Origin of the sequence: Micromonospora sp. WMMD1274 (genome assembly GCF_049179035.1) — a bacterium.
GTDB lineage: Bacteria > Actinomycetota > Actinomycetes > Mycobacteriales > Micromonosporaceae > Micromonospora > Micromonospora tulbaghiae.
The window spans coordinates 4,584,968-4,641,609 of the sequence record NZ_JBMHMG010000001.1; the positions used below are offsets into that span (position 1 = coordinate 4,584,968).

Below are 56,642 nucleotides of genomic sequence, written 5' to 3' on the forward strand. Positions count from 1 at the left end.
ACCGTGCCCGGGCCGGACGAGCCGATGGCGGTGGTCGTCGCCGGTCCGGCCGGCGCGAACCGGCGTGAGCTGATCGCCGGCCTGCTCGGGGTCGAGGCCGCGACGCTCGCCGTGCCGCCGGGAAGCAACCTGCTGGTCCAGCACGCCGCCACCGCGACCCGCGCCGCGTACGTCCCGGGCTACCGCCAGCCGCACGCCTACGGTGCCGACCCGCTCGCCGCCGGTCCGGCGCTGGCCCGGCCGCCGCGCCGGGTCGAACTGAGCCTGCCCGATCCGCTGCTGCGGCACTTCGCGGTGCTCGACACGCCGGACACCGGCACGCTCGGCGTGGCCGGCGGCCGGGTGCTGCGCGACGCCGTCGGCCGGGCCGGCGCGCTGCTCTTCGTGATCTCCGCCGACCAGGCGTTCAGCGCGGCCGAGCTGCACCTGCTCGCCGAGGTGGCGCGTGCCCGGGTCGAGGTGTTCTTCGCCGTCACGCCCGGCGTGACCGGCCCGGCCGCGCCGGGCGACGGCGCGCGGGCGCAGGACCGGGCGGCGTCCGGCCCGAACGGGTCGGTCCGCCGGCTCGACCCGGTGTCGGTCTCCATCGAGGCGCACCGGGCGGCGCTGCTGGCCGCGGTGCCGGCGCTCACCCCGGCCCGGTGGTTCCCGGCCCGCCGCGCCGAGCTGCCGCAGCTGCGCCGCGCGCTGGTGGGCTGGGCCGCCGACGAGGTGCTGCGACGCGGCAGCGCCCGCCCGCCGGTGCCGGCCGGAGCGCACGGCCGGGTGCCGGTGCTCGCCGGCGTCGAGCCGGGCGAACTGGCCGACCGGATCGACCGTCAGGCCCGCGCCTGCGCCCGCCGGATCCGCCAGCACCTCGCCCTGGAACTCGCCAACATCCACCTGCGGGTGGTGCAGGAGATCGTCTTCGGGGTCGGCTGCGCCGGCCTGCCGCAGATGCTCGACCGCGAGCTGGAGGCGCTGTCGCTGCTCGCCACCGCCCAGTGCGACGAGGCGGTACGGGGCCTGGTCGACGAGGCCGCCGCCCGGGTCTTCGGCGCGCCGCTGGCCGAGGGCGTACGCCGGCGGATCATCCACGCGGTGCGCTGGGGCCTGGCCGACCACCCGGACGCCCCCGAGCTGGACCGGGTGCTCCTGGTGACCAGCACGGCCGGGGTCGCCGGGCTGACCGGCGCCGGCGCCCTGGACGCGCTGGCCGGGCTGCCCGGCGCGCAGCGCGACGAGGTGCTCCCGCCGGTCGGCGTCGCCCTCAACGGCGGCTGCTGGCAGCACTGGCGGGCACCCGGCAACAACGACCCGAACGCCGCTCGCTCCTGGGCCCAGCGCGCGTTGCGCGAGGTCGAACTCGAACTGTCCCGCGAGGTGTCCCGCCGCTTCGAGGTGATCCGTCTCTCGCTGGGCGCGGTGCTCGCCGATGCGGTCGACCACGGCATCCTGCTTGCCTGACCACGGCGCCGGCACACGGCGACCCGGGCTCGCGTACGCGGCCCGGGCGGGTGACGACGACCCGCGCGCGGTTCCGGTTCATCGGTTCCCCGGATCCGGTGGCACGATGGGGGGCATGGCGGCTCCACAGGTTGCGCCGGTCGAGACGCCGGACACCGAAGAGGTGCCGGTCTCCGACCGGCCATGGGTGACCATCGTCTGGGACGATCCGGTCAACCTGATGACGTATGTGACCTGGGTGTTCCAGAAGCTCTTCGGGTACAGCCGGGAGAAGGCGGAGCGGCTCATGCTGGACGTGCACCACAAGGGCAAGGCAGTGGTCTCCAGCGGCGCCCGGGAACGGATGGAGCACGACGCGGCGCAACTGCACGCGTACGGCCTCTGGGCGACGGTGGACCGCTCATGAGCATGTTCCGCCGCCGGGGCGACCACTACGTGGCCACGTTCGCGGTCGACGAGGTCCGGGTGCTGCGCAAGGTCGCCAACGAGGTGGTCGGTCTGCTGACCGACGGCTTCGACCACGGCGACCCGGTGGTCGGGCGGCTGTTCCCCGACGTCTACCCGGACGACGACGCCGGCACCGCCGAGTTCCGCCGCTACACCGAGGGCGACCTGAAGACCGGCAAGATCGACCAGGCGGGCGCGGTCCTCGCCGCGCTGCCCGACGGGGACGCCGGCGGCGAGGTGCGGCTGGACGCGGAGGCGGCCGAGGCGTGGCTGCGGGCGCTGAACGACGCCCGGCTGGCGATGGGCGTACGCCTGGAGATCAAGGACGGCACCGACCTGGGCGAGGAGCTCGACGACGCGGTGGCCGCGGACCCGGGTTCGTCCCGGGTGTTCCAACTGTCGGTCTACGCCTATCTCGGATATCTCCAGGAATCCCTGCTCAACGCGCTCATCGACTGAGTGGTGACGGTTGCCACCTCGCCGCCCGGGAGGGCCAGGCGCTAGGCTTGGCGGCGTGCTGAGCATCGACCGGTCGATCATCGACGCGATCGTCGCCCACGCGCGCCGGGACCACCCGGACGAGGCGTGCGGCGTGGTCGCCGGTCCCGTCGGCAGCGACACCCCGACCCGGCACATCCCGATGGACAACGCCGCCCGCTCCATGACGTTCTACGAGTTCGACTCGATGGAGCAGTTGCGGGTGTGGCGCGAGATGGACGACCGCGACGAGGAACCGGTCGTCATCTACCACTCGCACACCGCGACGGAGGCCTACCCGTCGCGTACGGACGTCTCCTTCGCCGGCGAGCCGGGCGCGCACTACCTGCTCGTCTCGACCCGCGAGCCCGACACCGAGGAGATCCGCTCCTTCCGGATCGTCGACGGCGTGGTCACCGAGGAACCGGTGGAGATCGTGGATGCCGCCGTGGACCCGAACGCCGTCCAGTCCTACATGTTCGGGCAGAGCCCGGCGACGGTCGACTACGAGTGTTCCGACCGCTGACCTTCAGCGCCGGCACCTTCCTTTCCCGTCACCTGGCACGATCCCGAACGAGGAGCACGAGACACCATGGCCATCGAGGTTCGCATCCCCACCATCCTGCGCAGCTACACCGGCGGCGCGAAGGTCGTCGAGGGCAGCGGCGACACGCTCGCCGACCTGATCGCCGACCTGGACTCCCGGCACGGCGGCCTGAAGGCCCGTCTGGTCACCGACGCGGGCGCGCTGCACCGGTTCGTCAACGTCTACGTCAACGACGAGGACGTCCGCTTCCTGGGCGCGCTCGACGCCAAGCTCAACGACGGCGACAGCGTGACCGTCCTGCCGGCCGTCGCCGGTGGCGCGTTCGGCTTCGCGGCCGCCGCGGCGATCGCCTCGCACGCGGTCTCCACGCGCGCCGCCCGCTGAGGGGGCCCGCGATGGCGCGGTACGACAGCCTGCTCGACGCCTGCGGCGGCACACCGCTGGTCGGGTTGCCCCGGCTCTCGCCGACGGTGCCCGAGGGCGCGCCGCCGGTGCGGCTCTGGGCCAAGCTGGAGGACCGGAACCCGACCGGCAGCATCAAGGACCGCGCGGCCCTGTTCATGGTCCGCGCGGCGGAGGAGTCCGGCCGGCTGCGTCCGGGTGACACGATCCTGGAGCCGACCAGCGGCAACACCGGCATCTCGCTGGCCATGGTGGCGAAGCTGCGCGGCTACCGGCTGGTCTGCGTGATGCCGGAGAACGTCTCCACCGAGCGGGTGCAGCTGCTCCGCATGTACGGCGCGGAGATCATCTTCTCGCCGGCCGCGGGCGGCTCGAACCAGGCGGTCGCGACCGCGAAGCAGATCTCCGCCGAGCACCCGGACTGGGTGATGCTCTACCAGTACGGCAACGAGGCGAACGCCCGGGCGCACTACGAGACGACCGGGCCGGAGCTGCTGCAGGACCTGCCGGGCATCACCCACTTCGTGGCCGGGCTGGGCACCACCGGCACGCTCATGGGCACCGGGCGCTACCTGCGGGAGAAGGTCGAGGGCATCCAGATCGTGGCGGCCGAGCCGCGCTACGGCGAGCTGGTCTACGGTCTGCGCAACATCGACGAGGGTTACGTGCCCGAGCTGTACGACGCCGGGGTGCTGTCCCGCCGCTTCTCCGTGGGCACCCGGGACGCGGTGCTGCGTACCCGGCAGCTCGTCGAGGTGGAGGGCATCTTCGCCGGGTTCTCCACCGGCGCCATCCTGCACGCCGCGCTCGCGGTGGCGCACGAGGCGGTCCGCGACGGCCGCCGCGCGGACGTGGCGTTCGTGGTCTGCGACGGCGGCTGGAAGTACCTGTCGACCGGCGCGTACGGCGGCACCCTCGCCGACGCGGAGGAGGCCCTGGACGGTCAGCTCTGGGCCTGACGGACCGATGGCCGGTCCGGTCGGTGGCGTGCCCGCCGGCCGGACCGCCGGTCTCGTCCGGAGCGGACGTGTATGGGTGTCACGTTGATGACAACTTCCGGCAGATGATTCTTGCTCGACCGGGGCGACGCGTAGGCTGCGCAGCGTGGCGAGCGCGTCGGTAGAGATCATCGGCGGGGCCGCCGCCGGCGCATCGACTACTCATCGTGAGATCGAGGCCACCGGATGAGACTGACCGTCCTCGGCTGCGCGGGCAGCTTCCCGGGGCCCGAATCCCCCTGTTCGGCCTATCTCATGGAAGCCGACGGCTTCCGGCTTCTGATCGACTTCGGGGTGGGGTCGCTCTCCACGCTCCAGCGTTACGTCGGGTTGCACGCCCCCGACGCCATCCTCCTCACCCACCTGCACTGCGACCACATGTTCGATGCCGTGTCCTACGTGGTGGTACGCCGGTACGCGCCGGACGGCCCGTACCCGCCCCTGCCGATGTACGCCCCCTCCGGCGCGCCCGACCGGCTTGCCGCCGCGTACGGGCAGGAGGAGGGCTCGGTGGAGGACGTCTACCAGTTCTACGGCCTCCAGCCGGGCACGTTCCCGATCGGCCCGTTCTCCGTCACCGTCGACCGGATGAACCACCCGGTCGAGACGTACGGGGTGCGGCTGGAGCACGGCGGCCGGGTGTTCTGCTACTCCGCGGACACCGCGCCCTGCGAGGCGCTGCTGCGCCTGGCCCAGGACGCCGACGTGTTCCTCTGCGAGGCCAGCTACATGGACGGCGTGGAGAACCCGCCGGACCTGCACCTGACCGGCCGGGAGGCCGGCGAGGCGGCCACCAAGGCGGGCGTGGGACGACTCCTGCTCACCCATCTCGTACCGGCCTGGGGCAGCGAGTCGCAGACCGTGGAGGCGGCGGCCGGGGCGTACGCCGGGCCGCTGGACGTGGTCCGGCCCGGCGCCTGCTACGACGTCTGAGCCCGGCGGCGGCCGGGTCGTGTCGGCGGGCACCGGCGGGCGGTGCGTTCACCGCACCGCATAGGGTGCAGGCATGGCGCGACCTGACGGGCGGCGGCCCGACCAACTCCGACCGGTGACCCTGACCCGGAGCTGGAGCACCCACCCGGAGGGCTCGGTGCTCGTCGAGTTCGGTGCGACCCGGGTCCTCTGCACGGCGAGCGTCACCGAGGGCGTGCCCCGCTGGCGCAAGGGCTCCGGGCTGGGCTGGGTGACCGCGGAGTACGCGATGCTGCCCCGGGCCACGAACACCCGCTCGGACCGGGAGAGCGTCCGCGGCAAGGTCGGCGGGCGCACGCATGAGATCTCCCGGCTGATCGGCCGCAGCCTGCGCGCCTGCGTCGACCTGAAGGCGCTGGGCGAGAACTCGATCGTGCTGGACTGCGACGTGCTCCAGGCCGACGGCGGCACCCGTACCGCCGCGATCACCGGCGCGTACGTCGCACTGCACGACGCGGTGACCTGGCTGGCCGAGCGCAAGTCGCTGGCCGGCAAGGTGGAGAAGGTGATGCACCGCTCGGTGGCCGCGGTGAGCGTCGGCGTGATCGGCGGCGAGCCGATGCTCGACCTCTGCTACGCCGAGGACGTCACCGCCGAGGTCGACATGAACGTGGTCTGCACCGGCACCGGCGACTTCGTCGAGGTGCAGGGTACGGGCGAGGCGGGCGTCTTCGCCCGCGACCAGCTCGACGCGCTGCTCGACCTGGGCGTGGCGGGCTGTCTGGAACTGGCCGACGCGCAGCGGAAGGCGCTCTCGTGAACAAGGTCCTGCTCGCCACCCGGAACCGGAAGAAGCTGGTCGAACTCCAGCGGATCCTGGACGGCGCGCTCGGCGCGCACCGGATCGCCCTGCTCGGCCTCGACGACGTCGAGGAGTATCCGGAGCTGCCGGAGACCGGCCTCACGTTCGGTGAGAACGCGCTGATCAAGGCGCGGGAGGGCTGCCGGCGTACCGGCCTGCCGACCATCGCGGACGACTCCGGGCTGGCGGTGGACGCGCTCAACGGCATGCCGGGTGTGTTCAGCGCCCGTTGGTCCGGCCGGCACGGCGACGACCACGCCAACCTCCAGCTCGTGCTGGACCAGGTCGCCGACGTGCCGGACGAGCACCGGGGCGCGGCGTTCGTCTGTACCGTCGCGCTGGTGCTGCCCGGCGGCAAGGAGCACCTGGTCGACGGCCGTCAGTCCGGCCGGCTGCTGCGCGCGCCGCGCGGCGACGGCGGCTTCGGCTACGACCCGATCTTCCTGGGCGACGGCCAGGAGCGGACGAACGCGGAGTTGACGCCGGAGGAGAAGGACGCGGTCAGCCACCGCGGCAAGGCGCTGCGGGAACTGGCCAAGCTGGTCGCGAAGGTGCTCCCGCCCGCCGCCTGACCCGCTCCCGGACGCCGGCCGGGCACCGCTTGGACGCCCGGCCGGAGGGTCGGTATCGGCTGGCTCAGCCGAGCGGGCCGATCTCCCGTTCGATCGCCGCGCGCAGCTCCGGGCCGCGCACCACGTCCCGCGCGGCCTCCATCAGCGGCGCGAGGAACACGTCCGGCCCCGGCTCGCCGATGGTGCCGCCGAGCGCGTCGAGCGCCGCCCGCCCGGCCGGTGACGGCGTCAGCGGCGCGCGGAGCTGGAGTCCGCGTACGGCCGCCAGCAGTTCCACCGCGAGCAGGCTGGTCAGGTTGTCCAGCACGGTGCGCAGCTTCTTGGTGGCCGCCCAGCCCATCGAGACGTGGTCCTCCTGCATGCCGCTGGTCGGCAGCGAGTCGATCGAGGCGGGCGCGGCGAGCCGGCGGTTCTCCGCCACGATCCCGGCGGCGGTGTACTGGGCGATCATCAGCCCGGAGTTCACCCCGGGGTCCGGGGAGAGGAACGCCGGCAGGTCACGGTTGCGGGCCACGTCGAGCAGCCGGTCCACCCGGCGCTCGGCGATCGCGCCCACCTCGGCGGCGGCGATGGCCAGGTAGTCGGCGGCGAAGCCGAGCGGCGCGCCGTGGAAGTTGCCTGTCGACTCGACCCGCCCGTCCGGCAGCACCACCGGGTTGTCCACCACCGACAGCAGCTCCCGGCCGGCCACCACCTCGACGAAGTCGAGCGTGTCCCGGGCCGCGCCGGCCACCTGCGGGGCGCAGCGCATCGAGTACGCGTCCTGCACCGCGTGCGCCAGGTCGTCGCGGTGCGAGTCCATCACCGCCGAGCCCTGCAACAGCCGGTGGATGTTCGCCGCCGACGCGGCCTGGCCCGGGTGCGGGCGGATCGCGTGCAGCTCGGGCAGGAACGGCCGCTCCGACCCGAGCATCGCCTCGATGGCCAGCGCCGCCGTCACGTCCGCCATGGCGAACAGGTGCCGGGCGTCGGAGACGGCGAGCAGCAGCATGCCGAGCATGCCGTCGGTGCCGTTGATCAGCGCCAGCCCCTCCTTGGCGGCGAGCGACACCGGCTTCAGCCCGACCCGGTGCAGCGCGTCGGCGGCCGGGATGCGGTCACCGGCCGGGCCGAGCACCCAGCCCTCGCCGAGCAGCACGAGCGCGCAGTGCGCCAGCGGCGCCAGGTCTCCGGACGCGCCGAGCGAGCCGTGCTCGGGCACCCACGGGGTGACCTCGTGGTTGAGCAGGTCCACGAGCGCCTCGGCGACCAGCGGGCGGACCCCGGAGCGGCCGAGCGCCAGCGACCGGACCCGCAGCAGCATCATGGCGCGTACCACCTCGCGCGGCATCGGCGCGCCCACCCCGGCGGCGTGCGAGCGGATCAGCGCGTGCTGAAGCTCGGCCCGGCGCTCCGGGGCGACGAACGTGTTGGCGAGCGCGCCGAAGCCGGTGGAGACGCCGTACACCGGACGGCCGGCCGCCTCGATCCGGTCCACGATGGACCGGGAGGTCGCCATCGCCTCCGTGGCGGCCGGGTCGAGCACGACCTTGGCGGTGCCGCGGGCCACCGCGAGCACGTCGGCGGCTGTGACGCCGGTGGACAGGATGGTCACGGTGGTCATCGCGGTACTCCGTTGTGCAGGACCTGGCGGATCAGTGGCACGCCCGGCCGGTAGGCCAGGTGCAGGTGGGACGGGGCGTCGAGGATGATCAGGTCGGCCCGCGCCCCGGGCGTCAGCCGCCCCACGTCGGTGCGGCGCAGCGCCGCCGCCCCGCCGGCGGTCGCGGCCCACACCGCCTCCGCCGGGGTCATCCGCATCTCGCGTACGGCGAGCGCGACGCAGAACGGCATCGACGACGTGTACGACGAACCGGGGTTGCAGTCGGTGGCCAGCGCGACCGTGACGCCCGCGTCGAGCAGCCGCCGGGCGTCCGGGTACGGCGACCGGGTGGAGAACTCGGCGCCGGGCAGCAGCGTGGCGACAGTCTCCGAACCGGCCAGCGCGTCGACGTCGGCGTCGGTCAGGTGGGTGCAGTGGTCGACGCTGGCCGCTCCCAGCTCCACGCCCAGCCGCACGCCCGGCCCGGGACCGAGCTGGTTGGCGTGCAGCCGTACGCCCAGACCGGCGGCCTGCCCGCAGGCGAGGATGGCCCGCGTGTGGTCGGCGTCGAACGCGCCCCGCTCGCAGAACACGTCGATCCAGCGGGCGTACGGCGCGGCGGCGGCCAGCATCGGCCCGCACACCAGGCCCACGTAGTCGTCGGGACGGTCGGCGTACTCGGCGGGGACGACGTGCGCGCCGAGGAACGTGGTGTCGCCGGTGAACTCGGCGGCGATCCGCAGCGAGCGGGCCTCGTCGGCGACGTTGAGGCCGTACCCGCTCTTGATCTCGACCGTGGTGGTGCCCTGCCGCAGCATCTCCGCGCGCAGCCGGCCCACAGTGGCGCGCAGGTCGTCGTCGGAGGCCGCGCGGGTGGCGCCGACTGTGGTGCGGATGCCGCCGCCGGTGTAGCGCTCGCCGGCCATCCGGGCGGCGAACTCGGCGGCCCGGTCCCCGGCGAAGACCAGGTGGGCGTGGCTGTCCACGAAGCCGGGCAGCACCGCCGCGCCACCGGCGTCGATCCGCCGGTCCGCGGCGGGCGCGTCGCGGGCCGACCCGATCCAGGCCACCTGCCCGTCCTCGACCAGCAGGGCGGCGTCGCGCCGGACGCCCAGCGGGTCCCCGTCGCGGCCGTCGTTGGTGACCAGCTCGCCGATGTGGTCGACGAGCAGGCTGCCGCGCCTCACGAGTCCTCCTTGGCGGTCACCGCCGCGATCGCGTCCCGCAGCTCGGTTGGCACGTCCACGGTCAGGTGCCGGCCGCCGTCCACCACCGGCCTCCCGTCCACGATCACGCTGGTCACGTCGGCGGCGGTGGCGGCGAAGAACGCGCCGACCGGTGGCACCCCGGCGGTGCGGGCGCTGTCCAGCCGTACCGTGACCAGGTCCGCCCGCTGCCCGACGGCGAGCCGGCCGGCGTCGCCCCAGCCCAGCGCGGCGTGCCCGCCGACGGTGGCGGCGCCGAGCAGCTCGGCCGGCGTGAAGTGCCCCCGCCGCCGGGTACGCAGCCGCTCGTCCATCTCCAGCGCGCGGGCCTCCTCGAACAGGTCCACCACGGCGTGGCTGTCGCTGCCCAGGCTCAGCGGGCTGCCCGCGTCGGCCATCCGCCGCACCGGGCCGACCCCGTCGGCCAGGTCGCGTTCGGTGGTGGGGCAGACGCAGACCCGGGTACGGCTGTCGCCGAGCAACGCCACGTCGGCGGCGGTCGGGTGGGTGGCGTGCACGGCCGTGGTGTGCGGGCCGAGCACCCCGTGGTCGGCCAGCAGCCGCGTCGGCGTGCACCCGTGCACGGCCCGGCAGGCGTCGTTCTCGGCCGGCTGCTCGGACAGGTGCACGTGCAGCGGCAGCCCGTTGCGGTCGGCCCAGCCCGCCACCGTGGCGAGCTGCTCGGCGGGGACCGCGCGCACCGAGTGGATGGCCGCGCCGAGCCGGACGTGCTCGTCGGCCGGGCGGAACGCGTCCACCCGCGCCGCCCAGCGCAGCGCGTCGCCGTCACCGAACCGGCGTTGCGGCCCGGTCAGCGGCGCGCCGTCCACGCCCCCGGCCAGGTACGCGGTGTCCAGCAGCGTGAGCCGGACACCGGCGTGCGCGGCGGCCTCCACCAGCGCGGCGGACATCGCGTTCGGGTCGTCGTACGGCGTGCCGCCGGGACCGTGGTGCAGATAGTGGAACTCGCCCACGCAGGTGATCCCGGACAGCGCCATCTCCGCGTACACGGCGCGGGCCAGCGCCAGGTAGGTGTCCGGGTCGAGCCGGGTCGCGACGGCGTACATCAGGCTGCGCCAGGACCAGAAGTCGCCGCGCCCGTCGTGGGTGCGCCCGCGCAGCGCCCGGTGGAAGGCGTGCGAGTGGGCGTTCGCCAGGCCGGGCACCGTCAGCCCGGGCAGCCGGACCGCGTCGCCGAGCACCTCCACCCCGGCGGTCGGCGGACCGTCGACGGTCAGCGGCGTGACCGCGGTGAGCCGCCCGTCGGTCGCCTCGATCAGCACGTCCCGGGTGGGCTCGGCGCGGTCGGGCAGCCAGGCGTACTCGGCCAGCCAGCGGGTCAGCGGCATGCCAGCTCCTCCAGGACCCGGGCCAGGGCGGTCACCCCGGCGGCGCAGTCGGCGTCGGTGGCCGCCTCGGCGGGGGAGTGCGACACCCCGGTCGGGTTGCGCACGAACAGCATCGCGGTGGGCAGGTGCGCCGCCAGCACCCCCGCGTCGTGCCCGGCGCCGGTGGGCAGCACCGGCGCGCCGAGCAGCGTGACCAGCCGGTCGGCCAGCCCGCCGTCGAACGCGACGAGCGGGGTCGCCGACTCCTGCGTGCAGGTCAGCGCGGTCCCGTCGCGGCCGGCCCGGTCGGTGGCCTTGGCGCGTACCGCCTCGACCAGACCGTACAGCGTCTCCGCCTCGGCCGCCCGCGCGTCCAGCCAGCCGGTGACCCGGGACGGGATCGCGTTCGTGGCGTTCGGCTCGACCGACACCCGGCCCACGGTGGCGTGTGCGTCGCGCAGCCGGGCCTCCTTGTTCGCCGCCAGCACCGTGAACGCGTAGGTGAGCATCGGGTCGCGGCGGTCGGCCATCCGGGTCGTACCCGCGTGGTTGCCCTCGCCGGTGAAGTCGAACCGCCACCGGCCGTGCGGCCAGATCGCGGAGGCCACCGCGACCGGCGCGCCCTGGTCGACCAGCGCGCGGCCCTGCTCGACGTGCAGCTCCACGAAGGCCGCGAAGCGGCCGAGCAGCGCCGGGTCGGCGCCCGCCGGCCGCTCGCCGAGCGCCTGCGCGAAGGTCGTCCCGGCCTGGTCGCGCAGCCCGGCCGCGCGGTCGACGTCGATCTCGCCGGTGAGCAGCCGCGACCCGAGGCAGGGTACGCCGAACCGCGCGCCCTCCTCCTCCACGAACGCGGCCACCACCACCGGCCGGTCCGGGGTGACGCCGGCGGCCCGCAGCTCGTCCACGGCGAGGAACGCGCTGACGATGCCGAGCGGACCGTCGTACGCGCCGCCGTGCGGCACCGAGTCGAAGTGGCTGCCGGTGAGCACCGCGCCCCCGGCCTCCGGGTCGCCCCACCAGGCGAACAGGTTGCCGTTGCCGTCCTCGGACACCGGCATGCCCCGCCGGTCGGCCTGCTCCCGGAACCAGCCCCGCAGCGTCAGCTCCGGCTCGGTCAGCGCGTAGCGCAGGTAGCCGCCGCTGCCGGCGTCCCGCCCGACCGGGGCGATCTCGTCCCACAGCGCGCGGAACCGCTCCGCCAGGTCGGTCACAGGTCACCCTCGGCCATCGGGACGCGGACGCCGGTGCGCTCGGCCACCGCGCGGGCGTCGTCGTAGCCGGCGTCGACGTGCCGGATCACGCCCATCGCCGGGTCGTTCGTCAGCACCCGCTCGATCTTCTGCCCGGCCAGCGCGCTGCCGTCGGCCACGCAGACCTGCCCGGCGTGGATCGACCGGCCGATGCCGACGCCGCCGCCGTGGTGGATCGACACCCAGGACGCGCCGCTGGCGGTGTTGACGAGCGCGTTCAGCAGCGGCCAGTCGGCGATCGCGTCGGAGCCGTCGGCCATCGCCTCGGTCTCCCGGTAGGGGCTCGCCACGCTGCCGCAGTCCAGGTGGTCCCGGCCGATCACCACGGGCGCGCTCAGCTCGCCGGAGGCGACCATCTCGTTGAACCGCACCCCGGCGCGGTCCCGCTCGCCGTAGCCGAGCCAGCAGATCCGCGCCGGCAGGCCCTGGAACGCGACCCGCTCTCCGGCCATCCGGATCCACCGGGCGAGGGACTCGTTCTCCGGGAACAGGTCGAGGATGGCCCGGTCGGTCGCGGCGATGTCCTTCGGGTCGCCGGAGAGCGCGGCCCAGCGGAACGGACCCTTGCCCTCGCAGAACAACGGCCTGATGTACGCGGGCACGAACCCGGGGAAGTCGAACGCCCGCTCGTACCCGCCGAGCTTGGCCTCGCCCCGGATCGAGTTGCCGTAGTCGAAGACCTCCGCGCCCGCGTCCAGGAAGCCGACCATCGCCTCCACGTGCTTCGCCATCGACGCCCGCGCCCGGTCGGTGAACTCGGCCGGCTTGGCCGCCGCGTAGTCCCGGGCGTCGCCGAGGTCCACGCCCTCCGGCAGGTACGACAGCGGGTCGTGCGCGCTGGTCTGGTCGGTCACGATGTCGATCGCGACGCCCCGGCGCAGCAGCTCGGGGAAGACGGTGGCGGCGTTGCCGACCACGCCGACGCTGAGCGCCCGCCGGTCCCGCTTCGCCGCGAGCGCCCGCTCGATGGCGTCGTCCAGCGAGTCGGCCACCTCGTCGAGGTAGCGGTCGTGCACCCGGCGGTCCAGCCGCGACCGGTCCACGTCCACGACCAGGCAGGCGCCGCCGTTCATGGTGACCGCCAGCGGCTGCGCCCCGCCCATCCCGCCGCAGCCGGCGGTGAGCGTCAGCGTGCCGGCGAGCGTGCCGCCGAAGCGCTTGGCGGCCACCGCGGCGAACGTCTCGTACGTGCCCTGGAGGATGCCCTGGGTGCCGATGTAGATCCACGAACCGGCGGTCATCTGCCCGTACATGGTCAGGCCCAGCGACTCCAGGCGGCGGAACTCCGGCCAGGTGGCCCAGTCGCCGACCAGGTTGGAGTTGGCCAGCAGCACGCGCGGCGCCCACTCGTGGGTCCGCATCACGCCGACCGGCCGGCCCGACTGCACCAGCATCGTCTCGTCGTCGCGCAGCTCGGTGAGCGTCCGCACGAGCGCGTGGTACGACGGCCAGTCCCGGGCCGCCCTGCCGGTGCCGCCGTAGACCACCAGGTCGTCGGGGCGCTCGGCCACCTCCGGGTCGAGATTGTTCATCAGCATCCGCAGGGCGGCCTCCTGCGGCCACCCCTTCGCGGTGCGGGTGACGCCGCGGGCGGCGCGGACGGGCTGGTGCATCTCGTACTCCTCTCAGCCGAGGAACAACTGGCGGCGGGCGGCGGACGACTCGAACGCCTCGAGCCGGTCCTGGGTCTCGGCCGGTGCGGCGTCGCAGATCGCCTGGAGCACCACCATGGCCAGGGTCATCGGTGCGGTGTGCAGGTCGAAGACCAGGTCGGCGCCGACGGCGGCGGGCAGCACCACCTCGGCGTGCTCGGTGGCCGGGCTCACCGGCGAGTCGGTGATCGCCACGACGGCCAGCCCGGCGTCCCGGGCCTCGCGCAGCGCGTCGAGGGTCTCCCGGGGGTAGCGGGGCAGCACGAACGCGAGCATCGCCGTCGCGCCGGCCGCGACGGCCTGGTCCAGGCGGTCCACGAGCATGCTGCCGCCGTCGTCGAACACCCGTACGTCCGGGTGCACCTTCGCCGCGAAGTAGGCGAAGTAGGCGGCCAGCGGCGCGGCGGCCCGCAGCCCGAGCACCGGCAGCGGGCGGCTGGCGGCGAGCAGGCGGCCCACCTCGGCGACCCGGCCGGCGTCGGCGAGCTGCGCGGCGAGACGGTCGAGGTTGTCCCGTTCGGCGTGGACCGCCCGTTGCAGCGCGTTCCCGGCGCGGTCCTGGTCGGCGGCGCCGCGCGCGCCCAGCTCGCGCAGGCGGCGGCGCAGCGCGGGGTAGCCGTCGTGGCCGAGCGCCATGGCGAACCGGGTCACCGACGGCTGGCTGACGCCGGCCAGCTCGGCCACCTCGGCGGCGGACAGGTACGCCGCCGCGCCCGCGTGCCGCACCAGGCAGTGCGCGATGCGGCGCTGCGTCGGGGTGAGCCGTACGCCGTGGAAGAGGTCGAGCAGGCGGTCAGGGGAGGCCGCACCGCTTTCATTCACGAGCTGACTCTATGCATGAAAACTTTCAGAGCGCAAGCGTCGCGCGACCGCAGGGAGGTCCGATGAGCGTGCTCTCTGTACTATCCGCACGGCGGGTGAGCAGAGGAGTGGGGCATGCAGCCGGAGGGGCCGTACAGGTTCACCGAGACGTTGGGCGAGTGCCAGGTCGGCCGGGCGTGGGCGGCTCTCGACGGGCAGGACCGCCCGGTCACCGTCGCCGTCCTCGAAGGTGCCGCCGCCGGTGACCAGCGCTGGCGGGAGGCGTTCGCCAACGCGGCGAACGTGCTGGCGCAGACCCCGGGCGGCCACCGGTACGTCAACGCCGACTTCGCCGCCGCCGAGCCCTGGATCGCGTACCCGTCCGAAGAGGAGGGCGCGGCCGAGCGGCTGTTCCGCAGCCTCGGCATGGACTACCAACGCACCCCGACGGCCGAGATGCTCCCGCCGCCCCCGGCCGCCGCCCCCGTCTCCGCGCCGCCCCAGTTGCCGTGGGTTCCGCAGCCCTGGGCGATGGCGGCTCAGCCGATCTCCGGCGCGCCGATGTCCCCGGCCGCCGTCTCCGCGACCTCCGGGGTCCCCGCGCAGTCCGCCGTCTCCGCGCCACCCGCCGTCGGCTCGGCGCCGGTGGCCACCGACCCGCTGGACCCGTCCGGCGGACGCCGGATCGCCCCGGTGCAGCCGGCGCCGAAGCGGCGCGACTGGATCTCGATCGTCGGCGCCCTGGTGCTCACCCTGGTCGCCGGCACCGCCGGGTTCTTCCTCGGCGCGGGGCGCGAGAAGGAGGCCGCGACGCCCACGCCGTCGGCCAGCCCGTCGCTGCCGCCCTACGAGGCCACGCAGCTCGCCATCAACAAGGCCAAGTTCGAGGGTGAGCTGGCCCCGCTGGTCGAGCCCTGGCTGACCCGCATCGGCGGCTGCACCGTCTACAACCAGCCGGGCGCCCCGAAGCTGCCGGCGGACGAGAAGGGGCACGTGTTCTGCCACTACGGCGGCGCGTGGCTGCACTTCACGCTCTACCCGGGACAGAAGCAGAAGGACACCGCGCGGGCGTACCGCCAGCAGCTCAACCTCGCCGGCGGCTCGCTGGCGCCGGGGCTGCGCGAGGCCGGCACCATGAAGGGCGGCGTGACCGGCAAGCCCGGCAGCTACGTCGAGTACGCCTTCGAGGGCGAGGACGGCCGGGCGATCTGCGGCGTCTGGTGGGACCCCGACGACATGCAGGGGGCCTTCTACATCGAGACGCTCTGCAAGGACGGTGTGGACGGCGACTGGGACGCCCTGCGCGACCTGTGGCAGCGCGGCAGCTGACCGCCGCGCCGCGTCATGCGGCGCTGATCCGGGCGACCGGCTCGACCCCGCCGGTGACCTGCTCGACGCGGTAGGCGGCGAGCGCCTGCCGCCAGGCGTCGACCTCGTCGCCGACGACGTGCGAGCGGATCAGCCAGACGCGCGCCCCGTCGCCGCGCTCGGCCGCCAGCTCGACCGCGTGCCGGAGACCGGCCTGCACGGCAGTGGTGTCGTGGCCGGGCACCACCACGACGTCCGGCCGGTCGGGCATGTCGACCCACCAGCCCACCGTGTTGCCGTGCGGCACGACCAGTCTCAGCCGCTCGTGCCGGGAGTAGAACGCGAACCCGTACCAGGCCGCGTTGTTCATGACCACGACGTCGTTCGGGAGGCGGTGCCGGGCCACGTACTCGGTCGCCGAACGTACGTCGGTGACGGCGATCGCCGTGTAGTAGAGCCCCGGCTCGTTCCCGTCGAACCGGTACCAGTGGCTGTTGCCGGCCGCGTACCCCCCGAGCAGGACCGCGCAGACGGCCGCGGCCAGGACGGCGGGCCGCACCCGGGGGAGCCGGCGGCAGGCCAGGTCGGCCGCGCGGCTCGCCGGCCCGGCGACCCCGAGGCCGGCCACGGCGGCGGCGGTGACGAGCAGGAAGTGCGAGGTACGCAGTTCCAGCAGCGGATAGACCTTCGCGACGCCGACGATCGTCGCGACCACCGGCAGGAGCATCACGGCGACCGCGGCGGCGGGCCGGCCGTGCCTGCGGAGCGTCAGCGTGCCGGCCACGAGCAGGGCGACCACCACCAGCCCGGGCGCGCCGACGACCGGCATCAGCGTGTCGATCTGCCGCGCCAGGTAGCCGGGCAGCTCGGTCACCCCGGGGAAGTTGCCGGCCCAGAACTGCTGCATGGGCACGTTGCGGCCCTGCATCGAGATGCCGAAGTACACGCCGGTGAGGACCAGCCCGGCGTTGAGCCCGGCCACTGCCACCTCGACCAGGCGTAGCCACTGCCGCCGGACCGCGGTGACCAGCAGCAGCCCGCCGAACGCGCACGGCGCCACGATGGCGGTGACGTGGCTGACCAGCATGCCCGCGGCGACGGCGGCGGTGAGCACGTTGAGCCGCCGCCGCGACCACCGCTGCTCGACCCAGGCGACCAGGGCGAGCACGCCCACGGCCACGGCGGCGTCGGCGGTGTACTGCTTGAGGTCGTGGCGCACCTGCTGGGCGGGGAGCAGCAGGACCGCCGCCGCGCAGGCCGCGCCGGCCACCACGCCCCGGCCGGGCGTCGACCATCGCAGCGACCGGCCGAGACCGTACGCCGCCACGACCGCGAGCCCCTGGAACGCCAGCGTGACCAGCCGCAGGTCGTCCGGATCGGGTACCAGCCGCAGCAGGAAGCTCCAGCCGAGCGGGCTGGACGACGTGGTGACCGGCAGATCGCCAAGCGGGAACCGGACGGACAGGGCGACCCACGCCTCGTCGAGCCAGTACGGCGCGCCGAGCATGGTCTTGACGTCGTGCAGGATCGGCAGGAGGCACAGCAGCGCGAGGACGGCGGTGCTGTCCCACAGGATCGGGCGGGGCCCCGGCGGTCGGCCCACCGTCCCGCCGGTTCTGTCCACATCGGCTGGTTCCACCCGTGTGACCACGTAGATCCCTATCCCCGCCTGCCGACCGGCCGTCACCCTAACCCACCACTCAGGTGCGTCGACAGGCCCGGACCTGCGGGCCCGCCTCCCCGTCCCCAGGGCTGGTGCCGATCGGCCACGGCTGATCCGTACGATCGTGCGGTGCGCGTGTTGGCTGACCGGATCAGGGGCATGGAGCGCAGGGTCCGCTACCTCGGCCTCGGCCTCGTCGTCCTGGCGGCCGGGTTCCTGCTGACGGGCAGGTGGCAGCTCGCGCTCGGGGTCGCCGTCGGCGCCCTGCTCGGCTGGGTGCTGACGGACCCGGTCCGGATCACCTGGGCGGTCTTCGTCATCGCGTTTGCCGTCCCGGTGACCATCGACGTCGGCTATCCGACGAACCCCTCGTACGCGCTGCTGCTGGTGCTGTTCGTCCTCGCCGCGTGGGGGCGGGTGCTGCGCGCCGAACGCGACGGGTGGCCGCCGAGGGCGCTCGCGGCGGCGCTCCTGCTTCCGTCGTGCGCGGTGCTCGCGGGGCTCGTCCACTGGCACGGGGTGAAGCCGATCGCCGTCGGCGTCGCGCCCCTGCTGTGCTTCGGCGTGCTGGCCTGGCACCTCGCGGAGGAGGCGCGGCACGACCGGCGGACCGTGCGGCGGATCGCGGAGGCGCTCACCTGGTTCAGCGTCGCCGTGGCCGTTTTCGCCAAGTACCAGACCGCTTCCCGGAGCTGGCCGATCTTCGACCAGTTCGCGTACGACTGGACCTACACCTCGGCGTTCGACGCGACCCGGGCGGTGGGTCTGTCCGGGCACCCCATCATCTACGGCACGTTCGCCATGGCGATGGTGCTCGTCGCGCTGACCCTCCGGGGCCGGTTCTGGTACGTGCCGGTCACCGCCAACCTCGTCGGCCTGGTGCTCTCCGGCACCCGCAGCGCCTGGGTGGGCACGGTTCTCGCGCTCGGCTTCTGGCTGTTCCTCCAGTGGCGGAAGGTCAGCTGGCGTGGCCTGGGCACCGCTGCCGTCATCGCCACGGTCACCTGGACGCTCGTGGCGGTCAGCCCACCGGCCCTGCAACCCGACACCACAGCCGCCGGCCCCACCCCGAGCCCGGCCGCACCCACCCCGGGTCCGGCCGCTCCGGCGGCGAGTTCGGCGGCGCCGGCGCCCGAATCGCCCGCCGCCACGCCGAGCCCGGCCACGCCGAGCCCGGCCGCTCCGGCGCCTCCGGCGGCGAGTTCCGGAGCGCCGGAGCCCAGCGCGCCGGCCCCGGCGGCACCGACCGCGAGCGCCGTGGACTCCGTCGACGTGGCGGGATCACGGATCTCCGACCCGGCCAGCGCCGACGCCCGCTTCACGCGGATGAGCGTGGTCTGGGACGGCATCACCCGCGACTGGTCCACCGTCGTCTTCGGCAACGGGCCGGAGGCCAACGTGCGGTTTCTGGAGAACGTCGGCATCGGCGACGGCCAGGCCCAGGTCTTCGACAACACCTACCTGACGTTCTGGTACAACTTCGGCCTGATCGGGCTGGCCTGCCTGCTGGCGCTGCTGGTGCTGCTGTACCGGCGCCTCCGGTCGCTGCCGGCCCGCCTCCTGCTGGTCGGGTTCGCGGCCCAGGTCTTCTTCTTCGACGTGTGGCTGTGGCTGGGCGCCGTGGCCGTGCTGCTCCTGGCGGTCGCGCTGGGCGCCGCCGACAACCCGACCCTGTCGGCGCGGCCGCTGCCGGTGCCCCGTCGCCGCCGACCGGGCGCGGAGGCCGCCGCCCCGGCCGTCGCGGGCCCGCGCTAACCGGCGGCCGGGGCGGCAGCCGGATCCGGCTCGGCGTCCGCCGCTCGCCCGGGCACCGCACGCGCGTCGGGACCGTCCGGGCCCGGCGGATCGCCGGACGGCTCACGCAGCGCGGGCGGCGTCCAGTCCTTTCCCCGCAGCGCCGGCTTCTCGACCAGGTGCCAGGACAGCATCGCCAGCCCGAGGCTGAGCAGCGCGCTGACCAGGAAGAACCCGGCCACGCCGAGAGCCGGCAGGCCGAGCTTGGCGAGCACCTGCTGCACCACGAACGAGTAGATGTAGACGCCGTACGAGTAGTCGTTGTCGCGGCCGACGCGGTGCAGCATCCTCGGCAGCCGTACGGCCAGCCAGAGGACGGCGTACGCGTAGGCGAGCAGCGCCGGGGCGAAGAACGCCCCGTCGACGACGTTCGGTCCCGGGCCGACGAAGTCGCCCCGCGCGGCGAGCCAGCCGACCGTCCCGAGCGCGAGCACGCCGAGCAGGTCGTTGATCGGCAGCCGGTCGCGATACAGCTCGGCGGCCCCGCCGGCCAGGAACATGAACCCGTACCAGAGCAGGTAGGTCTTCTCCAGCGCGCCGAGCATCGGCAGCGGACCGACCGCCCCGCTGGTCCAGACCGCCGTCCCGGGCTGGACATGGTTCCAGCAGAGGACGCCGAACACCGCGACCACGGCGAGCAGCGTGACCCAGCGGAGCTGCCGGCGCAGCACGGTCAGCGCGGCCAGGACGGCCACCGCCAGATAGCAGTAGATCTCGTAGGCGAGAGTCCACAGCGACCCGTTGATCGTGTTCCCGCCCTGCCAGTGCCAGTACGGCGTGTCACCGCGCAGCAGGTCGGCGATGCCGAACTGCCGCAGGCCGCCCCACCAGTTCAGCCGCAGGTAGTCGAGCACCCCGCCCGGGCTGCGCCACAGCCCGTCGAGCGTGCCGTGCCGGTCGAGGTACAGCAGGGGCGCGACGACCAGGCCGGTGAACAGCAGGCAGACCCACAGCCCGGGCCAGATCCGCAGCGCCCGGTGCCACAGGAAGCGGGGCACCGAGTTGCGCCGCGCCGAGCCGACGACGAGGAACCCGGAGATCGTGAAGAAGCCCGCCACCGCCAGGGCGCCCAGGTCGACACGGTGCAGCAGCGGACGCCCGAACCCGAGGGCGGCGGTGTGGGACAGCACCACGGCCAGCGCGAAGGCGAGTCGCAGCGCGCCGAAACTGTTGGCCCGCCCGTGGTACGCCGTCGCCAGCGGCTGCGACGCGAGCGCACGCCGGACGGCGGTCCTCAGGAGGGGAGACACGCGGACCGACCCGGCTCAGCCGGCCACCGGCGGCCGGGGCGCGGGCACCCGTGAACCGATCAGCCCGGCCGCCCGGTGGTGCCGGCGGCCGGCCGGCGGCAGGCCGACCAGGAACTCGGGGAACATGCCGAAGAAGATCCGGGCGCTGCGCAACTCCAGCGTGTGCGCCGCCGACCACCGCACCGAGTTCGTCGCCCGCGCCCAGTGGTGGGTCCACCGCACGTCACCGAGCAGCGCGACCGGGAAACCGCGCTGCCACGCCCGCAGGCCCAGCTCGTGGTCCTCGTAGTAGAGGAAGAAACGCTCGTTCCACCCGCCCAGCTCGACGAGGTCCGCGGTGCGTCCGGCGACCGCCGCCCCCATCAGCCAGGCGACGTAGCGGACCTCGCCCGGCTCCGCCACCATCCGGTACGACTCGTGCAGGCGCGACAGCGGCCACAGCTTCCGGTTACCGAGCTTCGCGGTGGCGTACGGGAAGCCACGCCCGTTGGGCTGCGGGCTCCCGTCGGTCGCGAGCAGTTGGGGCGCCACCAGTCCGCCGTGCGCGTCCAGGTGCCGCGCGAGCGCCTCCAGCCCGTCCGGGCGGACCTCCAGGTCCGGGTTCGCGAAGAGGAGGTACGTGCCGGCGGCCTCGCGCAGCGCGACGTTGTTGGCCCGGGAGAAGCCGACGTTCTCCGGCAGCGGGATGACCCGGGCGCCCAGTTCCCGGGCCACCGCCGCCGAGTCGTCGGACGACGCGTTGTCCACCACGATCCACTCGTACGGCTTCTCGCCGCGCCAGCAGCGGCGCAGCGTGTCCGCCGAGTTGTAGGTGACAGTCACGACACTCCACGGGTGTCCCGTCATCACGCTCTCCGAACTGTCAGATAGCTGAGCAGGGTCGCGAAGCCGAACCGCTCGCCGGTCCACTGCCGGCGGGCGGCCGGGCCCTCCCGCAGGCCGTGTCCCACGCCGCGCAGGAACGGCCGCAGCAGGCCCTGGCGGACCCGCCGGGCGGCGAGCGCGACGTGCGCCAACGCGAGGACCGGCAGCGCGACGAGCAGCAGCGGCCAGGTGAGCGTCCGCGCCGCGACGAGGAGCCGGTTACGGGCCAGGAGGAAGGCCCGGAAGCCCTGGAGCCGGTCGTCGCCGTCGACGCTGTGCCCTCCGGCGTGCGGGAGCATCAGGTCCAGCGGGCGGGTACGAACCCCCGAGGCGTGGAGCCGCAGCGCGAGGTCGGCGTCCTCACCCCAGGCGAACAGGTGCTCGTAGAACCCGCCGAACCTGCGGTACAGGTCGGTGGGGAAGACCGCCGCCCCGCCGGACGGGCCCAGTGGTGCCCGTGCCGTCGTGGCGGACCGGTCGATGAACAGCGAGACCGGGTGCAGGTCGATGCCCACGTACTCGCCGCCGTGCATGGCCAGGCCGACCGCGACCGGGGCGCCGGGGTCCTCCGCGACGGCGGCGCAGATGCGGGCCAGCGCGCCGTCGGGCAGCCAGACGTCCGGGTTCAGCAGCAGCACGTGGCCGGTGGTGGTGGCCGCGACGGCCCGGTTGCAGCCGGCCGCGAAGCCCGGGTTGGACGAGTCGGGCAGGTACCGGTACCGATCGTGGCCGAGGCAGCCGGCGATGATCTCCGCGCAGCCGTCCTCGGGCCAGTTGTCGGCGAAGACGAACCGCACCGGCAGCCCTTCGGCGCTGCGTACCCAGGTGGGCAGCGTCTCGGCGAGCATGCCGGCGGACCGGTAGAGTACCGTGACGACGGTCAGCTCCACGGCGGTCACCGCAGCGACCGGTACAGGCTCTGCCAGCGCGTCACGCACCGGTCGAAGGCGTACTCCTGGGCGTACCACTCGGCCACGGCCTGCCGCTCCTCGGCGGGCCCGGCGTGTGCCAGCGCCCGCCGGACCGCGCCGGCCAGCGCGGCGGGCGTGGGGTCCGCCCGGACGGCGAGCGTGCCGGTGGCGTGCCGGGTCACCTCGGCCAGCCCACCGGCCCCGGTGTGCGCCACCGGTACGCCCAGGGACAGCGCCTCCAACGCGCTGAGCCCGAACGACTCGACCCGGGACGGCACCAGCAGGCAGTCGATCCCGCGGAGGAAGTCCGCCGCGACGACCCGGCCGACGAGTTCCAGGTTCGGCCGGGCCGCGATCGGCAGCGAGCCGGCCCCGGCGACCCGGACATCCATCTCCGGCAGGTGCGCGGCGGTCTCGGCCAGCAGGTCCGCGCCCTTCTCCCGCTCCAGCCGGCCCAGGTAGCCGACCACGGGCCGCCGGTCGGTCGGCGCGTCGGCGGGCTTCGGGGCGGGCCAGTCGGCCGGCAGAGGATTGGGGATCAGGTGGATGTTCCGGACGCGGCCCCGCTCGCGCAGCTCGGCGGCCTCGAACTCGGACACCGCGACCGTCGCGTGCGGCCGGAGGCGGCGCATCGCCAGGTCCAGCGTGATGTTGGACTGGATGGCGGCCTTCTGCTGCCACGATCCAGCGGTGTCCCGGTACTGCCAGAGGCTGTTGTGCAGGGTGACCACGAGCGGGGTGCGGTCCAGGCTGAGCGCGGCCCGCGCGTGCATCGCCGCGGAGAGCAGGTGGGCGCAGACCACGTCCGGCCTCACCTCGCGGACGAGACGGCGGATCTCCCGCGCGTAGCCGAGGTCGATCCGGCTGGTCGCGCCGAGCCCGACCCACGGCACCCCGGCCTCGCGCAGCGACCGGCCCACCTCGTCGTCCGAGGTGGCGGCGACCACGTCGAGGCCGGTGCGGGCGTGCGCCGGCACCAGCTCGGTGAGCATCCGCTCCGCGCCGCCCAGCTGCCGCCGCCCGGCGCCACCCGTCGTGCAGACGAAGAGCACCTTCACGACGCACGCAGTCCCGCGACGGCCCCGCGCGCTATCGCGCGGCGCACGGAGTCGCGGCCCACCGCCGCCCGCAGCACGATGCCGCAGACGTACGCGGTGGCCGCCACCCGACCACGGCGGCCGCCCAGGTCCCGGCTGGCCCGGATGAACTCCCGGGTACGCCGCTCGGAGATCTCCTCGGCCGACCAGCGGCGCTTCGCCGTCGCGTCGTCCTCGTGCATGATCACGGCGTCCGCCACGTACGCCAGCCGTTTGCCCTGCCGGCGCACCGCCCAGCACAGCCGCATGTCCTCGGAGTAGAAGAACGACGTCTCGTCGACCCCACCGATGGCGTCGAAGGTGCTGCGCCGCAGCGCGACGAACGGCCCGGTCAGCCAGTCCGCCTGCTCCGGGGGCGCGACGATCCGCAGCCGCGGCACCACCAGGCTCAGCCCGGTGGCGTGGCCCAGCCCGACCCCCATGGTCAGGAACCGGCCGCCCTCGGTCTGCGGCACGCCCTCCGGCGTCACCACGGCGGGGAAGGCGGCGCCCACCTGCGGGTCCTCCAGAGCCGCCAGCAGCCGGGCCACCGCGTCACCGTGCACGACGATGTCGTTGTTGGAGAGGATGACGTTCGCCCTGCTGGTGTGCCGTACGCCGAGGTTCATGCCGCGGGCGTACCCCAGGTTCGAGCCGGACTGGACGTAGGTGACGCCCCGCTGTGCGCAGAACTCGCTCAGCGCCTCGCGGATCTCCGCCGAGCTGCCGTTGTCCACCACGACGATCTCGGCCTCGGCGGGCAGTGACAGGACGCAGGCGCGGGTGCGGTGGAAGTCCTCCCAGGCGAGAACCACGATCGAGACGTCCATCTCACACCATCCCAGGATTCGGCGGCTGCGCTCGGCGCAGGCTCGCTCTCGACGCGAACGCGTGTACGGCGTAGGCGAGCGAGGAGGCGACCGCCGCCCCGACGACACCGGCCCACGGGATGACGCCGAGGTATGCCGGAATCGCGACCGCCGACGTGACCACGGCGACCACAGTGGTCGCCTTCTCGCCCCGCCGCTTCAGCAGCAGGGCGCTCCAGCTCTTGCCGGCCGCCGTGGCCAGCGAGCCCGGCAGGAGCAGCAGCCCCAGGAGCCAGGCGTGCCGGTACTCCGGCGCCAGGAAGCCCAGCACGCCGAGCCCGGCGATCGCGGCCAGGGCGATCGGCAGGGCCGCCGTCACCACCGCCCGCGTCGGGTCCGGCCCGTCCCCGCCGTCCCGGTCGGCCAGGATGCGCTGCGCCCGCACCACGGCGCCGGCCTGCGCGAACTCCAGGGCGGCGACCGCCAGCGCGTAGACGCCGAGCGGACCGGCCCCGGCGAACCGGGCCACCAGGACCTGGTTGAACCGCAGCGTCATCATCTGCGCGAAGATGCCCAGGTGCAGGCTCCCGGCCGCGAGCAGGTCGGCCCGGTAGTCCGCGCCGGTCGACGTGGGCGCCGGGGCTGCCCCGGCCCGCCGCAGCCGCACCAGGACCAGGCCGCACACGGCGAAGGCGCTGAGCCACTGCACCGCTAGCCACACCATGCTCCACACGCCACCGTCGAGCCGGCCGGCGGCGTAGAGGGCGGCGTAACCGGCGACCAGGACCGCGCCGCTCGCCGCGCGCATCGCGTAGACCAGCCGGAAGCTGCGCTGCCGCAGCGCGAGCGACGACACCGTGTTGAACACGGTCAGACCCACCGCGGACCCGACCCCGACCAGATAGGCGCCGACCCCCGCCGCCGCGGTGAGCAGCGCGGCGGCGACCCCGGAGAGGAGTACGGCGACGCCGAGGATCGCGATCACGTACGGCCGTCCCCGGGACTGCACCCAGCCGGCCGGACGCGAGATGAGGAAGGTGTCGAGCGACAGCCCGCCGACGGCCGCGCCGAGCGTCGCGCTCACCATGTTCGCCGACAGTTCGCCGCGCTCCGCCGCGGGCAGCGCCACCGACATGACCGCCGCCAGGCCGGTCAGGCCCAGCGCGCCGAGATACAGGCGCTCAGGCGCGACGAGTTGCCGCAGCAGACCGGCCGTCCGGCGCCCGGGCGGAGGTGTCGAGCCGGGGTCCGACGAGGACTCAGCAGCGTCGACCAGCGAACCGCCTGTCACTCGTCTCCCCCAAACGATGCGGCACAGGACGGGTACGTCGGGTACCACGTCGCTGGCATTTTCTACCCGAATGACCGGTCAGCTGCAATCAGCCTTCGGGCCCCACCTGGCCGGGTCGGCACCGGCCACGAACGACACGCAGCTGCGGTAGTCGGGCAGGAGCCCGGCCGTACGGGCGTGCGCCAGGCTCGGCGCGGCGGCGTCGCGGGCCGACAGCACCGGCGCCTCGGCCGGCCAGTCGATCGCCAGTTCCGGGTCGAGGGGATGCACGGTGTGCTCGGCGCCCGGGTTGTAGGTGGTGGAGCAGAGATAGCTCAGCGTGGCGTCGTCGGTCAGCGCGCAGAAACCGTGCCCCAGCCCCTCGCTGAGATAGACGGCGCGCCGGTCGACGTCGTCCAGCCGCACCGCCTCCCACCGGCCGAACGTCGGCGAGCCCACCCGGATGTCCACCACCAGGTCGACCACGGCCCCGCGTACGCAGGTCACGTACTTGGCCTGGCCGGGCGGGACGTCGGCGAAGTGGATGCCGCGGACCACGCCCCGCGCGGAGACGGACAGGTTGCCCTGGGCGAGCCGCAACGGACGCCCGACCACCTCGGCGAGCCGGTCGAACCGGTACCACTCCATGAACAACCCGCGGGAGTCGCCGTGCTGCCGGGGCGTGATCTCCCAGGCCCCCTCGATGCTCAGCGGCCGGATCTTCATCTTTCGGTCCCGCTCCGCTCGGCCAGCAGGCCCAGCAGGTATTCGCCGTAGCCGCTGCGGGTCAGCGGATGGGCCAGCACGCGCAGCCGCTCGTCGTCGATCAGCCCGGACCGCCAGGCGACCTCCTCGACGCAGCCGATCTTCATGCCCTGGCGTTCCTCGATCACCCGGACGAACTCGGCGGCCTGCATCATCGACGTGAACGTGCCCGTGTCCAGCCACGCGGTGCCCCGGTCGAGCACCGTCACTGTCAGCTCGCCCCACACCCGGTACGTCTCGTTGATGGCGGTGATCTCCAGCTCGCCCCGGGCGCTCGGGGTCAGCTTGCGGGCGATGTCGACCACCCGGTTGTCGTAGAAGTAGAGGCCCGGCACCGCGTACCGGGACCGGGGATGCTCCGGCTTCTCCTCGATCGACAGCACCCGGCCGGCGTCGTCGAACTCCACCACGCCGTAGTCCTGCGGGTTCGCCACCGGGTACGCGAAGACCCGCCCACCGGCCGGTTCGCCGTGCTGGGCGAGCTGCCGGCCGAGCCCGACGCCGTGGAAGATGTTGTCGCCGAGGACCAGCGCCACCGACTCGTCGCCGATGAAGTCGGCGCCGAGCAGGAACGCCTGCGCGATGCCCTCCGGGCGGGGTTGCTCGGCGTACGCCAGGCGCAGCCCCCACTGGGTGCCGTCGCCGAGCAGCCGCTCGAACTGGGCCCGGTCGTCCGGCTTGGTCACCACCAGGATCTCCCGTACCCCGGCCATCACCAGAGTGGAGAGCGGGTAGTAGACCATCGGCTTGTCGAACACCGGCATCAGTTGCTTGGAGACGGCCCGGGTGATCGGCCAGAGCCGGGATCCGGTGCCGCCGGCGAGAAGGATTCCACGCACCCGCGGAGACTACCCGCGCGGCCACCGCCCCTGTGGCCCGTCGACGTCCCGCCCGGGCTGCCGGTACGGCGTAGACTCCACGACCCGTGAGGATCCTCGTCACCGGCGGTGCCGGCTTCATCGGGTCGGAGTACGTGCGGATGCTGCTGGGCGTCCCCGGCGGCGACGCGGCCGGGGTGCCGGTCGAGGGCCCCGACGCGCTCACCGTGCTGGACAAGCTGACCTACTCCGGCAACCTGGCGAACCTGACCCCGGTACGCGACGACCCCCGGCTGCGCTTCGTCCGCGGCGACATCTGCGATCCGGCGCTGGTCGACGAGGTGGTGCCCGGGCACGACGTGATCGTCCACTTCGCGGCCGAGTCGCACGTGGACCGCTCGATCACCGGCGCCGCTCCGTTCGTCACCACGAACGTGCTCGGCACCCAGACACTGCTGGACGCCGCGCTGCGGCACGGCGTGCGCCGGTTCGTGCACGTCTCCACCGACGAGGTGTACGGCTCGATCGACTCCGGCTCGTGGACAGAGGACTGGCCGCTGGCGCCGAACTCGCCGTACTCCGCCTCGAAGGCGGGGTCGGACCTGCTGGCGCTGTCCTACCACCGCACCCACGGCCTGGACGTCGTGGTGACGCGCTGCTCCAACAACTACGGGCCGTACCAGTTCCCGGAGAAGGTCGTCCCGCTGTTCGTGACCAACCTGCTCGACGGCGGCACCGTGCCGCTCTATGGCGACGGCGGCAACGTCCGCGACTGGCTGCACGTGCACGACCACTGCCGGGGTGTGGCGATGGTGCAGGAGAAGGGGCGGGCCGGCGAGGTCTACCACATCGGCGGCGGCACCGAGCTGACCAACCGGCAGCTCACCGAGCGGCTCCTGGCGGCGTGCGGGGCCGGCTGGGACCGGGTCGTGCCGGTCACCGACCGCAAGGGCCACGACCGCCGCTACTCGCTGGACATCAGCAAGATCAGCAACGAGCTGGGGTACGCCCCGAGCATCGACCTCGGCCGGGGCCTGGCCGAGACGGTCCGCTGGTACCGGGACAACCGGGCCTGGTGGGAGCCGCTGAAGACGGCCGGCCACTGATGACCCGAGTGCTCGTCACCGGCGCGGGCGGGATGCTCGGGCGGGACCTGCTCGCCGTGCTGCGGACCCGGCCGGACCTGTCGGTCACCGCCGCCGCCCGCGCCGACCTCGACGTCACCGACGCCCACGCGGTCCGGGACGCGGTCGGCGGGCACGACGTCGTGCTCAACGCCGCCGCGTGGACCGATGTGGACGGCGCGGAGACGCGAGAGCGGGACGCCACAGCCGTCAACGGCGACGCGGTGGCCGCCCTGGCCCACGCCTGTGCCGGGTCCGGTGCGCGTCTCGTGCACGTCTCCACCGACTACGTGTTCGCGGGCGACGCCACCGAGCCGTACCCGGAGGACGCCCCGACCGGCCCGGTCAACGCGTACGGGCGCGGCAAGCTCGCCGGGGAACTGGCGGTGGCGCGGCTGCTGCCCGAGACCGGGTACGTCGTGCGTACCGCCTGGCTCTACGCCACCCACGGGCGCAACTTCGTCACCACCGTGCTGCGGCTGGCAGCCGAACGCGACCGGCTCGACGTGGTGGACGACCAGCACGGGCAGCCCACCTGGTCGTACCGGCTCGCGGAGCGTCTCGTGGCGCTCGCCGACGCGGCGCTGGCCGGCGACGCGGCGCCCGGGACGTACCACGGCACCGCCGCCGGCGAGACGACCTGGTACGGCCTGGCCCGCGCCGTCCTCGCCCTGCGTGGCCTCGACCCGGACCGGGTCCGGCCGACCACGAGCGACCGCTTCCCGCGCCCGGCGGCGCGCCCCCGCTACAGCGTGCTGGCGCACGGCCGGTGGGCGGCGGCGAAGCTGCCGCCGCCGGGGGACTGGTACGCGGACCTGGCCGAGGCGCTCAGCGCCCCCCGCCCCGGAACACCTCGGTGACGGTACGCAGCACGATCTTGATGTCGAGCCAGAGCGACCAGTTCTCGACGTAGTAGTTGTCGAACCGGGCCCGGTCCGAGATCGGCGTGTCCCCGCGCAGGCCGCTGACCTGCGCCAGCCCGGTGAGCCCGACCGGCACGCGGTGACGCATCGCGTATCTGGGGTATTCGACGGAGAACTTCTCCACGAAGTACGGCCGCTCCGGCCGGGGCCCCACCACGCTCATCTCGCCGCGCAGGATGTTCCACAGCTGCGGCAGCTCGTCCAGCGAGGTGCGCCGCATGAACCGGCCGATCGGACCGACCCGCTCGTCGTGCGCGATGGACCAGGTGGTCTGCGACTCGTGCTCGTCGGCCGGGCGCATGGACCGGAACTTGATCACGTGGAACGGCTTGCCGTACCGGCCGATGCGCTCCTGGCGGAAGAACACGCCCCGGCCGCCGTCGAGCAACGTGGCGACGGCGCAGAGCAGCAGCAGCGGGCTCAGCAGCACCAGGGCGGTCACCGCGAACACCACGTCGGAGGCGCGCTTGAGCCGCCACCTGGGCCCGGTCAGCGTGGTGTCGCCGATCTTGATGATCGGGATGGCGCCGATGTGGTCGGGGTAGCCGCCCTGCGACCGCGACCCCCACAGGCGCGGCACCGCCCACAGGTCACAGCGGGAACTGGCCGGACGCAGCAGCGCCTCCATCAGGTCGGCCTCGGAGCAGTCCGGGTCGGCGATGACCAGGACCTCGCACTCCAGCATGTCGGCGAGCTTCTCCAGGTCGTCGATCGTGCCGATGAGCGGCAACGCGCCGATCCGCGGCCGTGACGGGGCGTCGACAGCGCCGACAAACCGCAGCCCGTACTGCGGGTATCGGCGCAGCAGCCGGGCCAGCTCACCGCCGATCGGGCCGCCGCCGATCACTATCGCGTTGTGCTCCACCCACCGCCGCTTGCGGGCCAGCAGGATGAGCCGGCTGTTCAGCGCCCGCCCGACGATCACCAGGCCGGCGGAGAGCGCGACGCCGCGCATGAACCCGCTGACGTGCGGCACCGAGTCGTGCCGCAGCGCCGCGATGATGGCACCCACCGCGCCGGAGGCCAGCAGCCGGCCGCCGAGGCTCGGCAGCTCGTCCAGGATGCTGATGTGCCGCCGCGGCCGGTAGAGCCCGCCCGCGGCGAACAGGCCCACCGTGAGCACGGCGTTGAACAACGTGCCGCGCCAGTAGTCCTGGGTCAGCAGCAGCGGCGCGAGCAGCGCCGCGACGTCGATGGGCGCGGTCACCATCCAGGCCCGCAACCGGCGGGTACGCGTCGACGCCCGCGAACCCGCGTACGGCAGCACTGTCGTCGTGTCCAGGCCGCCGTCCATCGGCGCGTTCATGGCCACACCGGACGGTGGCGCGGACGGATGCTCGAACGCCGGCAGGCGTGGCATGGTCGATCCTTCCCCGTGGCGCCCCCGGCCCGGATGCAGAGACCGACGGCGATCGCAGGATACGAGCGGCCCCGCCCCGCCGCCAGCACCGGCATGACAGATCGACGTCCTACTTTCCGCTGATGGCGAGGATCTCGGGGACCGAGTCGCGGCGCACCGCGTCGAACAGCGTCTTGGAACGCGCCGGATCGGGGAACACGACGCTCTCACTGCCGACCCGGCCGGTGCCCTTCACCGGGCAGGTGAAGAACGTCAGGTTGCCACCGCGCAGGCCACGCATCTCCATCGCGAGGTCCACCAGCGACAGTGACTTGTCGACCGCCACCGAGTCCGACGTGGCGCGGACGAACGAGTTCAGCTTGGCCGGGTTGGTCAGCACGCCGCCCGAGGCCGCCTTGTCCAGAATGGCCTTGATCACCTGCTGCTGGTGCCGGATCCGCGCGAAGTCGCCGTCGGGGAAGGCGTGCCGCTCCCGCGCGTAGTCCAGCGCGGCGGCCCCGTCCATGGTCTGCCGGCCCTTCTCGAAGGTCCGCGTGCCGATCAGCGAGTACTTCGTGGTGAAGCCCTTCTCCACGTCGATCTCGACCCCGCCGAGCGCGTCGATGATCTCCTTGAAGCCGGCGAAGTCGACCATCGCCACGTTGTCCACCCGTACGCCGCTGAACTTCTCCACCGTCTGCACCATCAGCGGCACGCCGCCCCAGGCGTACGCGGCATTGATCTTCGCGTCGCGGCCGCCGCGGCCCTCCTTCGACTTGGGGACGGCCGTCCAGGTGTCCCGGGGGATCGAGATGAGCTGTGCGCTCGACCGGTCCTTCGGCAGGTGGGCCAGGATGATCGTGTCGCTGCGCGAGCCGCCGGTGCTCTCCGGATCGCGGGAGTCGCTGCCCAGGATCATGATGTTCATGGCGCCCTTGGCCTCGACCTGCGGCCGCGACTCCTCCGGTACGCCCTCGAAGGCGTCGACCCGCTCGATGGACTTGTCGACCGAGCGGTAGTAGAGGCCACCGGCCAGCGCGCCGCCACCGGTGAGCAGCACCACCACCAGCAGCACGATCAGGGCGATCCGCCGGCCCCGGCGGCGCCGGGGCGCCTTCTCCTCCACGGGCCCGCCCGGCTCCACATGAGAGCCCTGCGTACGCGGGTCGGAATCGGTGAGCTGGTGGCGATCTGACATGCCGCGATGCTACTGATTCGCGTCGCACCGTGTGGACCCGCGCCCGGACGGTGACGTCCCCGGCGGCGGCGCGGCGACGGAGCGGGGTGGCCGCTCCGGGCCTTGCCGCCGGGCCCCCGCCGGATCGATGATGGTGCGGAAGGCCAGGTCGACCGAGGAGTCGAGATGCAGGTCATCCACCAACCGCGGGTGGCGTGGGACGCCGCCCGGGTCATCGGCGGCGCGATCCACGACGAGCACCTGTTCGGCTGGCTGCGCGGCGAACTCGGCGCCCTGATGGGCCCCGCCACGGCAGTGGCCCTCGACGAGACCCGTGAGCGGGTCCGCTGGGCCGGCGACGCCCGGCTGCCCGCCGAGACCGGCGTGTGGCGCGTCCGCCTGGAGGACTCGCTGCGGCAGCACCCCGACCTCGCCGTCGGGCTGGCCGGTGTCGTCTCCACCGCCCGCGGGCAGCGCCCGGTTTAGCTTTCGCTTAGCTCGCTTGTCCGGCGGCACACCGGTCCGGCAGCATCGACCGGCGTGACCGACGGCACCGCACCCCACCCGCCGGCCGCCGGCGACGCGCCCGGACCCGCCACCCCGGACGGTCGACGCCGCGCCGCCACACGCCGTCGCCGCCTGGCCGCCGCCGGTCTGGTCACCGTCGCCGCCGCGGTCGCGGTGACCCTCGCGGTACGCGGTGGCGCCGCCCCCGCCTGCGCCGCCCCGCCGCGCGCTGCCGTGGCCGCCCTCGCGCCCGCGGCCGCCGCTATCCCGCCCGGTGCCGCCCTGCCGGTGGCGGCCGCCCCGCCCGTCGGCGGCGCGACGCGCAGCGGCAAGGCGACCTTCTACGACTCCGAGGGTGCCGGCGGCAACTGCTCCCGGCCGGCCGCGCCCGCCGACCGGATGTACGTCGCTCTCGGCCCGGACGAGTACGCCTCCGGCGCCTCCTGCGGCGGCTTCCTCGACGTCACCGGCCCGCGCGGCACCGTCCGGGTCTTGGTGATGGACCAGTGCCCGGAGTGCGCGCCGGGTCACCTCGACCTCTCCGCCGAGGCGTTCGCCCGCATCGCCGATCCGGTGCAGGGGGTGGTGAAGGTCAGCTACCGCGCGGTGGTGAACCCGAGGCTGCCCGGACCGCTCACCTTCCGGATGAAGGAGGGCTCGTCGCAGTGGTGGTTCGCCGTCCTGGTCGGTGACCACGGCAACCCGCTGCGCTCGGTCGAGGTGCGGCAGAACGGCTCGTGGCGCGCGGCGCAGCGGCAGGACTACAACTACTGGCTGATCGAGTCAGGGGCCGGTCCCGGCCCGTACGAGATCCGGGTCACCGACGTGTACGGCCACCGCGCGACCGCCACCGGCATCCGGATGCTCCCCGGCCAGGTGCAGCGCAGCAAGACCCGCATGTACGGCACCAACCCCGCCACACCCAGGCCCACCCCGAAGAAGCCGAGCCCCACACCCCCGAGCCCCACCCCCAGCGCTTCCACCCCAGCGCCGCCGCCCACCCCCACCCCAGCGCTCACAGAGCCGGTAGTGCAGGCAGCCGCCGCCCCACCCACCCCACCTCCCTGCTCCTGACCCTCGCCCGCCGCTCCCGCCCCCAGGGGACTGCCCCTCCTGCCCCGTCGATCTTGCACTCGCGGCCCCTCTGCTGCCGCATAAGCACCTTTCGCCCGGGCCCCAACCGCAAGATCGCCGTGAGCGGGGAGCGGGGAGCGGGGAGCGGGGAGCGGGCGGGCGATGCCAGCCCTCGGCGATCTTGCACTTGCTGCCCTCCAGGTGTCCTGGATGCGGTTTTTGTCGGGGCCGTAAGTGCAAGATCGCCGAAGGGCGGGGGAGTGCGGGGCTGGGAGGGGTCAGGTTGGGGTGGGGAGGTCCAGCCACATGAGGATCTCGTCTCGGGCGTCGGTGGGGGACAGGCGCAGCGCGGCGGGGAGGCGGCCGATCTCGCGATACCCGAGGCGCTTGTAGAAGCGGTCCAGTCCCAGACCGTCGCGGACCGTCACGTGCAGCGCCGCCAGACCCAGCCGTCGGGCGATCCGTTCGGCCTCGCGCATCAGCGCCGCGCCGTACCCGCGACCCTGGGTGTCGGGGTGCACCATCACGCGCTTGAGCACCCGCCAGTGCGTCTTGAGGTGGAACCGGTTGTCGGCGATGACCAGGACGGCGACCAGGCGTTCGCCCTCGTAGCCGGCGAGGAGCCGGTCCGGCCCGTCCGCCACCTCGTCGAGCGTCGAGGTGGCGAGCGGGCGTACCTCGTCCGCGGTCACGGGGGCGACGAAGCCGACGGCGCCGCCGGCGTTCGTCACGTCCGCCCAGAGCGCGATGATCTGTTCGCGCAGCTCGGGGGTCAGGTCGGGGTCGAGTACGAAACGCAGGTCCACGACGCCATCCTGCGCGCGGCGACCCGGCCCGAACCCGCGTTCGTGATGCGCGTGACAGCGCTGATGGTGCGGGAGGGGGGTTTCGAACCCCCACGTCCTCTCGGACACAGGCTCCTAAGGCCTGCGCGTCTGCCGTTCCGCCACTCCCGCCCGACCCGCCGAGTTTAGAGTGTCGCGCCGGAACCGTGTGCACTCCGGGCCGCGACCGGCCGCGACGGGCCGCGACGGGCCGCGACGCGACGTGGCATGCCCGTCCGGCGGCCTCAGTCGAGGCCGAGGTCCCGCCGCAGCTTGGCGACGTGACCGGTGGCCCGCACGTTGTAGAACGCCTGCTCGATCCTGCCGTCCTCGTCCACCACGAACGTCGAGCGGATCACGCCGGTCACGGTACGGCCGTACATCTGCTTCTCGCCGAATGCGCCGTACGCGGTCAGCACCGCCTTGTCCTCGTCGGAGACCAGCGGGAACGTGATGGCGTCCCGGTCGCGGAACTTGGCGAGCTTCGCCGGCTTGTCCGGCGAGATGCCCACCACCTCGTAGCCGGCGGCCTGGAGGGAGGCGAGCGAGTCCCGGAAGTCGCACGCCTGCTTCGTGCAGCCGGGCGTCATGGCGGCCGGGTACGCGTACAGGATGACCTTGCGGCCGCGCAGGCCGGCCAGGGACAGCGTGCCGCCGTCGTCGGTGGGGAGGGTGAACTCGGGGGCGGGGTCGCCGGGCTTGAGGCGGTCGGTCATGGCGGTGACGATACCGCCGGGCCGGTGCGGTCGGCCGACGGCGACCCGCCGGCGAGGTGACGGCCATCATGAGGTTGTTGCCAGATATTGGCAACAGTGCCTTCCTGGAAATACGCTGAGCGCGTGGACACCCTGGCGATGCACATCTCCAACGGGATCATCAACGGTCCGGTCGCCGCGATCTTCGCGGCTCTCGCCCTCGCCGCGCTCGCCTTCTGCGTGCTGCGGGGCCGAGCCGACCTCGACGACCGGCTGGCCCCGATGGCCGGGCTGGTGGCGGCGTTCATCTTCGCCGTGCAGATGCTCAACTTCCCGATCTTCACCGCCGGGGTCAGCGGCCACCTGCTCGGCGGCGCGCTGGCCGCGCTGCTCGTCGGCCCCTGGGTCGGCGCGCTCTGTGTCGCCGTGGTGCTGATCGTGCAGGCGCTGGTCTTCGGTGACGGCGGGGTCGCCATGCTCGGCCTCAACATCACCAACATGGCGCTGCTCGGCACCGCCGCCGCGTACCTGCTGATCGCGCTCCTGCTGCGCGTGCTGCCGCGTACCCCGGCCGGGCTGGCCGTCACCGCCTTCGTCTCCGCGCTGGTCAGCGTGGTGGTCGCATCCCAGGGCTTCGTCCTCCAGTACTGGCTGGGCGGCACCACCGACCTCGGCGGCAACCTCGCCGGCCTGGCCGGCACCATGGCCTTCGCCCACCTGCTCATCGGCATCGGCGAGGGCCTGATCACCGCGACCACTGTGGTCACCGTCGCGAAGGTCCGGCCCGACCTGGTGTACGCGCTGCGCGCCCTCAAGCCGGCCACGCCGGCTCCCGCCGTCCCGGTCGCCGGAGGTACCCGATGAGCAAGCGTCACTGGCCGTTCCTGATCGGCGGCCTGCTGGTGGCCCTGCTGCTGGCCGGCGTGGTCAGCAACTACGCCTCCTCGCACCCGGACGGGCTCGACTCGTCGCTGCTCAAGGGCTGCACCGTGAACGCCGACGACGAGATCACCGGCGGTAGCTGCCCGGCCCAGCAGGCCAAGGACCACGAGCTGGCGGACAGCCCACTGGCCGACTACGGCGTACGCGGGATCGGCAACGACTTCGTCTCCACCGGCCTGTCCGGCGTACTCGGTGTGCTGCTCACCTTCGCGTTCGGCGGGGGCCTGTTCTGGCTGGCCCGCCGCCGCGGCCCGGCGAAGCCCACCCCGAACACCGCGAGCGCCGACTCGGCGGACGAGGCCGCGACCCCGTCCACCGGCACACGCTGACCATGGGCGCCGGGCACGCGCACGTGCTCTACCGCGAGTCCGGCTCGCCGGTGCACCGCCTCCCGCCGGAGGTGAAGATCGCCGCGATGGTGCTGTTCACAGTCGCGGTGGTGGCCACGCCCCGGGAGGCGTACTGGGCCTTCGGCGGGTACGCCCTCCTGGTCGCCGTGGTGGCCGCGCTGGCCCGGGTCGGCCCGCGCTGGCTGCTCAGCCGGGCGCTGATCGAGCTGCCGTTCGTGCTGTTCGCGTTCGCGCTGCCGTTTCTCGGCGCCGGGGAGCGGGTGGAGGTGGCCGGGTTCGCCCTGTCCGTCGACGGGCTGCACGGCGCGTTCAACATCCTCGCCAAGGGCACGCTCGGCGTACTCGCGTCGCTCCTGCTCGCGGCGACCACGACGACGCGTGACCTGCTGGTCGGCCTGGACCGGCTGCGGTGCCCGCAGATCCTCACCCAGATCGCCACGTTCATGCTGCGCTACCTGGAGGTGCTCGTCGGCGAGGCCCGGCGGATGCGGGTGGCGCGGGTGTCCCGGGGCGACGACCCGCGGTTCCTGTGGCAGTTGCGCGGCTTCGCGGCCGGGGTCGGCGCGCTGTTCCTGCGCGCGTTCGAGCGCGGCGAGCGGGTCTACCTGGCGATGCTCTCCCGCGGTTACACCGGCCGGATGCCGGCGGTGTGGCAGGGGGCCGGCGCGGCCACCGCCGGCCAGTGGGCGGCCGCCGCGACGGTGCCGGCGATCGCGGCCACCATCGCCGCCGTCGCACTCGTCCTGCAATGATCGGGTACGTGCAGCAGCCACCCTCCCTCGACATCAGCGGCGTCCGGTACGCGTACCCGGACGGTCACGTCGCCCTGCACGGGGTGGACCTGACCGTGCCGCGCGGCGAGCGGGTGGCGCTGCTCGGGCCCAACGGCGCCGGCAAGACCACGCTCGTGCTGCACCTCAACGGCATCCTCACCCCGACCGAGGGCACGGTGAGCGTCGGCGGCCTGACGGTCGGCCGCGACCGGGAGACGCTGGCCGAGGTACGCCGCCGCGTCGGCATCGTCTTCCAGGATCCGGACGACCAGCTGTTCCTGCCCACAGTCGCCGAGGACGTGGCGTTCGGCCCGGCCAACCTGGGCCTGCGCGGGGCCGAGCTGGCCGCCCGCGTCGACGAGGCGCTCGCGGCCGTCGGGATGGGCGAGCACCGGGATCGGGCGCCGCATCACCTGTCGTTCGGGCAGCGGCGCCGGGTGGCGGTGGCGACGGTGCTGGCCATGCGCCCGGAGATCCTGGTGCTGGACGAGCCGTCGTCGAACCTCGACCCGGCCGCCCGCCGCGAGCTGGCGGAGATCCTGCGCTCCCTGCCGGTGACGCTGCTCATGGTCACGCACGACCTGCCGTACGCGGCCGAGCTGTGCCCCCGCTCGGTGATCCTGGACGGCGGCCGCATCGTCGCCGACGCCCCCACACGTGACCTGCTGGCGGACGAGGCGCTGCTGGCCGCCCACCGCCTGGAACTCCCGTACGGCTTCGCCCCCCGCCCGAGCTGACCCCCCACCCTCCCGTCCCCGCCCTCCTCTGCGGCGATCTTGCACTTCCGGCCCGGGCAGATCGGGGCAAAAACCGCACGCCCGGGGCAGCAACTGCAAGATCGCCGGGGCGAAGGCGAGCACGCGCCGAGGCCGGGGGAGGCGGTGCTCAGGAGGTCGGGGTCGCGTGGGGGTGGGGGGTGGCGCGCGCTGCCCTCGCGGCGGTGCGCAGGCGCAGCAGTCCTGCCGCCACCGCGCCGGCGCCTGTCGCCAGGCCGACCACCACGAGTACCCGGACCAGGACTGCCGGGCCGGCGGCCGGGGGGATCGAGCGGGACAGCGCGGCCAGGTTCGTCACTCCGGCGAACAGCGTGAGGCAGGCGCCGGCGAGCGCCAGCACGAAGTCGGCGGCCGGGCGGCGGGCCAGCGCGTACCCGCCGGCGGCGAGCGCGCCGAGCCCGGTGAGCAGCGTCCACACCTGGCCGGTGACCAGCTCGGCGAGCGTTCCGCCGACGCCGGGGGAGCCGGTGTCCAGCGCGCGGGCGACGGTGAGCGCCACCGTGGCGGCGCCGCCCAGGGCGAGCAGCGCGCCCACCGCGCGCAGCGCCCGTACCCCGGCGGCGGTGCCGCCCGGCGCCAGCCCCGCCGCGCCGATCAGCAGGAAGCCGAGCGTGGCGGCCACCCACCAGGGGTACGGGTCGGGTGGCGGCACCCAGTCCAGCGTGCCGCGTACGGCTCCGGTGGCGTCACCGGCGCGCAGCGGGACGGTCCAGTCGCGTACCCGGTGTTCCCGGTCCGGGGCGGCGGCGACGGCGGCCGGCGGAGCGTCCTCCCGCCACAGCGTGCGCTGGTCGTGCCAGCGGGCGGTGGGTCCGTCGTCGATCCGCCGCCAGTCGGGCGCGGCGGCCGGGTTCGCCTCGGCGGGCAGCCGGGTCTCCCCGGCCAGCGTCCGGTTCAGGTACGTGGCGGGGGAGCGGGTGTTCTCGTACACGCCGTCCGGCCCGATGCGCAGGTACGGCTCACCGGAGTAGCCGAGCACCGTGACGTCGGCGCCGGTGTCGTTCGTCAGCTCCAGCCGCGCGCCGGCCTCCACCATGCGGGCGGTGAGCCCGGGGCGGTCCGGGTCGACGCCGCTGATGGTGGCGCGGTAGTCGGTGCCGTCGGGCGCGTCCGCGCCGTGTGCGGCGGCCGGCGCGGCGAGTGTGAGCAGGGCGGTGGCCGCGACGGCGAGCACCAGCGCGGCCCGGCGCAGGGGTGCGATCACTTGCCGGCCGCCTCCACCGCCGACTTGATCCCCTCGGGGCTGCGGTCCTGGAGCTCACTGCCGTTGACCTTGATGGTCGGGGTGCCGGTCACGCCGGACTTGCTCGCCTCGTCGGTGACGTGCTCGGTCCACGACCGGTACGTGCCGTCGGAGACGCAGGAGGCGAACTCGTCGCGGTTGAGCCCGACGCCCGCGCCGATGTCGACGAGTTCGTCGTTGCTGAGCCCGGCGCCGCCCTCCGCCGGCTGCTTGGCGAAGAGCTGGTCGGTGAACTCGCGGAACTTGCCGCCTTGGGCGGCGCAGCCGGAGGCGGCCGAGGAGCGGGTGGAGTATTCGGTGGTGGAGAAGCGGTTCAGGAACGCGACCGGGTGGAACACCAGCTTCGCCTTGCCCTCGTTGACGAGCTGGTTGAGCGTCTCGCCGTTGATCTGCTGGAACTGCTTGCAGGCCGGGCAGAGGTAGTCCTCGTACAGGTCGATGGTGACCGGTCCGGTGCCGAGCACGATGCCGGTGCCGGCGTCGTTGGCCCCGGGCGGGGCGGTGAACTCGTCGGACTTCTGGCTGGAGTAGACGGCCCAGCCGATGCCACCGGCGATGACGAGCACCAGCACCGCGGCGATCGAGGTCCAGAGCGTGCGCTTGCGCCGCTTCTCCCGGGCGATCTGCTCCCGTACGACCCGGGCCGCGTCCCGCCGCCCCTTGCGACTACTCATCGGTGTCCTCCACGGTGTCGTCGCCCGCCAGCCACCCGTCCACGGAGAACGGGGTGCGGGGCCAGATCAGCAGGAACCCGGCGAGTACCAGGAACCCGAGGTCCCGGAGGATCTCCGGGAGGTAGCTGGGTGTCTGGCCGGCGGCGAGCTGCCCGCCGCTGCCGAAACACCCGCAGTCGATGGCCAGGCCCCGGGCCCAGGCCGAGGCGATGCCGGCGATGAAGACCACGAGCAGCGCCGCGGACACGCCGGCGCTGATCCGGGTGGCGAGCCCGGCGAGCAGGAGCAGGCCCAGGGCCAGCTCGACGAACGGCAGCGCCGCGCCGATCACGGTGGCCACGTCGTACGGCATGACCTGGTAGGCGTTCACGGCCCGGCCGGAGGCGGCCAGGTCGCCGACCTTGGTGCCGCCGGCGATCAGCCACACGGCGGCGAGCCCGAGACGGGCCGCGACGCCGAGCCAGGGCCGCAGGGCCTGCCAGCGGCCGGCCCGGGAGGGGGAGGGGGTCACAGTCATTCGTCGTCCGAGCGCCACGAAAGGTTCCCGCTATCCGGCCAGCGTGTCGCCGACGGCGTCGACCAGTTCGTCGCGGGCTCGGGCCACCCGGGAGCGGATCGTGCCCACCGGCACCCCCTCCACGTCGGCGGCCTCGGCGTACGACAGGCCGAGCAGCTGGGTGAGCACGAACGCGGAGCGCCGCTCGGCTGGCAGCCGGCGGACCAGGTCGGTGGCGCCGAGCTGGCCGGCCGGGTCGGGGTACGGGCGGTCGGTGGCGGCCTGGGCGGCGAGCCGCGCGTCGAGCCGGCGGCGGCGCACCACAGTCCGCAGGTGGTCGGCGCAGGCCCGCCGGGCGATCCCGAGCAGCCAGGTACGCACGCTGGAGCGCCCCTCGAAGCCGGACAGCGCCCGGAACGCCCGCAGGTACGTCTCCTGGGTCAGGTCGTCCGCGCTGTCCGGGTCGACGAGCGCGGCGGCGAAGCGCCACACCTCGGCCTGGGTGGCCCGGACGAATGCGGCCTGCGCGTCGCGGTTCCCGTCGCGGGCGGCCAGCGCCCAGCCGGTGGCCGCGTCCCGGGCAGCGTCGGGCGCCGACTCGGGGCGGTCGGCGGCGGTGTCGCGCGGGCCGGGGATCACGTCACCCGAGGTTACGCGGCGTACCTGGAGGGGACAGGGTCCTTCGACCCATTCCGTGGTCCCGCACACGCCGGGAACTTTTTCCGCCCGCCGTCCGACTACCTTCCCATGACCTCCGAGCAGGCCCGGCGTGGCGCGCGCCGCCGCACCGGGTGGGCGCTCGGTCAGGCCCGCCGGAGACCGGCTCGCCGGACCCGCCCCGGTTCGGGAACCATGGCGGTCATGACTGCTGCCGTACGCCGCCCGTCCCGGGTCGTCGCCGCCCGTTCCGGGGCCGTCGCCGGGCTGCTGCTCCTGCTGGTTGCCCTGCTGCTCGTCCCGGCCACCCCGGCCGCCGCCCACGCGGTGCTGGTGAGCAGCAGCCCGGCCGCCTCCGCCGTGGTGCCCGAGGCGCCCGCGCAGGTGGTGATCACGTTCAGTGAGGGCGTCCGCAAGGTGCCCGGGAAGGTGCGGGTGATCGCCCCCGACGGCTCGCGGGCCGACCGGGGCGAGCCGACGTTCCAGGGCGCCGAGGTCACCATCCCGGTGGACCCCTCCGCCGGACGCGGCACCTACCTGGTGAGCTACCGGGTCATCTCGGCCGACAGCCACCCGGTCTCCGGCGCCTTCACCTACTCCGTCGGCGCGCCGTCGGAGCCGCCCACCGACAGCGGTACGGACAACCGGGCGAACCCGGTCACCGAGAACGCGGTGAAGGTGGCGAAGTACGCCGGCTACACCGGTCTGCTGCTGCTCGTCGGCCCGGCGCTGGTGCTGGCCGCGCTCTGGCCGCGCCGGCTGTCCCGCCGGGGGCCGGCACGGCTGGCCTGGACCGGGCTGGGTCTGCTGGCGGCGGCGACGCTGGCCGAGGTGTGGCTCCAGGTGCCGTACGTCAACGGCGGCGGCCTGTTCGACGTGACCGGTTCCGGCCTGGGTGACGTGCTGGGCAGCGCCTACGGCACCACGCACCTGGTCCGGCTGGGCCTGCTCGCCGCGGCGGCGTTCCTGCTCCGGCCGCTGTTCGCCGGTCCGATCGGCCGTACCGACGGGATCATCCTGGCCGTCCTCGGCGGCGCGGCGCTGTTCACCTGGCCGCTGGCCGGGCACGCGGCGGCCTCGCCCGCGCCCGCGGTGTCGGTGGTGGTGGACGCGGTGCACCTGGGCGGCATGGCGGTGTGGCTGGGCGGCCTGGTCATGCTCGCGGTGTTCCTGCTGCGCCGGGCCGACGAGCGCGAGCTGGACGCGATCCTGCCGATCTGGTCCCGCTGGGCGGCGCTCGCGGTGGCCGCGCTGCTGCTGGCCGGCACCGTGCAGGGCCTGATCGAGGTGGCCAGCATCCAGGCGCTGTTCGACACCACGTACGGCCGGCTCCTGCTCGCCAAGATCGTGCTGTTCGCGCTGGTGATCGGCGTGGCCGCGTACTCCCGGGCGCTGGTGCGGCGGCGGGTCGCCGCCGGCCGGCCGGGCGCGATGCGGCGCGCGGTGGTGGCCGAGCTGGCGATCACGGCGGTGGTGCTGGGCGTGTCGGCGACGCTCGTGCAGACCACTCCGGCGCGTACCGCCGCCGCGGACGTCGCGGGCGCCGAGCAGGGCTACTTCTCCACCACGCTGAGCAGCCCGATCTACTCGCTGGAGGTCCAGCTGGACCCGGCCGAGACCGGCAACAACTCGATGCACCTGTACGCCTACACCAAGGACAGCCGCCCCCAGCCGGTGCAGGAGTGGAAGGTCACCGCGGCGCTGCCGTCGGCCGGGATCGAGCCGATCACCGTCCCGCTGCTGCCGTTGAGCGACAACCACGCCACCGGTGAGGTCAACCTGCCGGCCCGGGGCGACTGGCAGTTGCGCATCACCGTCCGCACGACCGACATCGACCAGGCCACGGTGACCGCCACCGTGCCGATCAAGTAACGGAAGGTCCATCTGATGATCCGTCTCCGGCGCTCCGCGACAGTCGCCGCGCTGACCCTCACCGCCGTCGCCACGGCCGTGCTCGGCGTGGCCGGGCCGGCCTCGGCGCACGTCACGATCAACCCGGCCGAGGGCAAGCAGGGCGGCTACGGCCGGTTCGCGTTCCGGGTGCCGAACGAGAGCGACACGGCGTCCACCGTCAAGGTCGAGGTGAACCTGCCGGAGAACGCCCCGGTCGGCTCGGTCTCCACCATGCCGGTGGCGGGCTGGACGGTCGCGGTGGAGAAGCGCAAGGTCGATCCGCCGATCGAGGTGCACGGCAGCCAGCTCACCGAGGCGGTCTCCAAGCTGACCTTCACCGCCGCGCCGAACGCCGGCGTGAAGCCGGGCGAGTTCCAGGAGTTCCCGGTGTCGATGGGTCCGCTGCCGCAGGTCGACACGATGGTGTTCAAGGTGCTGCAGACATACTCCGACGGCAACGTCTCCCGGTGGATCGAGGAGCCGACGCCGGGCGCGGAGGAGCCGGAGAACCCGGCGCCGGTGCTCAAGCTCGCCGCCGCGGCGCCCGCGTCGACGGGCGCGAGCGCGCCGGCCGCCGCCGCGGCGGACGACGACGATGACGACGACGGCTCCGGTGCCGCCACCGCCCTCGGGGTGGCCGGCCTGGTCGCCGGACTGGGCGGCCTGGCCCTCGGCGGCCTGGCGTTCGCGCGTACCCGGCGGGAGCCCGCCGCGAAGTCCTGAACGCGAGCGGTTCACCGGCCCGGCGGAACGATCCGCCGGGCCGGTCGCCGTCCCGGACGGGTGCCGCCGATATCCGGCGATCGGCCGACGCACGTCGGTAAGGTCGGCCGGGTAGTTGGCTACCGAGAGGGACGACGCGAATGCGTTTCGTACGCACGATCGCCGGCGTGGTGCTGCTGGCGTTGGGGATTCCGGCGCTGCTGGCGGGTGGAGGTCTCTGGCTGGCCGCCCGGCACGCCGACCCGGACGGCGGGTTCGGCGCCCGGTTCGAGCCGGTCCGCACGCCGGCCCGCGCGGTGGTGGTGGCCGACGTGGACGCGTTGCTGCGCGCCGACCTGCCGGTGGCGCGCACCGGGCAGGCCCGGCTGCACCTGAGCGCGCGGGACGACGACGGCGAGGTCTTCCTCGGCCTCGCCCCGACCGACCAGGTGCGACGGTGGCTGGCCGACGTCCCGCACAGCACCGTGCGCCGCGTCGCGGTCACCCGGGGCCCGCTGCCGGTCGATCTCGACCCGGCCACCGCCGGCGCCGGCACCGCCGCGCCGATGACGGCACCCTTCTGGGTACGCGAGGGCGTCGGCTCCCTGGAGTGGAGCCCGGCGGAGCTCTCCGGCCGGTCGTTGAGCCTGGTCGTGATGCGCGTGGACGGCGCGGACGGGCTCGACCTGCGGATGCGTGCCGAGTTACGGGCCGGGTGGTTCCCCGGGCTGGCGTGGGCGCTGCTGGCCGGCGGGACGCTGCTGGTCGTCCTCGCTGTGGTGGTGCTGCTGCGCCCGCTGCGGCCGCGTGAGGTGGTATTCGTGGTCGAGCCGGATCAGGTGCCGGTGCTGGCCGGTCGTCTCGGCGTCAGCTCGCTGAGCGGGCTGGGCCGGCAGCCGGGCCCGGCGTCGCGACCCGAGCGGCACCTGGTGGCGGTGGGCTCCGGGTCCGGGGGGCGGACCCGCGCGGCGATCGCCCCGCCGCCCAGCCGGTGCCGCGACGACCAGGACCGACGAGGAGAACCCGAACGGCCCTCCGCGCTGCCGACGCGGAGGGCCGTTCTTTCACCGGGGGATCGGTGCTACCTGGGAGAAAACTGAGGTAGTTGGTACCAGATTAGCGCTGATCGCCGTTTGTTGCGAGGTGTGTCCGTTCAGTCCGAGTCATCGGTTTCTCGTCCGCATGCCGGCGGATCGGCAGCGCCGCGAGCACCAGCAGGCTCAGCAGGACGTACATGTTGCGGACCACGAAGTCGACCGGGTCGTCCGTGTGCACGACGGCGGTGCCCCAGTCCTGGAACGTCACCAACCCGTACACGATCGGCAGGCCGACGACGGCGGCCAGCGCGAAGAGGCCGCCGCGACGGCGGGCCCCGCCGGGCGTCGCCGGATCGGCGTCCAGTGCCGCGTCGACGAGCACCACCACCGCGGGAATGAACCAGTACAGGTGGTGGATCCAGGTGATCGGGCTGACCAGCCCGCCCACCAGCCCGGTCAGGGTGAGACCCACCAGCGCGTCCCCCGCGCGGGCCGCGCGCGCCGCCCGCCACAGGCCGAACGCGGCCACCGCCAGCGCGAGCAGCAGCCACAGCAGCCGGTCCGGCTCGGCCGGCGCGGTCAGGCGGCTGAGCAGCCCGAACAGTGACTGGTTGCCGGTGTAGTCGGGGCGGCCCACCCGGTCGGTCACCCACAGTTCGTGGGTCCAGAAGCGCCACGAGTCGCCCGGCGCGACCGCCGCCGCCAGCAGCGTGGCCACCGCCGCTGTCACCGCCGCCACGGCCGCCGCCCGCCACTTCCGGGCGGCGAGCAGGTAGAGCACGAAGATGCCGGGGAAGAGCTTGAGCGCCGCCGCCAACCCCAGGCCCACGCCGGCCCAGCGCCGGCCCTGCGGTACGGCGAACAGCAGGTCGCCGAGGATCAGCACCACGAGCAGCATGTTGATCTGCCCGAGCGTGATCGTCTCCCGGGTGCTCTCCACGGCGAGCACCAGCAGCACGGCGACGGTGAGGCCGAACCCCCGCGGCAGGTCGTGCCGCCGCAGCACCGGCAGCACCAGCCAGCGCGTGGTCACCACCACCGCGGCCACCGTCAGCACCGCGAAGGCGGCGATGGCCACCCCGAGCCGCAGATACCCGAACGGCGCCAGGAGCAGCGCCGCGAACGGCGGATAGGTGAAGTAGAGCGCGCCCTGCACCCGGTCCGGCTGGACGTAGTCGTAGAGCGGGTGCCCGGCCGCCCACCAGTCCATCGCCGACATGTAGATCTTCTGGTCGTAGTAGTCGTGACGCAGGTTGCGCAGGTAGGGCGCCGGCAGGATCGCGATCAGCGCCAGCACCACGACCACCCGGAGAGCCGTACGCCCGCCCGCGTCGTCACGGGGGACGGCGGGTGGGGCGACGGGTTCGGCTGGCACGCAGGAAACCCTAGCGGTCCACCTCGGCCGCCGGGCCGAGGCGCGGGCGCGTCGGCGGCGCGTAGTCTGTTCCGGTGGCTGATCTTCTCGTCTGGATCGACTGTGAGATGACCGGGCTCGACCTGCGGCGGGACGCCCTGATCGAGGTCGCCGCGCTCGTCACCGATCCCGACCTCAACGTGCTCGGTGACGGCGTCGACGTGGTGATCCACGCCGACGACGAGGCGCTCGACGGCATGCCGGAGATCGTGCGGACCATGCACGCCAAGTCCGGCCTCACCGAGGAGGTACGCCGCTCCACGGTGACGCTGGCCGAGGCCGAGGACATGGTGCTCGACTACGTGACCAGCTACGTGAAGGACCCGCGTACGGCCCCGCTGTGCGGCAACTCGATCGCCACCGACCGGGGCTTCCTGGCCCGCGACATGACCCGGCTCGACGCCCACCTGCACTACCGGATGATCGACGTGTCCTCGATCAAGGAGCTGTGCCGGCGCTGGTACCCGCGGGTGTACTTCGGGCAGCCGCAGAAGGGCCTCGCCCACCGGGCGCTCGCCGACATCCGGGAGAGCATCCGCGAGCTGGAGTACTACCGCCGGACCGTGTTCGTGCCGCTGCCGGGGCCGGACGTCGAGGCCGCGAAGGCGATCGCCGCCCAGCTCTGACGCCCGCGCCGAACCCGGTGGACGGGGTCGGCCGGAGTGTGGCTATGATTAGTCCGCGCACCGCCCCGGGCGACCGGAGCGGCGAGCATGGTGGCTGTAGCTCAGTTGGCAGAGCACCGGGTTGTGGTCCCGGTTGTCGTGGGTTCAATTCCCATCAGTCACCCCAGACACGAAGCCCCCTCCTCCGGGAGGGGGCTTCGTCGTGTGCGGGGGTCAGGGGGTCGGCTCGACGCTCGGCGTACCGGCGTCCGGCGTGGTGTCGGCGGCCGGCGGCTCGTACGGCAGGGCGCTGCCCTTGACGTACTCGTCCCAGCTCATGTTCCAGTCGGTCCAGCCGTTGCCGTTCTGGAGCTTGCGCTCGGTGCCCTTGACGGTGATCGGATCACCGATGCGGGTGTTGGCGAACAGCCAGTTGCCTTCCTTCATCGAGACGTTGACGCAGCCGTGCGACACGTTCGTGCGGCCCTGCACGCCCTCGGACCAGGGCGCGGCGTGGATGAACTCGCCGCCCCAGGTGAGCCGCTGGGCGTAGTCGATCTCGGTGCGGTAGCCCTCCTCCGGGCCCAGCTCCTCCATGGTGTCGAAGACCGTGTGCCGGAGCTTTTCGATCACCACCATGGTGCCGCTGGAGGAGGGGGTGCTTTTTTTGCCCAGGCTCACCGGGATGGTTTTGACCACCTTGCCGTCGCGGGTGACAGTCATCCGCTTGGTGCGGTTGTCGACGGTCATCACGAACGACGGACCGATCTTGATGTCGACGCTGAGGTCGGCCCGGCCGTACCAGCCGCCGCCCAGCGGCAGCCCGCCCGCCTGCACCTTGTAGCTGACGGTGCTGTTGGCCTTCCAGAACGTCTTGGGCCGGTAGCGCACCTCGGTCGGGCTCACCCAGTGCCAGATGCCCTCCTGGGCCGGCTTCGAGGTGACTGTCATCCGGCGCTGGATGTCGTCGCGGTAGTCCTCCGGGATGGCCCGGCCGAACTTCACGATCAGCGGCATGGCCACGCCCACGACCTGGTTGTCGCCGAGGAAGCTGGTGACCCGGATCTGCTTGGCCGGCTTCGCCATCGTGGTGAACGTGCTGGTGGCGGTGGCGGGCTTGCCGTCGTCGCCGGTCGCGGTCACGGTCGCCGTGTACGTCTGCCCGTACTCCAGGGCCGCTGACGGCAGCCAGCTCCCGCCGTCCGCCGCGAGCGTGCCGTCGACGACCTTGCCGGCGGCGTCCTTCAGCTCGACGGTGGTGTCCTGCGCCTCCTTCGTGGTGAAGGTGATGGCGGTGGACGCGGGCACGTCCTTGGCGTCGGCGGCGGGCTCGCTGATGGTGGCCGCCGCCTTCGGGGCCTTCTCGCCGCCGTCGCCGCCGCCCTGCCAGCTCGACGGCTTGTCGCCGCCGCCGCTGGTGCAGGCGGTCAGGGCCATCGCGGCGGCGAGCAGCCCGGCTGCCAGCGCGCGGCGGCGGCCGACGCGTCGGGCGCTCACGCCCCGGATCGGTTCGTCCTGGCCAGCTCGCATGACTCCCTCACAAGGTGATGCCGTTCCCCGTCGTCTCAGATCAGACGCGCCGGAGCGGGTACGCGTTGCCGGACGTGAAACGGAACACCCCGCCCGGGTGTAACGATTCCCGTGCCGTCCGGCGCTTCGTCGGAGGTGGCGTGTCCGACCACGTTACGCCGATCAGAACGGCGCCGGCTGCCCGCCCTGCGGAACGGGCAGCGCGCTGCCGGCGACGAACTGCGACCAGCTCATGCTCCACGCCGTCCAGCCGTTACCAGGGGCCAGGCGGCGCTCGGTGCCCTTCACCGTGATCGGGTCGCCCACCATCGTCTTGCCGAACAGCCACCGGCCGTTGGCCATCGACACGTTCACGCAGCCGTGCGAGACGTTGCGGCGCCCCTGCACACCCTCGGACCAGGGCGCGGCGTGGATGTACTCGCCGCCCCAGGTGATCCGCTGGGCGAAGTCGATCTCGGTGACGTAGCGGTTGGCCGGGTCCGGCTCGCTGCGGGTGTCGAAGACGGTGGACTCCTTCTTCTCCATCACCACCATCGTGCCGCTGGAGGAGGGGGTGCTCTTCTTGCCCAGGCTGACCGGCAGCGTACGGATGACCGAGCCGTTCTCGGAGACCGTCATCTGCTTGGTCGCGTTGTCCACGGTCATCTCGAACGCGCGGCCGATCTTGGCGGTGGCGCTGCGGTCGATGTTGCCGTAGCGGCCGTTGCTCAGCGGGATCCCGGCCAGCGCCAGCCGCACCGTGATCGTGGTGCCGGTCTTCCAGTACTCCGGCGCGCGGTAGTACGCCTGGGTGCCGTTGTCGACCCAGTGCCAGGCGCCGGGCTGCGGCGGGTCGGTCTGCACGAACATCCGCTTCTGCACGGCGGCCCGGTCCTTCTTCGGGATGCCCGGGGAGAACTCGGCGACCACGGGCATGGCGACCCCGTACGTCTTGCCGGTGAACATGTAGAGGCCGGAGCCGATCATCGACTTGGGCTTGGCCATCGTGGTGAACGTGCTGGCGCCCTGGTAGGTCTGGCCGTCCTTGCCGGCGCCGGTGACAGTGGCGGTGTACTTGGTGCCGTACTTCAGCGCGGCCGACGGCACCCAGCTGGAGCCGTCGCGCCGCATCCGCCCGGCGACGCTCGTTCCGTCGGCGGTGGCGAGCACCACCTTCGACACGGTGCCGCCACCGGGGATGCGGGCGCTGATCTCGGTGCTGACCGGCCGGGCGTTCGCGCCGTCGGCCGGGCTCACCGTCAGCGGCGGCACGGCGGCGCTGTCGCTGGGTGCGACGCTCGGGTCGGGCGCGGAGGACGAGACGCCGCCGACCTGCTGCTGGCCGGGCACGAACTCCGGCTTCTTCCCCTCGTCGTCGCCGCCGCACCCGGTCAGTGCCAGCGACGCCGTCAGGACCAGGGCGCCCACCGTCGCCCCGGCCCGCGCGAACCTGCCCATGCCCACCCCTGTCCTCGCGTGCCTGGCGGACATCGTGCCGTATCGACGCCGTCGGACCCGCCCCGCGCCGGATCAGGTGACCGTTTTGGCCGGTTTCGCCGGTTAAGCTCGTCCGAAGGGTGGACCCCGGTATCGGATTGGAACCCGCCTCGGCGGGCGTGCTAATCTTCTTCCCGTTGTCAGAGAGCGCCGCTAGCTCAACTGGCAGAGCAGCGGACTCTTAATCCGCGGGTTCGGGGTTCGAGTCCCTGGCGGCGCACCAACGAGCAAGGCCCTGACCAGGCGTTCCACGCCGGTCGGGGCCTTTTTCGCGTACCTGGGTGCCGGTGCGGCGGGTGATCGTCCGTGAGGCGGGGCGGGAACCCGGCACGGGGTGCGCCTTGTGCCGCCACCCTAAGCTGATCATGGTCGCGCGGCCATGATGGACGGTCGGGCGACGACGATGAGAATGGGAGAAGACATGAAAGCCTTCCGACGGCCGCGGATCCGCAGCCTCGTCGCCGCCACCTCGGTCGCGGGCGCCCTGGTGCTCGGTCTGGGCGCGCCCGCCTACGCGGACTACTCGAGCCCGACCTACTCGACCCTGAAGGCCTGCAACGAAGCCCGGCCCAAGTACCAGTCGTCGTGGACGAAGCCGCAGGCGTGCCGCCCCATGTACAACTGGGACGGCACGAAGGTGATCGGGTACGCGTTCCTGGTGATCACCCGGGCCTGATCGGCATCCGTCTGCGGTACCTGACGCCAGGGGGGATCGTGTCCGGGGAGGCCACCGGCAGCTCGGACACGATCCTCGTCTGCATCCGGGGCAACTCCGGCTCGGGCAAGAGCAGCATCGCCCGCGAACTACGACGTCGGCACGGCCGGGGCTGCGCCCTCGTCGAACAGGACTACCTGCGCCGCATCGTCCTGCGCGAACGGGACAAGGCCGGCGGCGTGGCCCCCGCGTTGATCGAGCAGACCGCCCGGTTCGCCCTCGACCACGGCTACCACGTGGTCCTGGAAGGCATCCTGTACACCGGCCGCTACCGCGACGTGCTGACCTCGCTGCGGGACGGCCACCGGGGGCGGTCGCTGTTCTGCTACCTCGACGTGTCGCTGGCCGAGACGCTGCGCCGGCACCTGACCCGCCCGCAGGCCGGTGAGTTCACCGCCGAGCAGATGAGCGGTTGGTACGCCGCGCGCGACGTCCTGGGCTGGCCCGGCGAACTCGTCCTCCCGGAGACCACCGGCCTGGCCGAGGCGGTCGAGGCGATCGCGGCCGCCTCCGGGCTGCCCCAGACCGGGCGTGACGACGACAGGCGTTAGGCGGCGTCACTTGCCCTTGCTGTTACTGCAAGAGGCAGTCTGGGGTCATGTTGTCGATCAGCGAGTTCAGCCAGATGTGCCACCTGTCGCCGCAGGCGCTGCGCTTCTACCACGCCGAAGGGCTGCTCGTACCCGCCGAGGTCGACGACCGGACCGGCCACCGCTCGTACACCTTCGACCAGGTGGAACGGGCCATGCTGATCACCTTGCTGCGGGACACCGGAATGAGCGTCAAGCTGGTCCGGCGGGCCCTCGACGAACCGGACCAGGCGGTAGCCCTGCTCGACCGGCACAGCGACGAGGTCAGCCGGCAGCGCCGGGCTCAGGCCGACGCCATCGCTGCCGCCCGCGCCGTCTTCGAGGTGCAGCCCGAACCGCGGCTGCGGCACGTGCCGGCCATGACTGTGGTGGCGCGGCTCGTGCCCGGCACACCGCTCGGTCGTGACGCCCACGAGTGGGACCGGGCCGAGGAGATCATCGCGGCGGCGGCGGCCGAACTGGTCACCACGGTGCGGCAGGCCGGCGTCGCCTGCCTGGGTGAGCCGTGGCGGACGCCGGCGCTGGAGACGCCGGAACAGGACCGGCGGGTACTCGACGGCGCCGGGCCGTTCTGGATCGTCAAGGTCGCGGTGGCGGGCGCACCGGGGACGCTGCCGCCCCTGCCCGCCGGCCTGATCGTGCAGACGCCCGAGGCCCACGACGAACTGTCGATCTTCATGCCGGGCCGGAACACCATGGCCAAGTACTGCACCGTGATCCTGCGCCTGCTCGACGCCGTCCCGCCCGACGGCGACCGGTTCGTCGACCTGGCGCGTCTTCGTCAGGAGGTCCGCCCCGACGGTGTGCTGAGCAGCGCGCCGGTCGAACGACGACCGGGGGCACCCGCCCAGGACCATGAGCGCTGAACCCGTCGCAGCCCGGATATCAGAAGGTCGACCAAGACCTGACGAAACTCGGCACCGCAGTGATTTCGACTGATGAGCGTCGTGCCGATTGTCTCGCTTGAGATGGGCAAGATGATCACCACGTGTCACCCCGCCGACGAGGGTGATCCCGGCCGCCGCATCTGTCACGTGGGGCGAATATCTCTGACGGTACGAATCGGTTTTCCACGGTCCCTGTTCGGCGCTGCGTGCTGCACCGATGACCTGCCCGAGTGGTTGGCGTGATGCCGCCCGCCGACCATTTCGGTGCGTGAATCGGTCTGAGTGGTCCGGCGCTGTCCCCCGATGGACGAGTGCGGCGTCGGCTGATTGTTCAATCAACGACAACTACATGGTGTCATATTCGAAGATGGCAATGCATGAAAATCGTTCGCGATGGTGGAGCGAGTCGCGCGGCGTCAGTTGACTGCGGCAACCATCTACTGATCTGCGGTTTTAAAGATCGGTCCGACCGCCCGAGGTCACCGCATGTGGGTGTGGCAGTCGCTGAACCTCCCAGTGTGCAGGGCGGAATTGATTACCGAGAGTGTTGAGCGATCGATGGGATGTCCAGTTCGCCGCGATCCGTCCTGACGCAACGTGTCCGACCTTGTGCGCTGAGGCAGGACGCCCTTAGAGTCCCGCTCGCACAACTGAAAGCACACGGGGGAGGGTTTGTGGCACGTCGAGTGACGGCCACTGTCCGTTCGTGCCTGGCTGCGGGCGTCGCCATACTGACGGCGGCCGCGTTGGCGGGCGTACCGGGAGAACCGGCGGAGTTTCTCGCCGCTGGTCCGGACGGCGTGACAGGTGGCGTGGAGAGCCGGACCGATGAAGCGGTGTCCCTTCGGGCCGCCCGCGACTCCGGCAAGCCGGTGCAGGTCAAGAGCCTCACATCGGAGACGACCGAGGTCTTCGCCCTGCCGGACGGTCAGTTCCGGGCCGAGCTCTCGGTCGGCGCGAGCCGGATCCGGCGCGGCGACCAGTGGGTTCCGGTCGATCTGACCCTGCGCAAGGGCGCGGACGGGCGGATTGCCGCCGTCGCCCACCCGTTCGATCTGGTCGTCTCCGGCGCGCAGCCGAACGGCACGACGGAGCTGGCCGTCCTCGGCCACGGAGCCGACCGGCTCGCGGTCGGCTGGGCCGGTCGGCTGCCCGAGCCGAAGCTGGACGGCGGACGGGCCACCTATGTGGACACGCTGCCCGGGGTGGACCTGATCGTCGAAGCGACCCGCGCCGGGATGGAGGCGTTCTTCGTCGTCAAGGACCGCAGCGCCGTGAAGCAGGTCGCCCGCCTCACGCTGCCGATCACCGGGCCGAACGCGGCCCGGGCAGTCCGCGACGCCGGCGGCAACACCGCCATCCAGGACACCGCCGGCCGGGTGGTCGCGCGCACTCCCGCACTGCGAATGTGGGACGCGCGGGTCGACGCGCTCGGGAATCCCGCCACCGAGACGGCGGTCGCATCCACGATCGCCCCTGCCGCCGCGGCCCGTGGAACCGGCCGGCTCGACCTGACGCTGACCCCGGACATGCGCTGGCTGACCGACTCCGAGCGGCAGTATCCGATCGTCATCGACCCGACGATCAACCCGCTGTACACCACCTTCGACACGTTCATCCAGGCCGGCGACACGGTCAACCGGGGCGGCACCGACGACCTCCGACTCGGCCGGCTCGGTCCGACCGGGCCCGTCACCCGGTCCCTGCTGCGCTGGGACACCACGGCCCTCGTCGGCAAGCAGATCACCTCCGCCACCGTCTCGTTCTGGAACTGGTGGTCGCCCCAGTGCGAGGGCCGGTCGTGGGAGCTCTGGACCGTGGGCGCGGTGGCCGACGACATGATCTGGGACACCCAGCCGGCGTGGAACAACCAGGAGGCGACCACCCTGGCGACTGCCGGCTACGACGCCAGTTGCAACGACGCCTGGATCGGGATCAGCGGTACCAAGTTCTTCCAGCGCGCGGCGAACGCCGGTGACACCCGCGCCGACATGGGTCTGCGGGCCACCGACGAAACCGATTCGAAGGCCTTCAAACAGTTCCGCTCCCGCAACGCGGCCACCAGTACCGAGGTGCCCAAGGCCAGCGTCACGTACAACTCGTACCCGACCGTGACGGCCCGGTCGACCGTCCCTGCCTCCACGTGCGCGACCGGCTCGGGTCGCCCGCTTGTCAACACCTTGACGCCGCAGCTCAAAGCCACAGTCGCCGACGGTGACGGCACCGCGATGACAGTCACCTTCGAGTGGTGGGCGATGAACGCGGAGAAGGCGATCGGCTCGGCGTCGTCCAGCAACGTCGCCTCCGGCGCCACAGTGGCGGCGACCGTTCCTGCCGGCGCCTTCGTGGACGGCGGCATCTACCGCTGGCGGGTGAAGGCCGCGGACGGGGTCAGCGGCAGCGACGCATGGTCGTCGTTCTGTGAGATGCAGGTGTACACCACGGCCACTCCGGTCACCGGTTGCACCGCCGGAACGGACAGCGACTTCAACGGCGACGGCGTCGCCGACATCGCGATCGCCGACCCGGAGGCCACCGTCAACGGCCAGATCCGTGCCGGCCGGATCAACGTCACGTACGGCGGCAGCACGACTGTGCACACCCTGCACGAGGGCGGGGCGAACATGCCCGGTGCGGCCGAGGCGGGTGACCGCTTCGGCACGTCGATCTCCGCGTACGACGCCAACAACGACGGCTGCACGGACCTGGCGGTCGGCGTGCCGAACCAGGCCGTCAGCGGCCAGGCCCAGGCCGGTGTCGTCTACGTGCTGTTCGGCTCACCCGCAGGCCTCGCGCAGGGCCCGCCCGCCGTCTGGTACCACCAGGACAGCGCCAACGTCCCGGACGCGGCCGAGGCGTACGACTGGTTCGGCTACGCCGTCGCCGGCAGCCGCACCGCCAGCGGTGAGCCGTACCTCGTCATCGGCGCTCCCGGTGAAGGACTCGGCAACCCGTTCACCGGGGTCGTGCACTACCTGCGTGGCGCCGTGAACGTGGTGATGTCCCAGGGCAGCGGCATCCCGGGCTCGGCCGAGACCGACGACCGCACGGGCTATTCGGTGGCCGCCTCCACGTACCACTGGGCGGTCGGTTCCCCGGGCGAGGCGATCGGTACCGAGGCCTTCGCCGGAGCGGTGAACGTCTTCAGCCACACGCTGACCAACGGGCTGCCGACGCTCGCCGCCGGCCTGGAGCAGAACGTCGCCAACGTCTCGAACGACGCCGAGGCCAACGACAACTTCGGCAAGTCGATCTCGATCGCGCCGTACCGGCCCGTCGGTGCTCCCGCCGGCCAGGCCGACTCGCTGGTCGTCGTCGGCGTGCCGGGTGAGGACCTGGTCGTCGCGGCCACCAACACCCCGGCACCGGACGCCGGGCTGGTGCACCGGTTCCACGTCACGGCCGCGAACACCTTCACCGAACTGCCCGCGATCACGTACGCCTCGGAGGACGGTGACTACCTGGGCGAGAAGGTCGTGGTGGTGAACACCGCGCCGGGCAGCGAGGGCACCAACGCGACGATGTTCGTCGCGATCGGCGTGCCGGGTGAGGACGCGGGCACGTCGGTGGCCGACTCCGGACGGGTACGTATCTTCCCGGCGCTGGCGAATCCGATCGGTACGCCGACCACGCTGCACCGGGAATCGGGCAGCATGCCGGGGACGGCCGGCGTCCAGGAACTGGTCGGCACGTCGCTCTCGGCCACCTCGCAGCGGCTCTACGTCGGCACTCCCTACGGCGCCGACGCCGTGTACGGGTTCACCTGGTCCGACCTGAAGGCGGGCAACACGGTCCCGAGTGTCACCTGGCAGCCGGGACAGGGCGGTCTCCCCACCGGGCACAGCGCGTTCGGGGCGGCGATCAGCTGATGAAGAGCATCGACATGAGTAGTTATCCAGCGGGGGAGGACCAGAGGGTGGCCCGTCGTACGAGAAAACGGGGCCGGGTGTTCACGCTCGGCCTCACGCTCGGCCTCGCCGGCCTGATGTCCACAGCGGTGTTCGTTCAGCCGCCGGAGCCGGCGCCGCGCACCGCCGCGGCCTCGGAGGACCTCGTCCGCGACACCGAGGCCGAGGCGCTGGTGGCCGCCAGGGCACTCAACCAGCCGGTCGAGGTGCTGGCGCACCGCACGGAGTACCGCGACGTCTTCGCGCAGCCGGACGGCACGCTCATCGCCAACGGCCACACCCAGCCGGTCCGGGTCACCCAGGGAGACGCCTGGGTGCCCGCGGACTCGACCCTGGTGGTCCAGCCCGACGGCTCGTACGGCCCGGCGGCCGCGCTGCTCGGCATGCAGCTCTCCCAGGGCGGCACCGCGCCGCTGATGGTGGTCACCCGGGATCAGAAGAGCATGACCCTGACCTGGCCGCACGGGCCGCTTCCCGCTCCCGTGGTCGAGGAGAGCAAGGCGACCTACCCGAACGTGTTCCAGGATGTCGACCTGGTCACGAACGTCACCGTCGAGGGCTTCTCGCACGTACTGGTGGTCAAGACGCCGGAGGCGGCCGATCTGCCGGAGCTCCAGAATCTCCGGCTCGGGGTCGCCGCGGTGGGTCTGACCATCGAGGAGACGGCAGAGGGCGGCGTGGTGGCCCTGGACCCGGTCACCAACAACCCGGTCCTGGAGGCGGACGCGCCGACCATGTGGGACAGCGGAAGCCAGGAGGGGGGCGATGCGGCCGCGGCGCGGTCGCTGGACACCTCGTCCACCGACCCGGGCGCCGCGTCGGCCGAGGGACCGGGCGACACGTCGGAGGTGGCTCCGGTCGGCCTCGACTACTCGGACAACACCCTCACCCTCACCCCGGACCGGTCCATGCTGACCGATCCGGAGGCCTCGTTCCCGCTGTACATCGACCCGGTCTGGCAGAGCAGCACCAACAGCGCCTGGGCGATGGTGGACAGCGGCTACCCCAACGAGGAGTACTGGAAGTTCGACGGCAAGCGGCACGAACGGATCGGCCTCTGCCCCAGTTCCTGCAACAACTCGAAGGTCAAGCGCCTGTTCTACCGGCTCGCCACGCCGTACTCGGGCAAGACGATCCTGGAGGCCACCTTCCGGGTAACCCTGCAGCACGTCTACAACTCGACCGCCCGGGCGGCGGCGCTCTACCTGATGCCGGCCGGGATCACCTCCTCCACCAACTGGAGCAACCAGCCCGGCGGCTCGGGCTGGTCCGGGGCGACGCACCTCGCCACCAGCTCACCGA

54 protein-coding genes and 3 tRNA genes (2 of these 57 running past the window's edge) are annotated in these 56,642 nt (G+C 73.2%); 30 read left to right on the forward strand and 27 right to left on the reverse strand.

Annotated features, from left to right (window positions below; translation table 11 throughout):
* The 9 genes from ACN27D_RS21845 to rdgB form a co-directional block, all read left to right on the forward strand.
* Positions 1-1,446 carry the 3' portion of a hypothetical protein gene (locus tag ACN27D_RS21845; protein ID WP_047892372.1) on the forward strand. 96 nt of this gene lie to the left of the window's left edge, so only the last 1,446 of its 1,542 coding nucleotides appear in the window; the start codon falls outside the window, past its left edge; its stop codon occupies positions 1,444-1,446.
* Between the two features lie 115 nt (positions 1,447-1,561).
* Positions 1,562-1,852: an ATP-dependent Clp protease adapter ClpS gene (gene clpS / locus ACN27D_RS21850; protein ID WP_018786685.1), complete on the forward strand. Its 291-nt coding sequence runs from the start codon at positions 1,562-1,564 to the stop codon at positions 1,850-1,852.
* Positions 1,849-2,352 (forward strand): DUF2017 domain-containing protein, encoded by a 504-nt coding sequence (locus ACN27D_RS21855; RefSeq protein ID WP_013284356.1) that lies wholly within the window; start codon positions 1,849-1,851, stop codon positions 2,350-2,352. Before clpS ends, ACN27D_RS21855 begins: the two co-directional genes overlap by 4 nt.
* A 55-nt stretch (positions 2,353-2,407) precedes the next feature.
* Positions 2,408-2,896, forward strand: coding sequence for a Mov34/MPN/PAD-1 family protein (locus ACN27D_RS21860; protein WP_013284357.1), 489 nt, complete (start codon positions 2,408-2,410; stop codon positions 2,894-2,896).
* A gap of 66 nt (positions 2,897-2,962) precedes the next feature.
* Complete coding sequence (locus ACN27D_RS21865) at positions 2,963-3,301, forward strand: MoaD family protein (protein ID WP_091329859.1); 339 nt, start codon at positions 2,963-2,965, stop codon at positions 3,299-3,301.
* A gap of 11 nt (positions 3,302-3,312) precedes the next feature.
* Complete coding sequence (locus ACN27D_RS21870) at positions 3,313-4,278, forward strand: PLP-dependent cysteine synthase family protein (protein WP_091329858.1); 966 nt, start codon at positions 3,313-3,315, stop codon at positions 4,276-4,278.
* 225 nt (positions 4,279-4,503) lie between these two features.
* On the forward strand, positions 4,504-5,250 hold the full coding sequence (locus tag ACN27D_RS21875) for an MBL fold metallo-hydrolase (protein ID WP_047892375.1): 747 nt from the start codon (positions 4,504-4,506) through the stop codon (positions 5,248-5,250).
* A gap of 73 nt (positions 5,251-5,323) precedes the next feature.
* Positions 5,324-6,049, forward strand: a complete 726-nt coding sequence (rph, locus tag ACN27D_RS21880; RefSeq protein WP_120571410.1) for a ribonuclease PH — start codon at positions 5,324-5,326, stop codon at positions 6,047-6,049.
* Complete coding sequence (gene rdgB / locus ACN27D_RS21885; RefSeq protein ID WP_120571409.1) at positions 6,046-6,663, forward strand: RdgB/HAM1 family non-canonical purine NTP pyrophosphatase; 618 nt, start codon at positions 6,046-6,048, stop codon at positions 6,661-6,663. Before rph ends, rdgB begins: the two co-directional genes overlap by 4 nt.
* Before the next feature lie 64 nt (positions 6,664-6,727).
* Here rdgB and hutH read toward each other — a convergent pair whose 3' ends face one another.
* Genes hutH through ACN27D_RS21915 form a run of 6 tightly spaced genes read right to left on the reverse strand, consistent with a single transcriptional unit; the run spans position 6,728 to position 14,502 of the window.
* Positions 6,728-8,266, reverse strand: coding sequence for a histidine ammonia-lyase (gene hutH / locus ACN27D_RS21890; protein WP_047892378.1), 1,539 nt, complete (start codon positions 8,264-8,266; stop codon positions 6,728-6,730).
* Complete coding sequence (hutI, locus tag ACN27D_RS21895; protein WP_421499878.1) at positions 8,263-9,432, reverse strand: imidazolonepropionase; 1,170 nt, start codon at positions 9,430-9,432, stop codon at positions 8,263-8,265. Before hutI ends, hutH begins: the two co-directional genes overlap by 4 nt.
* Positions 9,429-10,793: a formimidoylglutamate deiminase gene (locus ACN27D_RS21900; RefSeq protein WP_421501183.1), complete on the reverse strand. Its 1,365-nt coding sequence runs from the start codon at positions 10,791-10,793 to the stop codon at positions 9,429-9,431. The genes hutI and ACN27D_RS21900 overlap by 4 nt, the downstream gene beginning before the upstream one ends.
* Positions 10,790-11,989 (reverse strand): allantoate amidohydrolase, encoded by a 1,200-nt coding sequence (locus ACN27D_RS21905; protein WP_421499879.1) that lies wholly within the window; start codon positions 11,987-11,989, stop codon positions 10,790-10,792. Before ACN27D_RS21905 ends, ACN27D_RS21900 begins: the two co-directional genes overlap by 4 nt.
* The gene (gene hutU / locus ACN27D_RS21910) at positions 11,986-13,641 is read right to left on the reverse strand and encodes a urocanate hydratase (RefSeq protein WP_421499880.1); all 1,656 of its coding nucleotides are present in this window, start codon (positions 13,639-13,641) and stop codon (positions 11,986-11,988) included. Before hutU ends, ACN27D_RS21905 begins: the two co-directional genes overlap by 4 nt.
* Before the next feature lie 12 nt (positions 13,642-13,653).
* Positions 13,654-14,502, reverse strand: a complete 849-nt coding sequence (locus ACN27D_RS21915) for a MurR/RpiR family transcriptional regulator (RefSeq protein WP_421499881.1) — start codon at positions 14,500-14,502, stop codon at positions 13,654-13,656.
* 114 nt (positions 14,503-14,616) lie between these two features.
* On the opposite strand from ACN27D_RS21915, the gene ACN27D_RS21920 reads away from it, so the two are divergent.
* The gene (locus tag ACN27D_RS21920) at positions 14,617-15,810 is read left to right on the forward strand and encodes a hypothetical protein (RefSeq protein WP_030501835.1); all 1,194 of its coding nucleotides are present in this window, start codon (positions 14,617-14,619) and stop codon (positions 15,808-15,810) included.
* 13 nt (positions 15,811-15,823) lie between these two features.
* On the opposite strand, the gene ACN27D_RS21925 is transcribed toward ACN27D_RS21920, so the two are convergent.
* Positions 15,824-17,392 carry a hypothetical protein gene (locus ACN27D_RS21925; protein WP_358170055.1) on the reverse strand — a complete coding sequence of 523 codons (1,569 nt, stop codon included), beginning with the start codon at positions 17,390-17,392 and terminating at the stop codon, positions 15,824-15,826.
* A gap of 189 nt (positions 17,393-17,581) precedes the next feature.
* Between ACN27D_RS21925 and ACN27D_RS21930 the strand changes: the two genes are divergently transcribed.
* Positions 17,582-19,207: a hypothetical protein gene (locus ACN27D_RS21930; RefSeq protein ID WP_358170057.1), complete on the forward strand. Its 1,626-nt coding sequence runs from the start codon at positions 17,582-17,584 to the stop codon at positions 19,205-19,207.
* Here ACN27D_RS21930 and ACN27D_RS21935 read toward each other — a convergent pair.
* The 8 genes from ACN27D_RS21935 to rfbA form a co-directional block, all read right to left on the reverse strand.
* The gene (locus tag ACN27D_RS21935) at positions 19,204-20,496 is read right to left on the reverse strand and encodes an acyltransferase family protein (protein WP_260033104.1); all 1,293 of its coding nucleotides are present in this window, start codon (positions 20,494-20,496) and stop codon (positions 19,204-19,206) included. The two genes, ACN27D_RS21930 and ACN27D_RS21935, sit on opposite strands and share 4 nt — an antisense overlap.
* Before the next feature lie 15 nt (positions 20,497-20,511).
* The gene (locus ACN27D_RS21940) at positions 20,512-21,318 is read right to left on the reverse strand and encodes a glycosyltransferase family 2 protein (protein ID WP_396849349.1); all 807 of its coding nucleotides are present in this window, start codon (positions 21,316-21,318) and stop codon (positions 20,512-20,514) included.
* Positions 21,319-21,341: 23 nt separating this feature from the next.
* Entirely contained in the window at positions 21,342-22,259 is a 918-nt protein-coding gene (locus ACN27D_RS21945; protein WP_358170059.1) for a glycosyltransferase family 2 protein, read from the reverse strand.
* Positions 22,256-23,329, reverse strand: coding sequence for a glycosyltransferase family 4 protein (locus ACN27D_RS21950; RefSeq protein WP_030501829.1), 1,074 nt, complete (start codon positions 23,327-23,329; stop codon positions 22,256-22,258). The genes ACN27D_RS21945 and ACN27D_RS21950 overlap by 4 nt, the downstream gene beginning before the upstream one ends.
* The gene (locus ACN27D_RS21955) at positions 23,326-24,177 is read right to left on the reverse strand and encodes a glycosyltransferase (protein WP_421499882.1); all 852 of its coding nucleotides are present in this window, start codon (positions 24,175-24,177) and stop codon (positions 23,326-23,328) included. Before ACN27D_RS21955 ends, ACN27D_RS21950 begins: the two co-directional genes overlap by 4 nt.
* A 1-nt stretch (position 24,178) precedes the next feature.
* Positions 24,179-25,447, reverse strand: a complete 1,269-nt coding sequence (locus tag ACN27D_RS21960; RefSeq protein ID WP_421499883.1) for a hypothetical protein — start codon at positions 25,445-25,447, stop codon at positions 24,179-24,181.
* 78 nt (positions 25,448-25,525) lie between these two features.
* Positions 25,526-26,152 (reverse strand): dTDP-4-dehydrorhamnose 3,5-epimerase family protein, encoded by a 627-nt coding sequence (locus tag ACN27D_RS21965; RefSeq protein WP_052165656.1) that lies wholly within the window; start codon positions 26,150-26,152, stop codon positions 25,526-25,528.
* On the reverse strand, positions 26,149-27,030 hold the full coding sequence (gene rfbA / locus ACN27D_RS21970; protein ID WP_421499884.1) for a glucose-1-phosphate thymidylyltransferase RfbA: 882 nt from the start codon (positions 27,028-27,030) through the stop codon (positions 26,149-26,151). The genes ACN27D_RS21965 and rfbA overlap by 4 nt, the downstream gene beginning before the upstream one ends.
* A gap of 86 nt (positions 27,031-27,116) precedes the next feature.
* Here rfbA and rfbB point away from each other — a divergent pair, with 86 nt between their 5' ends.
* Positions 27,117-28,115: a dTDP-glucose 4,6-dehydratase gene (gene rfbB / locus ACN27D_RS21975; protein ID WP_421499885.1), complete on the forward strand. Its 999-nt coding sequence runs from the start codon at positions 27,117-27,119 to the stop codon at positions 28,113-28,115.
* Entirely contained in the window at positions 28,115-28,993 is an 879-nt protein-coding gene (gene rfbD, locus ACN27D_RS21980) for a dTDP-4-dehydrorhamnose reductase (protein ID WP_421499886.1), read from the forward strand. The genes rfbB and rfbD overlap by 1 nt, the downstream gene beginning before the upstream one ends.
* Here the strand turns inward: rfbD and ACN27D_RS21985 are convergent.
* Entirely contained in the window at positions 28,962-30,416 is a 1,455-nt protein-coding gene (locus ACN27D_RS21985; RefSeq protein ID WP_120571393.1) for a sugar transferase, read from the reverse strand. The two genes, rfbD and ACN27D_RS21985, sit on opposite strands and share 32 nt — an antisense overlap.
* Positions 30,417-30,525: 109 nt before the next feature.
* Positions 30,526-31,593, reverse strand: a complete 1,068-nt coding sequence (locus ACN27D_RS21990; protein ID WP_421499887.1) for an LCP family protein — start codon at positions 31,591-31,593, stop codon at positions 30,526-30,528.
* Between the two features lie 165 nt (positions 31,594-31,758).
* On the opposite strand from ACN27D_RS21990, the gene ACN27D_RS21995 reads away from it, so the two are divergent.
* Together ACN27D_RS21995 and ACN27D_RS22000 are read left to right on the forward strand one after the other, a co-directional pair.
* The gene (locus tag ACN27D_RS21995) at positions 31,759-32,058 is read left to right on the forward strand and encodes a hypothetical protein (protein WP_120571391.1); all 300 of its coding nucleotides are present in this window, start codon (positions 31,759-31,761) and stop codon (positions 32,056-32,058) included.
* Positions 32,059-32,112: 54 nt separating this feature from the next.
* Complete coding sequence (locus tag ACN27D_RS22000) at positions 32,113-33,153, forward strand: expansin EXLX1 family cellulose-binding protein (protein ID WP_421499888.1); 1,041 nt, start codon at positions 32,113-32,115, stop codon at positions 33,151-33,153.
* A gap of 278 nt (positions 33,154-33,431) precedes the next feature.
* Here the strand turns inward: ACN27D_RS22000 and ACN27D_RS22005 are convergent, their stop codons facing one another.
* The 3 genes from ACN27D_RS22005 to bcp all read right to left on the reverse strand — a co-directional run bounded on the left by ACN27D_RS22005 (position 33,432) and on the right by bcp (position 34,693).
* A complete protein-coding gene (locus tag ACN27D_RS22005) occupies positions 33,432-33,959 on the reverse strand; it encodes a GNAT family N-acetyltransferase (RefSeq protein WP_421499889.1) in 528 nt (175 codons plus the stop codon).
* Between the two features lie 64 nt (positions 33,960-34,023).
* Positions 34,024-34,109 (reverse strand) — tRNA-Leu (locus ACN27D_RS22010).
* Between the two features lie 113 nt (positions 34,110-34,222).
* Positions 34,223-34,693, reverse strand: coding sequence for a thioredoxin-dependent thiol peroxidase (gene bcp, locus ACN27D_RS22015; protein ID WP_120571388.1), 471 nt, complete (start codon positions 34,691-34,693; stop codon positions 34,223-34,225).
* Positions 34,694-34,816: 123 nt separating this feature from the next.
* Here bcp and ACN27D_RS22020 point away from each other — a divergent pair, with 123 nt between their 5' ends.
* The 4 genes from ACN27D_RS22020 to ACN27D_RS22035 are packed head-to-tail and all read left to right on the forward strand — an operon-like array spanning position 34,817 to position 37,474.
* Positions 34,817-35,536, forward strand: a complete 720-nt coding sequence (locus tag ACN27D_RS22020; protein ID WP_358170070.1) for an energy-coupling factor ABC transporter permease — start codon at positions 34,817-34,819, stop codon at positions 35,534-35,536.
* The gene (locus ACN27D_RS22025; RefSeq protein WP_393379242.1) at positions 35,533-35,943 is read left to right on the forward strand and encodes a PDGLE domain-containing protein; all 411 of its coding nucleotides are present in this window, start codon (positions 35,533-35,535) and stop codon (positions 35,941-35,943) included. The genes ACN27D_RS22020 and ACN27D_RS22025 overlap by 4 nt, the downstream gene beginning before the upstream one ends.
* Before the next feature lie 2 nt (positions 35,944-35,945).
* Positions 35,946-36,716, forward strand: coding sequence for a cobalt ECF transporter T component CbiQ (gene cbiQ / locus ACN27D_RS22030; RefSeq protein ID WP_421499890.1), 771 nt, complete (start codon positions 35,946-35,948; stop codon positions 36,714-36,716).
* Positions 36,713-37,474 (forward strand): energy-coupling factor ABC transporter ATP-binding protein, encoded by a 762-nt coding sequence (locus tag ACN27D_RS22035; RefSeq protein WP_421499891.1) that lies wholly within the window; start codon positions 36,713-36,715, stop codon positions 37,472-37,474. Before cbiQ ends, ACN27D_RS22035 begins: the two co-directional genes overlap by 4 nt.
* Positions 37,475-37,622: 148 nt before the next feature.
* On the opposite strand, the gene ACN27D_RS22040 is transcribed toward ACN27D_RS22035, so the two are convergent.
* From ACN27D_RS22040 to ACN27D_RS22055, 4 genes are read right to left on the reverse strand one after another with little or no spacing between them, the layout of a single operon-like run.
* Positions 37,623-38,717, reverse strand: a complete 1,095-nt coding sequence (locus tag ACN27D_RS22040; protein WP_421499892.1) for a hypothetical protein — start codon at positions 38,715-38,717, stop codon at positions 37,623-37,625.
* Positions 38,714-39,430 (reverse strand): DsbA family protein, encoded by a 717-nt coding sequence (locus ACN27D_RS22045; protein ID WP_121684579.1) that lies wholly within the window; start codon positions 39,428-39,430, stop codon positions 38,714-38,716. The genes ACN27D_RS22040 and ACN27D_RS22045 overlap by 4 nt, the downstream gene beginning before the upstream one ends.
* The gene (locus ACN27D_RS22050; RefSeq protein WP_120571381.1) at positions 39,423-39,947 is read right to left on the reverse strand and encodes a MauE/DoxX family redox-associated membrane protein; all 525 of its coding nucleotides are present in this window, start codon (positions 39,945-39,947) and stop codon (positions 39,423-39,425) included. Before ACN27D_RS22050 ends, ACN27D_RS22045 begins: the two co-directional genes overlap by 8 nt.
* A 30-nt stretch (positions 39,948-39,977) precedes the next feature.
* Positions 39,978-40,565: a sigma-70 family RNA polymerase sigma factor gene (locus ACN27D_RS22055; protein WP_013284395.1), complete on the reverse strand. Its 588-nt coding sequence runs from the start codon at positions 40,563-40,565 to the stop codon at positions 39,978-39,980.
* Between the two features lie 222 nt (positions 40,566-40,787).
* Between ACN27D_RS22055 and ACN27D_RS22060 the strand changes: the two genes are divergently transcribed.
* The 3 genes from ACN27D_RS22060 (at position 40,788) to ACN27D_RS22070 (ending at position 44,278) form a co-directional block, all read left to right on the forward strand.
* Positions 40,788-42,455 carry a copper resistance CopC/CopD family protein gene (locus tag ACN27D_RS22060; protein WP_421499893.1) on the forward strand — a complete coding sequence of 556 codons (1,668 nt, stop codon included), beginning with the start codon at positions 40,788-40,790 and terminating at the stop codon, positions 42,453-42,455.
* A 15-nt stretch (positions 42,456-42,470) separates the two neighbouring features.
* On the forward strand, positions 42,471-43,199 hold the full coding sequence (locus ACN27D_RS22065) for a YcnI family protein (protein WP_120571380.1): 729 nt from the start codon (positions 42,471-42,473) through the stop codon (positions 43,197-43,199).
* A 140-nt stretch (positions 43,200-43,339) separates the two neighbouring features.
* Positions 43,340-44,278, forward strand: a complete 939-nt coding sequence (locus ACN27D_RS22070) for a hypothetical protein (RefSeq protein ID WP_421499894.1) — start codon at positions 43,340-43,342, stop codon at positions 44,276-44,278.
* 16 nt (positions 44,279-44,294) lie between these two features.
* On the opposite strand, the gene ACN27D_RS22075 is transcribed toward ACN27D_RS22070, so the two are convergent.
* A complete protein-coding gene (locus ACN27D_RS22075; RefSeq protein WP_421499895.1) occupies positions 44,295-45,590 on the reverse strand; it encodes a glycosyltransferase 87 family protein in 1,296 nt (431 codons plus the stop codon).
* 74 nt (positions 45,591-45,664) lie between these two features.
* On the opposite strand from ACN27D_RS22075, the gene orn reads away from it, so the two are divergent.
* Entirely contained in the window at positions 45,665-46,255 is a 591-nt protein-coding gene (gene orn / locus ACN27D_RS22080) for an oligoribonuclease (RefSeq protein ID WP_013474266.1), read from the forward strand.
* 90 nt (positions 46,256-46,345) lie between these two features.
* Positions 46,346-46,421, forward strand: a tRNA-His gene (locus ACN27D_RS22085).
* Positions 46,422-46,468: 47 nt separating this feature from the next.
* On the opposite strand, the gene ACN27D_RS22090 is transcribed toward ACN27D_RS22085, so the two are convergent.
* Positions 46,469-47,764 carry a L,D-transpeptidase gene (locus ACN27D_RS22090; protein ID WP_350814107.1) on the reverse strand — a complete coding sequence of 432 codons (1,296 nt, stop codon included), beginning with the start codon at positions 47,762-47,764 and terminating at the stop codon, positions 46,469-46,471.
* Positions 47,765-47,926: 162 nt separating this feature from the next.
* A complete protein-coding gene (locus tag ACN27D_RS22095) occupies positions 47,927-49,201 on the reverse strand; it encodes a L,D-transpeptidase (RefSeq protein WP_358170084.1) in 1,275 nt (424 codons plus the stop codon).
* A gap of 186 nt (positions 49,202-49,387) precedes the next feature.
* On the opposite strand from ACN27D_RS22095, the gene ACN27D_RS22100 reads away from it, so the two are divergent.
* The 6 genes from ACN27D_RS22100 to ACN27D_RS22125 form a co-directional block, all read left to right on the forward strand.
* Positions 49,388-49,463 (forward strand) — tRNA-Lys (locus ACN27D_RS22100).
* Positions 49,464-49,661: 198 nt separating this feature from the next.
* Positions 49,662-49,916, forward strand: a complete 255-nt coding sequence (locus ACN27D_RS22105; RefSeq protein ID WP_091329812.1) for a hypothetical protein — start codon at positions 49,662-49,664, stop codon at positions 49,914-49,916.
* A 38-nt stretch (positions 49,917-49,954) separates the two neighbouring features.
* Positions 49,955-50,506, forward strand: coding sequence for a kinase (locus tag ACN27D_RS22110; protein ID WP_120571374.1), 552 nt, complete (start codon positions 49,955-49,957; stop codon positions 50,504-50,506).
* Between the two features lie 47 nt (positions 50,507-50,553).
* Positions 50,554-51,411: a MerR family transcriptional regulator gene (locus tag ACN27D_RS22115; RefSeq protein ID WP_358170113.1), complete on the forward strand. Its 858-nt coding sequence runs from the start codon at positions 50,554-50,556 to the stop codon at positions 51,409-51,411.
* A gap of 695 nt (positions 51,412-52,106) precedes the next feature.
* Positions 52,107-55,301: a hypothetical protein gene (locus tag ACN27D_RS22120; protein ID WP_421499896.1), complete on the forward strand. Its 3,195-nt coding sequence runs from the start codon at positions 52,107-52,109 to the stop codon at positions 55,299-55,301.
* Positions 55,302-55,417: 116 nt separating this feature from the next.
* Positions 55,418-56,642, forward strand: partial view of a LamG-like jellyroll fold domain-containing protein gene (locus ACN27D_RS22125; RefSeq protein ID WP_199733169.1) — the start only. It continues 2,237 nt past the right edge of the window; the window shows 1,225 of its 3,462 coding nt (coding positions 1-1,225); it begins with the start codon at positions 55,418-55,420; its stop codon lies beyond the right edge, outside the window.

Bases quoted from the DNA above. Each gene is read 5' to 3' on its own strand.
- clpS (WP_018786685.1), top strand. From the start codon at position 1,562: ATGGCGGCTCCACAGGTTGCGCCGGTCGAGACGCCGGACACCGAAGAG.
- ACN27D_RS21855 (WP_013284356.1), top strand. From the start codon at position 1,849: ATGAGCATGTTCCGCCGCCGGGGCGACCACTACGTGGCCACGTTCGCG.
- ACN27D_RS21865 (WP_091329859.1), top strand. From the start codon at position 2,963: ATGGCCATCGAGGTTCGCATCCCCACCATCCTGCGCAGCTACACCGGC.
- ACN27D_RS21870 (WP_091329858.1), top strand. From the start codon at position 3,313: ATGGCGCGGTACGACAGCCTGCTCGACGCCTGCGGCGGCACACCGCTG.
- ACN27D_RS21875 (WP_047892375.1), top strand. From the start codon at position 4,504: ATGAGACTGACCGTCCTCGGCTGCGCGGGCAGCTTCCCGGGGCCCGAA.
- rph (WP_120571410.1), top strand. From the start codon at position 5,324: ATGGCGCGACCTGACGGGCGGCGGCCCGACCAACTCCGACCGGTGACC.
- hutH (WP_047892378.1), bottom strand. From the start codon at position 8,266: ATGACCACCGTGACCATCCTGTCCACCGGCGTCACAGCCGCCGACGTG.
- hutU (WP_421499880.1), bottom strand. From the start codon at position 13,641: ATGCACCAGCCCGTCCGCGCCGCCCGCGGCGTCACCCGCACCGCGAAG.
- ACN27D_RS21920 (WP_030501835.1), top strand. From the start codon at position 14,617: ATGCAGCCGGAGGGGCCGTACAGGTTCACCGAGACGTTGGGCGAGTGC.
- ACN27D_RS21955 (WP_421499882.1), bottom strand. From the start codon at position 24,177: ATGGACGTCTCGATCGTGGTTCTCGCCTGGGAGGACTTCCACCGCACC.
- ACN27D_RS21965 (WP_052165656.1), bottom strand. From the start codon at position 26,152: ATGAAGATCCGGCCGCTGAGCATCGAGGGGGCCTGGGAGATCACGCCC.
- rfbD (WP_421499886.1), top strand. From the start codon at position 28,115: ATGACCCGAGTGCTCGTCACCGGCGCGGGCGGGATGCTCGGGCGGGAC.
- ACN27D_RS21985 (WP_120571393.1), bottom strand. From the start codon at position 30,416: ATGCCACGCCTGCCGGCGTTCGAGCATCCGTCCGCGCCACCGTCCGGT.
- ACN27D_RS21990 (WP_421499887.1), bottom strand. From the start codon at position 31,593: ATGTCAGATCGCCACCAGCTCACCGATTCCGACCCGCGTACGCAGGGC.
- ACN27D_RS21995 (WP_120571391.1), top strand. From the start codon at position 31,759: ATGCAGGTCATCCACCAACCGCGGGTGGCGTGGGACGCCGCCCGGGTC.
- bcp (WP_120571388.1), bottom strand. From the start codon at position 34,693: ATGACCGACCGCCTCAAGCCCGGCGACCCCGCCCCCGAGTTCACCCTC.
- ACN27D_RS22025 (WP_393379242.1), top strand. From the start codon at position 35,533: ATGAGCAAGCGTCACTGGCCGTTCCTGATCGGCGGCCTGCTGGTGGCC.
- cbiQ (WP_421499890.1), top strand. From the start codon at position 35,946: ATGGGCGCCGGGCACGCGCACGTGCTCTACCGCGAGTCCGGCTCGCCG.
- ACN27D_RS22035 (WP_421499891.1), top strand. From the start codon at position 36,713: ATGATCGGGTACGTGCAGCAGCCACCCTCCCTCGACATCAGCGGCGTC.
- ACN27D_RS22045 (WP_121684579.1), bottom strand. From the start codon at position 39,430: ATGAGTAGTCGCAAGGGGCGGCGGGACGCGGCCCGGGTCGTACGGGAG.
- ACN27D_RS22050 (WP_120571381.1), bottom strand. From the start codon at position 39,947: ATGACTGTGACCCCCTCCCCCTCCCGGGCCGGCCGCTGGCAGGCCCTG.
- ACN27D_RS22060 (WP_421499893.1), top strand. From the start codon at position 40,788: ATGACTGCTGCCGTACGCCGCCCGTCCCGGGTCGTCGCCGCCCGTTCC.
- ACN27D_RS22065 (WP_120571380.1), top strand. From the start codon at position 42,471: ATGATCCGTCTCCGGCGCTCCGCGACAGTCGCCGCGCTGACCCTCACC.
- ACN27D_RS22070 (WP_421499894.1), top strand. From the start codon at position 43,340: ATGCGTTTCGTACGCACGATCGCCGGCGTGGTGCTGCTGGCGTTGGGG.
- ACN27D_RS22090 (WP_350814107.1), bottom strand. From the start codon at position 47,764: ATGCGAGCTGGCCAGGACGAACCGATCCGGGGCGTGAGCGCCCGACGC.
- ACN27D_RS22095 (WP_358170084.1), bottom strand. From the start codon at position 49,201: ATGGGCAGGTTCGCGCGGGCCGGGGCGACGGTGGGCGCCCTGGTCCTG.
- ACN27D_RS22105 (WP_091329812.1), top strand. From the start codon at position 49,662: ATGAAAGCCTTCCGACGGCCGCGGATCCGCAGCCTCGTCGCCGCCACC.
- ACN27D_RS22115 (WP_358170113.1), top strand. From the start codon at position 50,554: ATGTTGTCGATCAGCGAGTTCAGCCAGATGTGCCACCTGTCGCCGCAG.